At 45.1% G+C, this 57,671-nt stretch carries 50 protein-coding genes and 1 tRNA gene (1 of these 51 only partly in view); 23 read left to right on the top strand and 28 right to left on the bottom strand.

Annotation, left to right across the window (positions count from 1 at the left end):
• Positions 1 to 562: 562 nt before the first annotated feature.
• From B3S93_RS01245 to B3S93_RS01200, 10 genes are all read right to left on the bottom strand, one after another.
• Positions 563 to 946, bottom strand: a complete 384-nt coding sequence (locus B3S93_RS01245) for a hypothetical protein (protein WP_292401344.1) — start codon at positions 944 to 946, stop codon at positions 563 to 565.
• A 205-nt stretch (positions 947 to 1,151) separates the two neighbouring features.
• A complete protein-coding gene (mcrC, locus tag B3S93_RS01240) occupies positions 1,152 to 2,252 on the bottom strand; it encodes a 5-methylcytosine-specific restriction endonuclease system specificity protein McrC (RefSeq protein WP_292401342.1) in 1,101 nt (366 codons plus the stop codon).
• Positions 2,253 to 2,254: 2 nt separating this feature from the next.
• Entirely contained in the window at positions 2,255 to 4,696 is a 2,442-nt protein-coding gene (locus B3S93_RS01235) for an McrB family protein (RefSeq protein WP_292401339.1), read from the bottom strand.
• Between the two features lie 109 nt (positions 4,697 to 4,805).
• Positions 4,806 to 5,456 carry a hypothetical protein gene (locus B3S93_RS01230; RefSeq protein WP_292401336.1) on the bottom strand — a complete coding sequence of 217 codons (651 nt, stop codon included), beginning with the start codon at positions 5,454 to 5,456 and terminating at the stop codon, positions 4,806 to 4,808.
• Positions 5,457 to 5,485: 29 nt separating this feature from the next.
• On the bottom strand, positions 5,486 to 7,285 hold the full coding sequence (locus B3S93_RS01225; protein ID WP_292401334.1) for a restriction endonuclease subunit S: 1,800 nt from the start codon (positions 7,283 to 7,285) through the stop codon (positions 5,486 to 5,488).
• Positions 7,285 to 8,754, bottom strand: a complete 1,470-nt coding sequence (locus tag B3S93_RS01220) for a type I restriction-modification system subunit M (RefSeq protein WP_292401331.1) — start codon at positions 8,752 to 8,754, stop codon at positions 7,285 to 7,287. Before B3S93_RS01220 ends, B3S93_RS01225 begins: the two co-directional genes overlap by 1 nt.
• A 12-nt stretch (positions 8,755 to 8,766) precedes the next feature.
• The gene (gene hsdR, locus B3S93_RS01215; protein ID WP_292401327.1) at positions 8,767 to 11,142 is read right to left on the bottom strand and encodes an EcoAI/FtnUII family type I restriction enzme subunit R; all 2,376 of its coding nucleotides are present in this window, start codon (positions 11,140 to 11,142) and stop codon (positions 8,767 to 8,769) included.
• Between the two features lie 297 nt (positions 11,143 to 11,439).
• Positions 11,440 to 13,755 carry a hypothetical protein gene (locus B3S93_RS01210; RefSeq protein WP_292401325.1) on the bottom strand — a complete coding sequence of 772 codons (2,316 nt, stop codon included), beginning with the start codon at positions 13,753 to 13,755 and terminating at the stop codon, positions 11,440 to 11,442.
• 41 nt (positions 13,756 to 13,796) lie between these two features.
• Positions 13,797 to 13,967: a hypothetical protein gene (locus B3S93_RS01205; RefSeq protein WP_292401322.1), complete on the bottom strand. Its 171-nt coding sequence runs from the start codon at positions 13,965 to 13,967 to the stop codon at positions 13,797 to 13,799.
• Between the two features lie 199 nt (positions 13,968 to 14,166).
• Positions 14,167 to 14,242: transfer RNA gene (locus B3S93_RS01200), tRNA-Phe, on the bottom strand.
• A gap of 134 nt (positions 14,243 to 14,376) precedes the next feature.
• Here B3S93_RS01200 and B3S93_RS01195 point away from each other — a divergent pair.
• Both B3S93_RS01195 and B3S93_RS01190 read left to right on the top strand, forming a co-directional pair.
• A complete protein-coding gene (locus tag B3S93_RS01195) occupies positions 14,377 to 15,450 on the top strand; it encodes a hypothetical protein (RefSeq protein ID WP_292401319.1) in 1,074 nt (357 codons plus the stop codon).
• A 45-nt stretch (positions 15,451 to 15,495) separates the two neighbouring features.
• On the top strand, positions 15,496 to 18,618 hold the full coding sequence (locus tag B3S93_RS01190; protein ID WP_292748320.1) for an efflux RND transporter permease subunit: 3,123 nt from the start codon (positions 15,496 to 15,498) through the stop codon (positions 18,616 to 18,618).
• 39 nt (positions 18,619 to 18,657) lie between these two features.
• Here the strand turns inward: B3S93_RS01190 and B3S93_RS01185 are convergent, their stop codons facing one another.
• From B3S93_RS01185 to B3S93_RS01165, 5 genes are all read right to left on the bottom strand, one after another.
• Positions 18,658 to 19,773 carry a hypothetical protein gene (locus tag B3S93_RS01185; RefSeq protein WP_292401313.1) on the bottom strand — a complete coding sequence of 372 codons (1,116 nt, stop codon included), beginning with the start codon at positions 19,771 to 19,773 and terminating at the stop codon, positions 18,658 to 18,660.
• A 27-nt stretch (positions 19,774 to 19,800) separates the two neighbouring features.
• A complete protein-coding gene (gene mutL / locus B3S93_RS01180) occupies positions 19,801 to 21,477 on the bottom strand; it encodes a DNA mismatch repair endonuclease MutL (protein ID WP_292401436.1) in 1,677 nt (558 codons plus the stop codon).
• 47 nt (positions 21,478 to 21,524) lie between these two features.
• Positions 21,525 to 22,910 (bottom strand): N-acetylmuramoyl-L-alanine amidase, encoded by a 1,386-nt coding sequence (locus B3S93_RS01175; protein ID WP_292356615.1) that lies wholly within the window; start codon positions 22,908 to 22,910, stop codon positions 21,525 to 21,527.
• Positions 22,911 to 23,010: 100 nt separating this feature from the next.
• The gene (gene tsaE, locus B3S93_RS01170; RefSeq protein ID WP_292356613.1) at positions 23,011 to 23,463 is read right to left on the bottom strand and encodes a tRNA (adenosine(37)-N6)-threonylcarbamoyltransferase complex ATPase subunit type 1 TsaE; all 453 of its coding nucleotides are present in this window, start codon (positions 23,461 to 23,463) and stop codon (positions 23,011 to 23,013) included.
• The gene (locus tag B3S93_RS01165) at positions 23,463 to 24,953 is read right to left on the bottom strand and encodes an NAD(P)H-hydrate dehydratase (RefSeq protein WP_292356612.1); all 1,491 of its coding nucleotides are present in this window, start codon (positions 24,951 to 24,953) and stop codon (positions 23,463 to 23,465) included. Before B3S93_RS01165 ends, tsaE begins: the two co-directional genes overlap by 1 nt.
• A gap of 46 nt (positions 24,954 to 24,999) precedes the next feature.
• Here B3S93_RS01165 and queG point away from each other — a divergent pair, with 46 nt between their 5' ends.
• From queG to B3S93_RS01130, 7 genes are all read left to right on the top strand, one after another.
• A complete protein-coding gene (gene queG / locus B3S93_RS01160; protein ID WP_292401310.1) occupies positions 25,000 to 26,073 on the top strand; it encodes a tRNA epoxyqueuosine(34) reductase QueG in 1,074 nt (357 codons plus the stop codon).
• Between the two features lie 36 nt (positions 26,074 to 26,109).
• Positions 26,110 to 28,071: a methyl-accepting chemotaxis protein gene (locus B3S93_RS01155; protein WP_292401308.1), complete on the top strand. Its 1,962-nt coding sequence runs from the start codon at positions 26,110 to 26,112 to the stop codon at positions 28,069 to 28,071.
• A gap of 30 nt (positions 28,072 to 28,101) precedes the next feature.
• On the top strand, positions 28,102 to 29,982 hold the full coding sequence (locus B3S93_RS01150) for a PhoX family protein (RefSeq protein WP_292401304.1): 1,881 nt from the start codon (positions 28,102 to 28,104) through the stop codon (positions 29,980 to 29,982).
• Positions 29,983 to 30,414: 432 nt separating this feature from the next.
• Positions 30,415 to 31,434: a sodium:calcium antiporter gene (locus B3S93_RS01145; RefSeq protein ID WP_292401301.1), complete on the top strand. Its 1,020-nt coding sequence runs from the start codon at positions 30,415 to 30,417 to the stop codon at positions 31,432 to 31,434.
• A 485-nt stretch (positions 31,435 to 31,919) separates the two neighbouring features.
• Positions 31,920 to 33,419, top strand: coding sequence for an alkaline phosphatase D family protein (locus tag B3S93_RS01140; RefSeq protein ID WP_292401298.1), 1,500 nt, complete (start codon positions 31,920 to 31,922; stop codon positions 33,417 to 33,419).
• A 144-nt stretch (positions 33,420 to 33,563) separates the two neighbouring features.
• On the top strand, positions 33,564 to 33,806 hold the full coding sequence (locus tag B3S93_RS01135) for a type II toxin-antitoxin system Phd/YefM family antitoxin (protein WP_292401295.1): 243 nt from the start codon (positions 33,564 to 33,566) through the stop codon (positions 33,804 to 33,806).
• On the top strand, positions 33,803 to 34,066 hold the full coding sequence (locus B3S93_RS01130; RefSeq protein WP_292401292.1) for a Txe/YoeB family addiction module toxin: 264 nt from the start codon (positions 33,803 to 33,805) through the stop codon (positions 34,064 to 34,066). Before B3S93_RS01135 ends, B3S93_RS01130 begins: the two co-directional genes overlap by 4 nt.
• A gap of 22 nt (positions 34,067 to 34,088) precedes the next feature.
• Here B3S93_RS01130 and B3S93_RS01125 read toward each other — a convergent pair whose 3' ends face one another.
• The 6 genes from B3S93_RS01125 to orn all read right to left on the bottom strand — a co-directional run bounded on the left by B3S93_RS01125 (position 34,089) and on the right by orn (position 39,665).
• The gene (locus B3S93_RS01125; protein ID WP_292401289.1) at positions 34,089 to 35,486 is read right to left on the bottom strand and encodes a cryptochrome/photolyase family protein; all 1,398 of its coding nucleotides are present in this window, start codon (positions 35,484 to 35,486) and stop codon (positions 34,089 to 34,091) included.
• A 9-nt stretch (positions 35,487 to 35,495) separates the two neighbouring features.
• Complete coding sequence (locus B3S93_RS01120; RefSeq protein ID WP_292401286.1) at positions 35,496 to 37,028, bottom strand: cryptochrome/photolyase family protein; 1,533 nt, start codon at positions 37,026 to 37,028, stop codon at positions 35,496 to 35,498.
• Entirely contained in the window at positions 37,021 to 37,434 is a 414-nt protein-coding gene (locus tag B3S93_RS01115; RefSeq protein ID WP_292356589.1) for a DUF3429 domain-containing protein, read from the bottom strand. Before B3S93_RS01115 ends, B3S93_RS01120 begins: the two co-directional genes overlap by 8 nt.
• On the bottom strand, positions 37,431 to 38,879 hold the full coding sequence (locus B3S93_RS01110; RefSeq protein ID WP_292401284.1) for an exonuclease domain-containing protein: 1,449 nt from the start codon (positions 38,877 to 38,879) through the stop codon (positions 37,431 to 37,433). Before B3S93_RS01110 ends, B3S93_RS01115 begins: the two co-directional genes overlap by 4 nt.
• A complete protein-coding gene (locus tag B3S93_RS01105) occupies positions 38,876 to 39,028 on the bottom strand; it encodes a DUF2256 domain-containing protein (protein WP_292356585.1) in 153 nt (50 codons plus the stop codon). Before B3S93_RS01105 ends, B3S93_RS01110 begins: the two co-directional genes overlap by 4 nt.
• Positions 39,029 to 39,113: 85 nt before the next feature.
• Entirely contained in the window at positions 39,114 to 39,665 is a 552-nt protein-coding gene (gene orn, locus B3S93_RS01100; RefSeq protein WP_292356583.1) for an oligoribonuclease, read from the bottom strand.
• A 109-nt stretch (positions 39,666 to 39,774) separates the two neighbouring features.
• On the opposite strand from orn, the gene B3S93_RS01095 reads away from it, so the two are divergent.
• Both B3S93_RS01095 and B3S93_RS01090 read left to right on the top strand, forming a co-directional pair.
• Positions 39,775 to 41,022, top strand: coding sequence for a M48 family metallopeptidase (locus B3S93_RS01095; protein WP_292356581.1), 1,248 nt, complete (start codon positions 39,775 to 39,777; stop codon positions 41,020 to 41,022).
• Positions 41,023 to 41,025: 3 nt separating this feature from the next.
• Positions 41,026 to 41,301 carry a c-type cytochrome gene (locus tag B3S93_RS01090; protein ID WP_292401281.1) on the top strand — a complete coding sequence of 92 codons (276 nt, stop codon included), beginning with the start codon at positions 41,026 to 41,028 and terminating at the stop codon, positions 41,299 to 41,301.
• Here the strand turns inward: B3S93_RS01090 and B3S93_RS01085 are convergent, their stop codons facing one another.
• Genes B3S93_RS01085 through trxB form a run of 4 tightly spaced genes read right to left on the bottom strand, consistent with a single transcriptional unit; the run spans position 41,302 to position 45,064 of the window.
• Entirely contained in the window at positions 41,302 to 42,339 is a 1,038-nt protein-coding gene (locus B3S93_RS01085; RefSeq protein WP_292401278.1) for a GGDEF domain-containing protein, read from the bottom strand.
• 26 nt (positions 42,340 to 42,365) lie between these two features.
• A complete protein-coding gene (locus tag B3S93_RS01080; RefSeq protein WP_292401276.1) occupies positions 42,366 to 43,619 on the bottom strand; it encodes an MFS transporter in 1,254 nt (417 codons plus the stop codon).
• Positions 43,620 to 43,626: 7 nt separating this feature from the next.
• Positions 43,627 to 44,073 (bottom strand): universal stress protein, encoded by a 447-nt coding sequence (locus tag B3S93_RS01075; protein WP_292401273.1) that lies wholly within the window; start codon positions 44,071 to 44,073, stop codon positions 43,627 to 43,629.
• A gap of 52 nt (positions 44,074 to 44,125) precedes the next feature.
• Positions 44,126 to 45,064: a thioredoxin-disulfide reductase gene (gene trxB / locus B3S93_RS01070; protein WP_292356572.1), complete on the bottom strand. Its 939-nt coding sequence runs from the start codon at positions 45,062 to 45,064 to the stop codon at positions 44,126 to 44,128.
• 134 nt (positions 45,065 to 45,198) lie between these two features.
• On the opposite strand from trxB, the gene B3S93_RS01065 reads away from it, so the two are divergent.
• From B3S93_RS01065 to B3S93_RS01055, 3 genes are read left to right on the top strand one after another with little or no spacing between them, the layout of a single operon-like run.
• On the top strand, positions 45,199 to 47,502 hold the full coding sequence (locus B3S93_RS01065) for a DNA translocase FtsK (protein WP_292401270.1): 2,304 nt from the start codon (positions 45,199 to 45,201) through the stop codon (positions 47,500 to 47,502).
• 60 nt (positions 47,503 to 47,562) lie between these two features.
• Positions 47,563 to 48,195 carry an outer membrane lipoprotein chaperone LolA gene (gene lolA, locus B3S93_RS01060; protein ID WP_292401267.1) on the top strand — a complete coding sequence of 211 codons (633 nt, stop codon included), beginning with the start codon at positions 47,563 to 47,565 and terminating at the stop codon, positions 48,193 to 48,195.
• The gene (locus B3S93_RS01055; RefSeq protein WP_292401264.1) at positions 48,195 to 49,517 is read left to right on the top strand and encodes a replication-associated recombination protein A; all 1,323 of its coding nucleotides are present in this window, start codon (positions 48,195 to 48,197) and stop codon (positions 49,515 to 49,517) included. The genes lolA and B3S93_RS01055 overlap by 1 nt, the downstream gene beginning before the upstream one ends.
• Before the next feature lie 6 nt (positions 49,518 to 49,523).
• Here the strand turns inward: B3S93_RS01055 and B3S93_RS01050 are convergent, their stop codons facing one another.
• From B3S93_RS01050 to B3S93_RS01040, 3 genes are read right to left on the bottom strand one after another with little or no spacing between them, the layout of a single operon-like run.
• A complete protein-coding gene (locus B3S93_RS01050) occupies positions 49,524 to 50,279 on the bottom strand; it encodes a class I SAM-dependent methyltransferase (RefSeq protein ID WP_292401261.1) in 756 nt (251 codons plus the stop codon).
• A 6-nt stretch (positions 50,280 to 50,285) separates the two neighbouring features.
• The gene (locus B3S93_RS01045; protein WP_292356561.1) at positions 50,286 to 51,278 is read right to left on the bottom strand and encodes a beta-propeller fold lactonase family protein; all 993 of its coding nucleotides are present in this window, start codon (positions 51,276 to 51,278) and stop codon (positions 50,286 to 50,288) included.
• Complete coding sequence (locus tag B3S93_RS01040; protein WP_292356559.1) at positions 51,278 to 51,841, bottom strand: SRPBCC family protein; 564 nt, start codon at positions 51,839 to 51,841, stop codon at positions 51,278 to 51,280. Before B3S93_RS01040 ends, B3S93_RS01045 begins: the two co-directional genes overlap by 1 nt.
• A 202-nt stretch (positions 51,842 to 52,043) precedes the next feature.
• On the opposite strand from B3S93_RS01040, the gene B3S93_RS01035 reads away from it, so the two are divergent.
• The 9 genes in view from B3S93_RS01035 to hisD are tightly spaced (at most 30 nt apart) and all read left to right on the top strand, a layout consistent with a single transcriptional unit that may run on beyond the window.
• Entirely contained in the window at positions 52,044 to 52,850 is an 807-nt protein-coding gene (locus B3S93_RS01035) for an ABC transporter ATP-binding protein (protein ID WP_014705893.1), read from the top strand.
• Positions 52,847 to 53,629 (top strand): lipid asymmetry maintenance ABC transporter permease subunit MlaE, encoded by a 783-nt coding sequence (mlaE, locus tag B3S93_RS01030; protein ID WP_292356556.1) that lies wholly within the window; start codon positions 52,847 to 52,849, stop codon positions 53,627 to 53,629. The genes B3S93_RS01035 and mlaE overlap by 4 nt, the downstream gene beginning before the upstream one ends.
• Complete coding sequence (gene mlaD, locus B3S93_RS01025) at positions 53,630 to 54,094, top strand: outer membrane lipid asymmetry maintenance protein MlaD (protein WP_292356554.1); 465 nt, start codon at positions 53,630 to 53,632, stop codon at positions 54,092 to 54,094.
• A 1-nt stretch (position 54,095) separates the two neighbouring features.
• On the top strand, positions 54,096 to 54,722 hold the full coding sequence (locus B3S93_RS01020) for an MlaC/ttg2D family ABC transporter substrate-binding protein (RefSeq protein ID WP_292356552.1): 627 nt from the start codon (positions 54,096 to 54,098) through the stop codon (positions 54,720 to 54,722).
• Positions 54,719 to 55,015 (top strand): STAS domain-containing protein, encoded by a 297-nt coding sequence (locus tag B3S93_RS01015; RefSeq protein ID WP_292401258.1) that lies wholly within the window; start codon positions 54,719 to 54,721, stop codon positions 55,013 to 55,015. Before B3S93_RS01020 ends, B3S93_RS01015 begins: the two co-directional genes overlap by 4 nt.
• Before the next feature lie 21 nt (positions 55,016 to 55,036).
• Positions 55,037 to 55,261: a BolA family protein gene (locus tag B3S93_RS01010; RefSeq protein ID WP_226071530.1), complete on the top strand. Its 225-nt coding sequence runs from the start codon at positions 55,037 to 55,039 to the stop codon at positions 55,259 to 55,261.
• Between the two features lie 30 nt (positions 55,262 to 55,291).
• Complete coding sequence (gene murA, locus B3S93_RS01005) at positions 55,292 to 56,578, top strand: UDP-N-acetylglucosamine 1-carboxyvinyltransferase (RefSeq protein ID WP_292356545.1); 1,287 nt, start codon at positions 55,292 to 55,294, stop codon at positions 56,576 to 56,578.
• A gap of 1 nt (position 56,579) precedes the next feature.
• The gene (hisG, locus tag B3S93_RS01000) at positions 56,580 to 57,215 is read left to right on the top strand and encodes an ATP phosphoribosyltransferase (RefSeq protein ID WP_300497491.1); all 636 of its coding nucleotides are present in this window, start codon (positions 56,580 to 56,582) and stop codon (positions 57,213 to 57,215) included.
• Positions 57,208 to 57,671, top strand: the start of a protein-coding gene (hisD, locus tag B3S93_RS00995) for a histidinol dehydrogenase (protein ID WP_292356541.1). It continues 841 nt past the right edge of the window; the window shows 464 of its 1,305 coding nt (coding positions 1–464); its start codon is at positions 57,208 to 57,210; its stop codon lies beyond the right edge, outside the window. The genes hisG and hisD overlap by 8 nt, the downstream gene beginning before the upstream one ends.

Here is a 57,671-nt window from a genome sequence, read left to right as displayed (position 1 = left end):
TATGGTTACTTAATAAGCTGAAGTAGCATAAATACACCACACCTAATAAACCATATCCCCTGTTAGTTAGTAAGGTTTTATATTAATAAATGTGTCGTGATGAGTTAATGTTTGAATATAAAGTAAATTACGGCAAGTTTGAGGCAAGGGAAATCTTTTCACGCTTAAAATTGGATGCCAATTTAAAAAAATAATATGAAATCAAATAATCCTAATCATTTAACTCTAGATAATGATGATGGCAATTGCGATGATGAACGTAATCTACCGATACCCAGAATGATATGTCGGTGTGGTTTGCTAACGCATAAGAAAAATAAAAATGTAATCTGTGTTTTTTTATCTAAACTTGTTAATAAGCTGAATAATAGGTTCTTAAAAAAATGAATGTCACCAAAAGGTGACCTGATTATTAAAAATTAAGGTGTTTATTTGAAGATAAGTTACCTAAATGTATCGAAAACGAGACTCAATTAAGAATGTTTAAAGATACTGTTCTTAGCTCTAACGAATATCGTTAACTGGGTAGGATTGGTGATGAAGATAATAATAAATTTGCTGATTACTTCAATATACTGTCGATTTTGATTTTGTATTTCATCAACGCTTCTTGGATGGCTACGCCAAATATTAAAACAACTAGGCCTTGAATGAGTAAGCGCTTGGTGTTGATGATCATATATTCGTTGTTGTATCGATACGTGGTAATAAGGTCATAACCCTCTGAATAGCAAGCTCCAACAAAATCTTCACACCAAGGTGGGTAAATTACCATCAGTAATAACAAAGCGAAGATGAGGGAGGTTATTAAGGGGTTATAACGTTTATGATAGGTACTGTCGTAAATAAGGCCAACTAAACACAGCATTAAGAAAAAAATCAGATACCAAAAACTCATCTCAGCGAAAGAGAAAATAGCAAAAGTAAAGCTGGTTAGAAATTCCATTTCAAATTCTCAATCGTGAGTCTGCTTCCAACATAAAACGGTAAGGTTACGGTAAGGGTATTAGTTACTCAATATGTGAAGCTTGCTTGGGATTCCCAGGGCAGTCCACTAAATGGCTTAAAGGTATCTAGTAAATTAGTGGCGACTCAAAAAGACCTAATGAATCTAGAGTTGCTTTCAGTTGGTTTGGTCTTGTTATGAAATTTCATGGGCAATCTAAAACAGACACCAATGTGTGTTTGATGGATATCGCATCAGCTGCTAAATCTACCGTTAAGAATCGAATAGGATGATTTTGAACGGTGAAATATTCATCAATGTGGCCATCAACTGCTGGATGTAGAAATAAACCTTTAGATGTCATACTCAGCAAGTCTTTTGATGACTCCTGAGATTTAAGGTAGCTGTATAGCTGAAAAAGATATTCGCGTTTGAAGCGGTCCTGGCCATGATGGTTTTTTGTCAACACTGAGGTAAATTTAGTGTCGATAATGATCCGCTGATTTAGTTCTTTTTTTTCAAGCACAATGTCCGTTTGCATTCGAGGCAAATAAATATCAGCACCTTCCGAGCTTACTGATACTGGCCAATGAATCACTTGGCCTCGGGATACGCTCCAACCTTGCGGTGTAAGGTGAACATAAAAAAAACCAGCCATACTTTTTTCAAAAAGCTGTCTCGCCCAATGCTCTTCACGAGCAGCTATGGGAAGGGCCCTGTAACCGGTAATTTCTGTTGGCAGAGCGAGATTATGGGCTAGTCTGGCTGCTGAGAGCATCATAGCATCGTGACGCTCATGCCTAGCAAGAGGGCTAAGCGCCTTATACTCGGGGAAAGGGTCATTAGATACCCCAAGCCTTTCCATGCTCTTATTTAGGGATAATAGTCGTCTCGCAGTTTGTTTTTTTGTTACTCTTGCTAATAACCGGCATGCCTTTTTTATATATCGATTTCTAGGCGTGTCTTGGGTCAACTCTTCGAACTGACATGCAACTTTGCCTTGAAGCAACAACTGTCGTCTTATTGTTTTAAGGTGATCAATTCGTCCTCTTACTCTGCTGAGTATTTGTTCGGTATTGTGATAACTGGGTGTAAGGCTCTGTTTTAGCCTTCTTTCGAGGCTTCGGCACAAAACTTCTGCAACTAGCTCCGGGATGTCATCAGGGTTTTCTTCTACGTCAAAATAGTGAATCCCATATGCTCGATACAAGTCAGACGCATACAGCATTAATAACCAAATATTTCTTACCGGGATTTTGCCGATAAAACCATCCGACAATGATTGATAGGTGAGATTCGATGCCACTATCAAAAGCCTTCGATTAACTTATCTCTCAGGCTTCTGGCTTTCTGCAAGTCTTCGTACCAGTATTCATCAAGTAAAACACCTATTTCAGTTTTGACCACTTGTCGAAACCAATTCTTTGGATCTTCGATGACATAGCCTTTAGACGGTGTGACATAGCTGTGGCCAATCTTAAATTGCTCACCCAATGTTGGATCACCACTAATCTGCTCATTGAGATCATTAAGACGCTGTCTTACTATAGCCAAGAAGTCTGAATCAATTTTTGAGTTCTTTGCTACCCATTCTTGCCAAGTGTTATTCAATATGGGTTCAAGATTGATGAAGGCAAAACGACGACGTAAAGCAAGGTCTACCATCGCCAGAGAGCGGTCAGCAATATTCATCGTTCCGATAATATAAAGATTTTTTGGAATGGATATCCGTTCGTCATGTGTACGGCGATAAGACAGCTCAAGAGCCTCATCAGGATTACGCTTATCAGCTTCGATAAGCGTAAGCATTTCCCCAAAAATTTGTGCCGGGTTACCACGATTGATCTCTTCTATCACTAATACATAATCATTTTCCGGATCATCAATGGCATCATTAATCATTTCCAGCATAGGGCCATCTTTTAAATCTAGCTGCCCATTGCCAGAGGGTCTGTAACCTCGCACAAAGTCTTCATAGGATAGATTGGGATGGAACTGAACCGCCCTGAGTCTGACGTCATTACGCTCACCCATTAGGGCATAACCAAGCCTTTTAGCAAGCCAGCTTTTGCCGGTACCAGGAGGGCCTTGGAATATTATATTTTTCTTTTCTTTTAAACGAGCAATAAACTCTCTGAGATGATTGGTTTCAAGAAAGCAGCCTTCTGAAATAATGTTCTCTATATCATACGATTCAAATACCTGAGTAACTTCAGACTCATCACCAGAGGCGCTGTAAATAGAGTTAGCATCATGAATGGTACTAAATTCTACGAGTTCGTATTTTCCATCACCATGGAATATAAGTTTGTTGTCATCCCTCAATTTCTGATTAGTACGATCTATTGAGTACTCACAACTGTTGTTATCAGGGAATGCTAATTTAAAGTCGTCTAGATATCGGTCTTTAAATTCCTGGCGGGTATATTTTGCAGAACCTTTATCATTACAAAGTTCGACAGTTTTTGCGTAAACTAAATTAAGCCAATTCTTTTCAACCACAATATCGTTGTCTGCTGGGGGGTTGTAGCGTCTGGCTTGAAGCGATAAATCTGGGAAGGAATGAACGGGATATATATCTTCCAAAAATCGTGATTCTAAAACCTGTTTCACAGTCAAATAGTCGTTTGCATTACAGCGAGAATTTGGGCCATTCAAACCAATTTTGATACCCAGTTTTTTGGAAATATATCGCTGTGATTGGGCGTCCAACGGAGGATAGAACCATGGTCGAATCCAATATAGTCCCATAGTTAAGTTCCATCCAACGTTATAGCGACTAGCGGCTTCGTTGTAATCGTTTAAAAATTGATTTTGTAAATCGTTGGAGTCATCGTTGGAAAAAATTAAGGCGCTTTCAAAGACAGACCATAAAATATCAATATCATTATCACGCCTCTGCGGCATTTTCGTAAATCCAAAGAACCAAGTATTTTGATTGTTCATGACCGGTATACCATCAAAATTCACAGGTGCTTTTTCATCAACCCCTAATTCCTTAGCTAATTCATAGGCAAATCTTGTTCTATTCTCTCCAGTCATACCTCTGGAGAAAATCCCCATAATGGTAAAAGGGCAGATATCCTTGAGTGGTTCCTCAGTACCATCAGTCAATTTATCGATAAACTTTGGAAAGTTGTCGATACGTTCACCTAGCTTATGGATACGGGTGACTAGATTGGTTCTATCATGACGAAACTCTAATAACCGGTCAGCCATGGCTTGGTAAAACCTTGTCCAAGGGAATCTGCTAATATCTTTTTGATTATCACCATATCGTTCGGACCAGAATGGAGCATTTCTAAAACGGTCGATATCTTGTTTTTCATCTAAAAAAGTGAAACGAATTAAACCCTCTGTCATCCAATCATTAGCCGTTACTCGCCAAATTCTTGAGCGATTGGTGTAAAAGTACCATTCTTTGACTGGATCTTCGCGTTTCCAATCAACCTCAAGTTCTTTCCCGTCTCCTTTGTTATTAAGGACCTTCCCAATGGCTTTAATAGCATTTACAGAAACAAATTGGCCATGGTTTTCAAAGTTCAGTCCATACTTGCGTGTATATGCTGATTTAATGGCTATCCAATCCCCAGGCTGAATAGCTTTGACTTGATCTTGGGACTTTCCATCATTCCCATTTAGCCATATTCCTTTATCTATAAAGTCATTGCTTACATCTTCATTTCCAGCGTAAGAAGCTCCAACAAACCAAAACGTTTTTCCTTCAAGTTCATCTGAGAAGGCGACCATGTGTCTCTCCAAGTTGCTATTGATTGTTTATAAAGCTTTCACTGATACTGTTTTCAGTACTGGTATGAGTTTCATCAAAGTTTGCCTGAAAAATGAGCTTAAAACCCAACTAGCTATCTTGATTGCAAACTTTTTCAACACCATGTTTATCTTCATGAAGGCCTCTGTAAACCAATCTACAGACATCACCATTTGTCTTTGTGATTTTCACCGAATCACCAACATATAGCCTGCTCGAAATATCATTGATGGTGAAGCGAATAGACTTATTGCCGTTGTTATAATCACGCAGACCTAGAACACCTAGGTCAGGATATTGGATTGTTTGATACTCTGCTATTGCGATAGTTGGAACAATATCTCCACCTTTTTTCTTTTTCAGCTCTTCACGAAGAATTTCTCTATCATCGGCAACCGTTTTCAGTTTATTCGTTAGATCTTTGTTTGTGGCAAGCGTGAGTTCAAGATTTTTTGATAGTTGAGTGATTGCTGTCTGAGCAGCTGCGTTATCAGTAGTGACAAGCTTTAAATCGTCTATCGATGATTGTACTTTTGAAAAATTCTCGTTCTGAGATTCAATAACGTTCTCTACTGTCGTCCCAAAAAAGTCCGGATCTAAATATGCTATCGCTGACTCAAGCTTCTTTTCCGTGATTAGAGTAGCGGTGATCAAAAATAGTGCAAATATTACTTTCTTCGAATGTTTAGGCGCACTCTTAGCCATATTGGCTGCTTGACTTCTTAATCCATTGAGGTTCATTTCATTTCCTTATGTGGTTAGTTATATTTCTAAATAGTTTTTTCGACAACCGCATTAGCGAGTTGTTGTTGCAGGGTTTGGGCTTGGTTAAGTCTGTCTTTGAGTTGGTCGCACAGCACCATCAGTTCATCGACTTTTTTGACGATCCGGTGTTGTTCGGCAAGGGGGGGGATTGGAATAATCATCTCACCGACATCACTTAATCGAAAACTATTTTTCACTCCTCTCTGAGGAGCATTGAATTGAATATTTGCGAGCGGTGATCTCATTAGCTCAGGGAAGTAGCGGTTTTGGCATTCGGGCATAAACCTTAGTAAACATGTATGTTGATTTATATAAGCATCACCAAAATTTTCAGGTACAAGCCCTAGGTTACCAACATCACCAGTTATAGAGATTAGGAGATCATTTTCAACAAGTTTTGTCCTTGCTCCTTCCCCTGATTTCGGAGGGTTTACGTATCTAATATCATCCATTCGAAGATGATAATGACCGCGGGAGAGGTTGCCCATAGTTATAAAAATCGCACCTTCATTTGAATAATATTTTGCCCACCCTCTAGAACCTGATGTGATTAGCTGAGCGACATCCTCCACATGCGCCCATTTCCAACCAGCAGGCAAAGCAAACGGGGTTTCGATTTCTCGAATTTCTGGCAATGACTTTTGTTCTTTGATTTTGCCTTCTTTAACTAGCCGAGCCTTTTCCACAGCGATTTTTTCAAGCAGGATGTTGGCGGGTTCGTCGTTGGGGTCTTGCGGTACGAGTTTTCCCATGACGGCGAGTTGCAGCAGGGTTTGTTTGAGCTGGTCGATGCTGGATTCGGTGGTGAAGAGAGTATCGAAATGCTCAGCGATACGGTGCCAGTTTTGCTGAAAGCCTTCGGCGTTTTCAGATTGAGTGAGCGCGTCCAGCAGCACTTTGACCAGGATGTCATGCGCCTGAACCGCATCGGCCTGTTGTTGCTCTAGCTGGTCGCACAGCGCCATCAGCTCATCAACTTTTTTGACGATGCGCTGTTGTTCGGCAAGTGGAGGTAAAGCAATTGGATAATTCAAAAGCTTATCTTGTGTTATTCCCGCTACTGTTGTTCCAGTACCTTTAATGTCTATAGTAGTGTATGCGTTCAGAAAAAAGTCGACCGAGACGTGCGATGACATTTTTATAGCTTTCAAATCTTGGTTTATAGCAATAGGGCTTTCACAAATTGCAGTTTTACCCAGTCCCATCCGTGTACAGATTAGGATGTCGCCAACGTCCGCGAGTTTGCTTCCTTTTTTTAGTCCTTCTTCAGTAATAAAGTCTTGAGTAGAGCGGATGTATCTAGCTTTTCCAAGGTCTTTTACACTTGCCCAAGGAATATCTCCACCCCAAAAAGCTGGATTATTTTTACTAGGAGTTCCACCGCTGATTATTGAATTGAACAATACTCCCAAGCGAGTCCAACCCCATCCAGCTGGTGCCTGAAATAGTAATTCTTGAATTGAAACTGGTGGCAGTATTTTTTGCTTTTTGATTTTACCTTCTTTAACAAGTCGAGATTTTTCCTCAGCAATTTTTTTCAGCAAGAGGCTGGCGGGTTCGTCGTTTGGGTCTTGTGAGACAAGTTTACCTCGCACCGCCAGTTCCAGAATCAGTTCACGCAGTTTTTGCACACCATATTGAAGTGTATTTTCAGCACTACGGCCACGACCCGCCGATTTTCGAGTTTGTGCGCTTAACCAAACCGGCAAACTCTCTAACAGGATATTGCCTGCGTCAACGACTTTAAGCACAGGCGCTAGATCGGTCAGCTGATAATCAGCTGATTGTTCTTTGATTTGTGACATCAGTTCGTTCGCTCCAGCGCTTCGCTGAGAATGCCTTTGAGCTGGTCACGAAGCTGACTGATTTGTTGTTGCTGGTGGTGGTATTCGGCCAACAGTTCATCCGGGTCATGGTTAATTTGTTCGCCAACATGTGGATTTTTGAAGTCTAGGTTGTAGTTGCGGGCCTTGATGTCCTCAATGCTGATTTGCCAGGCTTGTTCAGTTTCAACGCGACTAGCAAAGCCATCAGAAACATCACCCCACCAGTCGATTTCGGTCTGAAACTCTTCAAATTTCATCGGTCGGGTTTTATTGTAATTTTTGACACCTTCAGGGTAAGGATGCTCATAAAACCAAATATGTTTAGTGGGTGTGCCTTTGGTAAAAAACAGCAAATTGGTTTTGATACTGGTGTAGGGGTTAAACACGCCATTAGGCAACCGAACGATGGTGTGGAGATTACACTCATCCAACAGTTTTTCTTTAAGGCGGGTCTTCATGCCCTCGCCAAATAAAAAGCCGTCTGGCAGAACCACAGCGGCGCGTCCGCCATCTTTTAGCAGATGGATAATGAGGGTCATAAACAAGTCCGCGGTTTCGCGAGTGCGGAAGGTTTGAGGGAAGTTGGTTTCAATCCCGTCTTCTTCCATGCCACCAAACGGCGGATTGGTAATGATGGTTTCAACGCGTTCTTTTAAGCCCCAACTGGTCAGTGGTCTGGCCAGTGTATTGTCATGACGGATTTGGTCTGGCACATCAATACCATGCAAAATCATATTGGTGGTGGCCAGCAGATGCGGCAATGGTTTTTTCTCAACGCCATGGATACTTTTTTGCAGCTGTTGTTCATCGGCCGGGGTTTTAACGTAATGCTGACGTTTGTGCTCAATGGCACAGGTTAAGAAACCACCGGTACCACAGGCAGGATCAAGCGTAGCTTCATCAAGTTTGGGATCAATGCGATCGACCATAAACTCCGTGACGGCACGGGGTGTATAAAACTCACCGGCGTTACCGGCATTTTGCAAATCTTTGAGGATTTGCTCGTACATATCACCAAACAGGTGTCGTTCTTTCGATTTGTTAAAATCGACGCCTTCCTGAATTTTGTTGATTACCTGACGAATGAGCTGGCCGGACTTCATGTAGTTGTAGGCGTCTTCAAAGACATTACGAATCACAAAAGCGCGTTTGTCTTCACCAACGGCTACCAAATTTTGCAGCGCTGGAAACAACTCATTGTCGATAAAGCCTTTCAGCTCTTCACCAGTGATGCCCTCGGCATCAGCGGCCCAATTCCGCCAGCGGTAGGCTTGCGGAATGGGTGATTGGTAGTTGTCATCAAACATCTCCCACTCTTGCTCACGATCATCAAAGATTTTCAGAAATAGCATCCAGACAAGCTGGCCAATACGTTGGGCATCACCATCTACGCCGACATCTTTCCACATAATGTTCTGGATTGATTTTACAGTGGTGCTGATACTCATTGTGTTCCTTGGTTAGGCTTGTTGTTCTTGGTAGAGGGCATTTTCGAGATCGCGCACTGCTTGCTGATATTCTGGTTTACCACCAAAAGAATTAATTAATTCCATCGGCGCACCCATTTGGCTAAACGGATCAAGGTTGAGGATTTTAACGTCTTCTATGGGTTCAATGCCGGTATCAGCGTATTTTTCTAATAAGGCTTCCAATACTTGTTTAGCGGCGCCTTCGTATTTGGTGAAGTAATTACGTTTTTTGACGTTATCCGCACGTTCTTTGCGTGATAAAGGTGGCTGGTCGAAAACGATATGTGCGATGAGATCAAACGCATCCATCTCGATTCCTTGTTTGTTGCGCACATCTTCTCGCAACTCTTCCCAGAAAACACCTTGTTCGGCCAGTGCTTCGATGATGACTTTTTTCTGCTCAGCTTCATTCCAGGTTTTTAGAAAATCCTTGAGCGTAGCAAACTGCTTTTTGACGCATGTTTTGGTGTAATCGGTCAGCGACTCGGTGATAAGTTTGCCGTGGGCATCCAGAAACTGGACACGCTCAGCAACGACACTGACATTCACGCCACCCACTCGGTATTTAACGCGTGGTTCGCTAATGCCACCCCCTCCTGGAAGTTCTTCAGGCTCTGTCTCATCTGGCCCACCAGGAAAGCCATCAGTTGAATCAGGCTTTTCATCTGGCGGGTCAATGGGATCGTCAGTGTCGGGTTCATAAATTTGAACCGGGTCGCCATCAAAGGCTGGATCAGCAAATAGCTCGGTGGCTTTTTTGAAATCCATAATAGTGAACCAGTGCTTGTCAAAGTCATCATTAATGCGTGTGCCACGACCAATGATTTGCTTGAACTCAGTCATTGATTGAATGCGTTGGTCCAGCACGATGAGTTTACAGGTGACAGCATCGACGCCAGTCGTCATTAATTTGCTGGTGGTGGCAATGACGGGATAACGCTCTTCAGGGTTGATGAAATTATCCAGTTCAGCTTTACCTTCCTGCTCGTCCCCAGTAATACGCATCACGTATTTGCGACTTTCTTGAACACGTTGGGGGTTAAGATTCACCAACGCTTGACGCATTCGTTCGGCATGGTCGATGTCATTACAGAAGACAATGGTTTTTTGATATTCGCCGGTTTTTTGCAGATATTCGGTGATTTTTTGAGCAACCAGATAGGTACGCTCATCAAACACGACATTTTTGTCGATGTCTTTTTGATTATAGATGCGATCTTCAATCAGGTTGCCGTGTAAGTCCTTTTGGCCCTTCTTAGGTCGCCATCCTTGCAGGTCGAGGTCAAAGTCGATGCGAATGACCTTGTAGGGGGCGAGAAAGCCATCATCTATGCCTTGCTTGAGAGAGTAGGTGTAAATCGGCTCACCAAAGTATTCGATGTTTGAGGTTTCTTTCGTTTCTTTTGGTGTAGCGGTGAGACCAACGTGAGTGGCACTGTTGAAGTATTCGAGAATTTCCCGCCAGGCTGAATCTTCTTTGGCACTGCCACGGTGGCACTCGTCGATAATGATTAAATCGAAAAAATCTGGTGAAAACTCTTTGTAAATATTCTGCTCTTCTTCATTGCCGGTGACGGCTTGATAAAGCGACAGATAGATTTCATAAGACTTGTTGATTTGCCGCTTGGTGATTTTGGTCATGGCCTGACCAAACGGTTTGAAGTCGTTGTTTTTGGTTTGGTCGACGAGAATATTGCGATCAGCAAGAAACAGGATGCGTTTCTTTTGTTTGGACTTCCACAGACGCCAGATGATTTGAAAGGCTGTGTAGGTTTTGCCGGTACCGGTGGCCATCACCAGCAGAATCCGGTTTTGCCCTTTGGCTACGGCCTCAACCGTGCGGTTAATAGCATTGGTCTGATAGTAACGTGGTGAACGGCCGGTCCCATCATCATAATAAGGTGCCTGAACAATCTGCTTGGCTTGATCTGAAAAGCCTTTATATTCGCTATACCAGTGCCAGAGTTGCTGAGGTGATGGAAAGTCCGCCAGGGCGATTTCTTTTTCGGTTTGACCGCTAAGGCCAGTCTTATCGTGAAACAGAAAGCCATCGCCATTTGATGAAAACACAAAAGGCACATCGAGCGCATCGGAATAAGCGAGCGCTTGTTGCATACCAGAACCAATGCTGTGTTTGTTGTCTTTCGCCTCAATAATGGCGATGGGGAGATTCTTCTGATGAAATAACAAGTAATCAGCCCTGCGTTTAACGCCTCGGGTATGCAAACGGCCACGGACAATGATTCGGCCAGCGGTAAATGTATATTCCTGACGAATTTGCCTATGGATGTCCCAGCCGGACTGCTGGATGGCCGGAGTGATGAACTTGGTACAAATATCTTGTTCACTTAGCGATTTTTTATTCACCTCGCGCTCATCCATGGTTCAGTTATTTAAAAAATCGACTATATCACCATCGAATTGATGAAGGTAGCACGCAGGGATACGCTCAAGATGAATTTCAAAAATATTTTTAGAGTAAAAAACAAATCTAAAAACCGTAAAAGAGATATTTGAGGTTATTAAATACGGGTTTAATTATTGTTTAATAAACAACATAGTCACGCTTATTCAGTCTTAGATGATTAGCTCGACTTGTTAACATAAAACTATCTTTGGTCGAGTGAAAGCTCAATGATGGTGATTGATGTAAGACATGTCTAATTAAGGTTGGACTTCTTGGCTTGGATAAACCACGTCAATATCACTTAGTCCGGTGTATTTTTCGATCATTAATCCAGCATTTATCATATGTTGCTGACTATGCCATTCCCTATGACGCATATATCGTCCCGAAAAAGGATTGATTTGCCATTTTTGAGTCTGTTCTTTAAAAAGTAATTCACCAGCAATTCTTGCCCATATACTATTCCCAAGGGTTGGATGTCCACCTTGGGAGTCATCACCAATGTGAAGAAACCCTTCAGAACATATTAACCAGATGTACTTAACATCAGTATCTAATGGTTTATTTTGTGATAAAGGTTCAGAAAGAAGTTTTTGTGTAGTTACTTTACTCTGTACCACAGGCGCGTTATTTGAGACCTCATCAACCTTATAATATGCGGGGGGTCTCGGGGGGCCAAAATGTTCGTCTAAATAAGATGAATAGCTCTGTTTCTCTTCGATTATCGATTTGCCAATTTCAGTTATATCATCAGTTGATAAATAAAAATAATTTTGTTCCAGTGGACTTCTAAAGGCGGTTTCAAAACTTTCTTTAAGTAATTGATCTACTAACATTTTGTACTTTAAATCATAATAAATCGTTTCAAGAAAAACAGCTCCTTGCTGAATATCTGTAGCATCGAATAAAAACTCGAAAAGAGGGTGGTTTAAATCATCCTTTGCGATTGCCGACCATATATATTTGGGCATGCTTTTCGAGAGTAAACTTAGTCTGCTACTAACTATTTTGTGCTTTTCTATGTTGATAATTCTTTTCTTCAGCTCATTTACGTTGGTGAGCTTGATATCCCACAAGAATCCTTTTTCCGTGATGTTGATAAACTTTTTTAGAGCCTCAGATGTTTCTGCTCCTCCTAAGAAAAGGTCGACTATCCTAGCATTGAAAGAAATACAGGTATTTTTTATTCTTATGTAAGGAATACGTATTTTAGGGTATACCCCCAACATTACTAAGTTGGGTAAATAAACACGCTCTTTATCTATTAATGATGATTGATGAATTTTTATTTTAATTTGCGAGTTAGCATCTCTTAAGTGACTGTCTTCATTTTGTGGTCCACCAATGATTCTAAGATTGTCATTAGTGATTTCAGTTCTAGCATATGGACCGAGCTGATCATCATGAATATAAAAATAGTTAATATCATCAGATTTTAAATCGATATCATCGATTTCACTTTCTAGTTTTGTGAACTTACTTCTATTTAACGAGTACCCTACAATTGTTACAGCGTGAGACCCTTTATATATAAAGGGTCCATCATCGCTTTCTCGTTCATATACCTCAAGGCCCATAATAATAGGCAACTTAAAAGAGTTATATGAATAAACGATCTCTTTTAGGTGCCTGATAAAGTTTCTTCTATTGGTAAGAGCGCAATCTTTATCTGCCTCCTCGAAACTCATAACATCCTTACCTATCTCTATAGGAGATAATCCTAAGCTTCTAAATATGCTCGACATTGAGTAGGGGTCTAAACCACTTGTATGAAAATCAAGTTTTGATGCTTCTGGGAGAGAGAATGCCATTTTTGAAATTGTGCTGGGAGATGGAATATCTTTGAGATTAAATATTGGAGCATTTAAGTAGGTCCAAAGGCTTGATGTTGCACAGGCTGATACAACACGATCCTGCTCTTGGAATGGAAGCGCATCTACTTTTAATTCAATGCCAAATAAATTCACTTGGATATTCTTCAGCAGAACATTTTTAGTTTCATCATTTAGGATGTATTTGTAGGGCCTTATAGCCCCCGACGCTATAAAAGTACGAGGTATTGGTCTAATGACTATATAGCCAATGTAATTTTCCTGAAGAGAGTCCAGCAGGGTAGAAAGTTTTTTATTATTGCTACTGGCTCGAGTTCTATTGAGAAAGAATCTAGTTTTAGAGTTTGGGCTTAACCTTTCTTTGGACTTTTTTTTAAAGCTGAATGGTTCAGATTGATTTTCTTTCCCGCCAGCAAGGAGATTGGAAAATTCTAGCTCCGAAAACTCACATGAGAAGAAATGTATACGCGTAGACTTTTTTCCATAGTCATTGAAGCATCGAACGAAATAATCAGCATAGTCTTCTAAATAAGACTTTTCGATATATTCGTGCTCGACAACTACTGATTTAGTATTTACTTCTTTATGAGTTAGATAGTGGTGAAGGTAATTGAGTTGTATTTTTGTGTGAACAACTTGAAATTCAGTGTTAGTTACACTCGATATGTAATGGCAAAGAGCCTCGAAATTGTACTCTTTGTAGACAGTGAATGCGCTTGTGAATAAGTTCTTGTTGGACAAAAAAATCCCTTCAATGCCAAGAGGTCGCCCGAGTGAAATATTTAGAGGTTGTAAGCTTGGCGATATTGAACCGCGCTAGGCTTAATAGAACTCTCAATGGCTTTGAATTTTTTATTCTCGGATTCAATTTTCTCACGCACAGTGTTTTTATATTGTTCTGTACGAATAAATTGCTTTAAAACTTCAATCGCTTCTTGCTGTTCTTGATTCATGATAATCAGTGTCCATCTGGCCTAGCAAGTTAATCAAGTTGTGTACTACGAATGCTTGATCAACGAATTTACACGTGTTATCGGACAATAGTCAAGAAAATTGGTTCTTGATTATTATGCGATATAAGTAAAAGTAGCCCCTGGGTAGCCCCAATTTAAAAAGCCTCAAAAGCAATTGCTTCTGAGGCCTTGGTATTTGTGGTGGCTCGACCTGGAATCGAACCAGGGACACAGGGATTTTCAATCCCTTGCTCTACCAACTGAGCTATCGAGCCAACAAGGTGCGGTATTAAACCTGCACGCGTGCTTGCTGTCAAGTCATGTTCACTATCCTGGGAAGTTCTCCTTGTGGCATTTAGACAGCCATGCTGTAATGGCGGGCAGTTTTGCATCGGGGCAGCAAATAAAAATGAATTCCAGTCAGCGTATTTTATTGTGGATCGTCAGTGTTTTAGCGATAGCTGCAGCACTTTATTTTTTATCGCCATTATTTGATTCACTTGCCCCGGCAGATAAACATCTTGTAGACGCTGATGATGACGATGACGGTGATGACGAGAAGCAGAATCATCAGTTTGCGCTGTCAGTTGAGTTAACCGAAGCTGCACAAAAAATGGCGTCCATTGAAAGTCAGACATTGATGGAAAGTTTCTATACCCCCGAAATACGAGCTATGGCAGTGGTTATACCGACTCGGGAGCTGCAATTAGCCCACTCGCGCTGTTCTGAGGCAAAAATGAACCTTCGTATGGCTAAGGTTAATGAACAGGGGATGAGCAAAGAGTTATCGCGTTTAAAAACACTTCAGCAAGCGACCGGTAGTGTGGCATCAAAAGAGGTGGACTTTGCGCAAACCAATTTATCGATTGCTCAGGCGGAAGCTGAGTTAAAACAGCAATTAGTAGAAAACTGTCACGCTGAAGTACGCCAACAATGGCCTCAACCCGTTGCCGACTGGGTTATTAACGGTGGAGAACAATTCGAACTGCTGATGTCGCGGGAACAGTCGATTCTTAAAGTCACTTTGCCTCCCAAACAAAGCCTGAATCCAAACGTTGATACTGTGCGGTGGCAACAACCCCATCAACAAAATGATGTTGGTGAGGCGCAACGGCTTGCCGCTGCCATCAGTGTCGATCCGGTGTTAAGTGGCGAGACCTGGTTTTTTCTGAACAAATCATCCTCTTTGCAGGAAGGTGCAAAGTTACATGTGTGGGTGCCTACTGAGCAGGGTGCATTTTCAGCGGTGCTGATTCCGTATCAGTCAGTGGTCTGGTACGCGGGCCAGCCATGGGCCTATTTGCGCATGGATGAGCAACGTTTTCAGCGTATTTCGTTGCTTAATGGTCATGACTCGGTGGAAGGTATTTATCTGCAACAGGGATTCCATCCGGGCGATGCCGTTGTGACCTCAGGTGCTCAGACATTGTTATCAGAAGAGTTCAAATGGCAAATTCATGATGAAGACGATGATGATGACTAGCCAAATCATCAGCACCCCCTTATTCGATAATTAACAGGAACACGGATGCTTTCTCATTTGGTTGCTTTTTCGGTTCGTGCCCGCGGTGTGGTACTGGCATTAGCGTTATTAATGTTGGGCTATGGTTCCTATCAGCTCTACAAAGCCAGTCTGGATGTGTTTCCAGAGTTTGCCCCAAAGCAGGTCATTATTCAGACCGAAGCGTCTGGATTTACTGCCGAGCAGGTGGAAACCCTGGTGACCCAGCCCATTGAAAACGCACTGGGTGGTCTTCCGGATGTCATGTTTGTGCGTTCAGCTTCGACGCCCGGACTGTCCGTTGTAATCATTACCTTTGAAGATCGAAGCGATATTTATCTTAACCGACAGTTGGTATCTGAACGGTTGATGCCTGCACAGGGACAATTACCGCGGGGCGTTGGACCCGCTTTAATGGTGCCCCTGGAGTCTTCTTCCGGCACCATCATGACCATCGGGTTGACCTCTGATAAGCAGAGCCTGATGCGACTGCGGGAAATGGTGGACTGGACATTAACGCCCAGATTGCTTGCCGTTGATGGTGTAGCTGATATCAATGTGTTCGGTGGTGCTGAGAAACAAATGCAAATCCAGCTCGATCCTCAAAAACTGGCTTTATACCAGTTGTCCCCCATGGATATCGTTACAGCCGCTCGTGAAGCTACGGTATTGCAAGGCAGTGGATTTATTGAAAACAGCAATCAGCGCATGATGCTGCAAGTCGTCGGTTTTCCGGTGAGCGCTGACACAATGGCGAAAGTAGTGATTCGTCAGCAGGGTCAGTCTGTGCTGCATCTCGGTGATGTGGCAACCATAGAATATGGTCCTGCACCCGCTATCGGTGGCGCCGCAATCAGTGGTGAGCCCGGTATTGTGTTGATGGTGATCGGTCAATATAAAGCCAATACTCTGGCAGTAACCCAAGGCATTGAAACCGCGTTGAATGAGTTTCGTGATGGGTTCGAAGTTGATGGTATTGAGTTACATGCCGATTTATTCCGCCCGGCCAATTATATTCAAACCTCGCTGGCGAACATCCAACATCATCTGCTGGTTGGTGGTGGTCTAGTGCTTTTAGTGCTGTTTTTATTCCTGTTCAATTTACGCACGGCGATTATTTCGATGACCGCCATACCACTATCATTGTTTGCCGCGTTGATAGTGCTGCTGGAATTCGGGGTCAACATCAATATTATGGTGCTGGGCGGTTTGGCTATCGCGCTAGGTGAGGTGGTTGATGATGCGATTATTGATACCGAGAATATTTTCCGTCGTTTACGTGAAAATGCCGCATTAAAAGAACCCCGTCCGGTTATTCAGATTGTTTATGAAGCATCGATGGAAGTTCGTGGTTCGGTTGTTTATGCCAGCTTAATTGTGATGCTGGTGTTTGTGCCTTTATTAACTCTGGGCGGAGTGGCTGGAAGAATGTTTGAGCCATTAGGTGAGGCTTATATTCTGGCGATTCTGGCTTCGTTGTTTGTGGCGTTGACGGTCACACCGGCGTTATGTCATACGTTACTCAGTCGGATTGGGGTTACCCGAACCTCTGAGCCACCACTGATCCACTGGCTGCAAATCCTCTATGGGCGCGTTTTAAAAGTAACCTGTCAATTCCCCAAACTGATGATAATCAGCGTATTGGTGTTGTGTATCGCTGGAGCCAGTCTGCTGCCATATTTCGGTGGACGTTTCCTGCCAGAGCTGCGTGAGGGGCATTATATTATTCACACGGCCAGTGTGCCCGGTACCTCGCTGGAGGAATCCTTGCGAATTGGAGGGTTGATTGAACAGCAGGTAGCGGAAATACCTGGGGTGCGAGCCACATCCCAATGGGCCGGTCGTGCAGAGCGTGGCGCTGATACATTTGGCACCCATTACAGTGAATATGAGGTGGACCTGGAGCCACTTTCGGGCCCTGAGCAACAAGTTGTTCTGGATGAAATTCGTGAAATTCTGGAAGCGTTCCCGGGCATCAGTTCTGAGGTGAACACCTTCCTGACCGAGCGGATTGATGAGACCATTTCAGGTTATACCTCGCCGGTCGTAGTCAATATCTATGGTTATGATTTGGATGCACTTGATTATAAAGCGCGTGAAGTGGCTGAGGTGATGGCCGATATCGAGGGAGCCACAGATATACAGCTACGCGCTCCGCCGGGTGAACCCCAACTGCAATTACGCATTAAACTCGAAGAATTACCCCAATGGGGCCTGCAGCCGGCGACGGTGATGCAGAATATCAAAGCGGCATTTGATGGTATTCAGGTTGGGCAGATAACCGAGGGGAACCGTTTGTTTGATATTCGTGTGGTGTTGCCACCCGACCTGCGTGAACAACCGCATCAAATTCTGAGTATGCCATTACGTACTCTAGATAACAGGATGTTGACACTGGGAGATGTCGTTGAGTTACAGCAGGTTTCCGGCAGACATGCGATTCTGCATCACGGTGCTCAGCGATTGCAAACTATTACCTGTAATGTCACCGGACGCGATTTGCGTTCATTTTTTCAGGAACTGCAACAACGGATCCATGAGGATGTGCAGTTCGATGCTGATACTTACCCCGAGTTTACCGGCACTGCTGTGGCTGAAGCCGAGTCACGTAAGGATCTGATGATTCATTCCATTCTGGTTGGACTTATCGTGCTCATTTTATTGTATATGGCACTGCGCAGCGTGCGTAACACGTGGCTTGTGTTACTGAATTTACCCTTCTCGTTATTGGGTGGTGTGGTGGCAGCATGGTTAACCGGAGGCGTGCTATCTATTGGTTCGCTGGTGGGGTTTGTCACGCTGTTTGGCATTACCCTGCGAAATGCCATTATGCTGGTCTCACATTATCAGCATCTGATTGAGCATGAGGGTAAGGCCTGGGTAATGGAAACGGCTATTCAGGGAGCGCTGGAGCGTCTGCCATCGATTTTAATTACTGCATTGGTCACTGCGTTGGCGATGTTGCCAATAGCAATTAACGCTGACAGCCCGGGTCGTGAAATTATGGGGCCAATGGCGGCCATTATAATCGGCGGGCTGATTTCGTCGACATTGCTGACTTTACTGGTATTACCCAGTGTGATGTTGCGTTATGGCGAGTTTAACAAGCAACGACTCACTCAAACGGAAACCACCATGCAAAGGCAATGATGCCAAGCACAATCAGAATCAAAATAATTTCAACAATCATCAGCGACCGATAGCGAAAGTTTCTGTTGTATTGTTGCGTTGCTCAGCAAAGAATTGGTAAATCTGTTTGATTTCATCACTGGAAAAACGGATTAAAATCAGTTCCTGTCCGGGACGGATCAGGTCGGGATCATAGCCCATGGTGTGAGTATTGAAGTTATAAACGTAACTGGTCGATACTTTATCATGCAGAATCTTGCCTAAAAATGAACTTAGTCCGGTGGGTAATGGTTCATCTGCATCCGCTGGAATCAGCACACTGACTTTTTGCTCTGAGCCATCACGCTGCAGGCGGATTCCCTGTCGAAAATTGCGAATCAAACCGGTCTGAATAATGCCCCAGAGACCTTGAATATCCTCTTCCGTTACCCGGTGCAGATAAAACAGGCTGTCCTGCATTTCTTCTGAATCACTATCAATTAACTCGGCGATATCCAGTTTTTGTACACCCCGACTGATGGTGACAGAAATTTCCTGATTCTCTGGAATACCTGACTCGGCCAGCGCGCCTGCTTTAAGCTGTTTGACCTGTTTCTGCTTGCGGATTTGAGTCACAGGCGCCTGTTGATCAATATCTTCACGTTTTAACAACTCCACCAATGGGGCGGTAATTGTCTCGCCTTGTTCAGTCACAATGGTAATCGGCGCGATATGATCCTCTTCCTGAGTTTCCAATTCCTGCAAGGTGGTCTTTTCACGGGTTTCTTCGGTATAGCGAATGGTCACTGGAGTATCATCGCTAAGCGATGTGTCATCCATCAGACTTTTTAATGTGGTGACGCGTTGTTCAAGTTCTGGCAAGGCAATAATGCTGTCCGGGCGGACAAACATATCGTTATATTCATTAATAATAATCGTATCTGTATCAGAATTCGCCAGATTATCCACAAACGCTTCTGCTTCCTGTTCACGAATGGTTTCACTATCCGGCACTTCATCAGCGGAGCGAATAATTTCCAGCGGTAATTCTGGTTCGATTACTTCTATCGGCGGGTCGACTGTTAATTCACTGCGGTTTGGCGGCGCGTCACTCCATAACAAATAGCCAAACAGTAATAACACGATAACAGCGAGTATCGCCGCGATGATTGTGGAACCTGTACGGGCTCGATCCATTTGAAAACCGCCTCAGTGCATGTTTAATCAGTCCGAGAATAAGCTACCAAGTGTCGCCAGATCAAGTTCTCGACACCATGGCTTTTCAATACATTCCGACAGAGTGACCGATTTCAGCCATTCCTCTGCCTGCTGGGGCAGAATCGTATCTGAGGTTTGCAATAACTCAGAAAGATAAAGACCAAGACTCTCTGCATCAATATTATCTTTAGTGACAGCTGTGATGACTGCATACACCACTGTGTTCAGATCCAGCTGTGCCAGTGCAATGGGGATTTTTTTGATGATTACAGCATTTTCCATCGGTTGTAACTCAAAGCCGAATGAGTTTAGTAATGTCTGTTGTTTTTCAACACTGTTTAACTGGGCGTCACTGCACGGCTGGCTGAGCGGCACCAGAATCGGCCGGCTTTTCAAGGGCAACTGTTTTAGCAGCTTGCCGAATTGTTGCTGGCGAGAACTGGAGAGGGCTTTTGGAAGATCAATCAGATAATGCTGTTGCTGAAAATGTATCCAGACATATCGTTGGTGCAAAATTTGCATTAACTGAATAGCATTATTTGAGTCAGTCTGGTTAATGGATACCGGCCTATGGACAGCATACTCTGGAGGAGCTGTGGCAAGGTCATGTCTTTGATAGAGCGAAGCCTTTTCTGCAATTCGTGGCATATTTGTCGTAGAGGGACTTTGAACAGGGCCAGTAATTATTTGTTGCTGTAACTGATCTTTTACCGCTCGATGGATCAATCCATGAATCAGCCGGGTTTCCCGAAAGCGAACCTCATGTTTGGTTGGATGTACATTCACATCCACCCGATCCAGTGGAATGGTCATATAAAGAACATAGGCTGGATGACGGCCAGCCGGAATCAAATCGGCATAGGCCTGACGCACTATCTGACTGATCAGACGATCCCGTATTACCCGGCCATTAATAAAAAAGTATTGTTGATCAGCCTGAGGACGATGCGCCTCCACATGCCCCAACCAGCCTTTTATCGTAATGATATCAAACGCTTGATCAATCGCTATGGCCTGCTTTACAAATGCTTGACCACAGATTTTGCCAATTCTTGCCAATTGCTGAGACTCAGACTGGGCAATGGGCAGGTTGAGCTTTTGCTGGCCATTTAATTGACACTGAAAGCGCACATCGAAGCGGCTTAATGCCAGTCGCTGCATGGTGGTAAGGATTTGTTGCTGTTCGGTACGCGCACTGCGCAGAAACCGGCGGCGGGCTGGCAGATTAAAAAACAAATCTCGCACGGCCACAGTGGTGCCTTCTGGGTGGACAACGGGCTCTGGTTCATCTTCCTCATGATGAATCTGCCAGCCACATTCACTGTTCTGCTGCCGGGAAATCAAACTCAAATTGGAGACCGAGCTGATACTGGGTAAGGCTTCACCACGGAATCCCAGACTGGATATCTGGCTCAGCTGATCACTGGAGGAAATTTTGCTGGTGGCATGCCGGCTTAGCGCCAGACAGAGATCTTCAGGATGAATACCTGAACCATTATCCCGAACCTGAATCAGCTGACTGCCTGAACCTTCAATGGTCACATCAATTTCTGTTGCTGATGCATCCAGACTGTTTTCCACTAGTTCCTTGATGACAGATGCCGGGCGTTCGATAACTTCGCCAGCCGCAATTTGGTTGGCAAGTTGTAGGGGCAGTGCAAGGATACGTTTCGGCGTCAGCATCGACACAGTTTAACAGCTGCGAACAGCAAATCCGCAGTCAAAATCACTCAAGGAATTTTTAAAACGTCACCGACCATCAGTTTGCTGGTTTGCAGATTATTGGTGGATTTCAATTCAGACATATTGACCCGATAGCGTTGTGCAATGGTGCTTAAGGTATCCCCGCTGCTAACAATATGTTGTTGCGGTTTAACCTGCTGGGTTATCGGGTTTCTCTGGAAATAACTACGAATACCAGCCAGCATTGCCTGCGCCAGTTTGTTCTGATGATTGACATCATTAAGCTTGCGCTCTTCTTCCGGGTTGGAAATAAACGCTGTTTCTACCAGTACCGAGGGAATGTCTGGTGATTTGAGTACTACGAAAGCGGCTGATTCAACCTGTTTTTTATGTACCGGGCCAACGCGTTTCAATCCCCCCAGAACACTGTTACCCACTTCAAGACTGGCTTCAAGACTGGCGGTCTGTGATAAATCGAGTAATACCGAGGCCAGCAGGTCGTCTTTATCCTCCAGACTAATACCACCAGCCAGATCAGCAGCATTCTCACGGTCTGCCAGAATCTGAGCCGCCTCACTACTCGCTCCGCGTTGCGATAGCACATAGACCGAAGAGCCTTTGGCGCTGCTACGTTGGAAGGCATCAGCATGGATGGAAATAAACATATCCGCACCATTTTGTTTGGCTCGCTGAATACGTTGTCTCAGGGTAATGAACTCATCGCGTTCACGTGTCATAAAGGCACGCATTCCCGGTTCGTTATCCACCAGCTTTGCCAGCCGACGGGAAATAGCGAGTACCACATCTTTTTCACGTGTACCTTTTCTGCCAATCGCCCCCGGATCACGGCCCCCATGTCCCGGATCGATTGCTATCACGATATCGCGACGGGGTAGCATCGGTCTATTGCGTACCGTGGTCGTAGTGGCTGTTTGCTGCGGTGGTGGGGTGTAATCAACTTTTGTAATTTGAGTGGAAGCTTTTTCTTCCTCTTTAACAGCCGCTTTTTCTGGTGATTTTGATGATTTGTTAGTGGCCAGAGCCGTGGCTGGTCCATGTTTTAAATCGACCAGAAGACGATGCGAGTATTCACCTTCAGGCGCCAGAGTCTGAATCTCATAGTCCGTTTGCTGTTTAAGATCGAAAACCAGGCGATATGTTTCTTGATCATGCTGGGCATGACGGATTTTTTCGACTACTGCACTGTTAAATGTCGGGGCAATTAATTTTTTGTTTACCTTTGCGGCTTTAAGATCAACAACTAACCGATGCGGATTTGTCAGTGTAAAGCTGGAATATTCCAGTGCTGTATCAAGATCCAGTACCACCCGGGTCAGGTTGGTATTTTGGGATATACGGATATTCTCAACCGAGGCGGCAAGCGCATCGACTGTAAACATCAATAATATCAATCCCAATAACAAACGAGACATAGCAAGTTCCAACAAATTACACAGTGCTAGTTTGTGATTGAAGTAATAAAAAATCAAGACTTTTTTCTATATTTTTAATGAGATAGCGAATAAAGCTGAATTAGTTGTGAAGTTTGTCGCAGATATCAGAAGCAACTTCGGAATAAGCCCTAAAAATAACTTCACGGCCGGAAGTCTGATATTTCAAAGAGATAAGCAGGTCGGGCTCAGGTAAAACGCCTGTGCCTTGTTCCGGCCATTCGATTAACGAGAGGGCGTTGGCAGAAAAATAATCTTCTATACCCAGATAGAGCAGTTCTTCCGGATCAGCGAGACGGTATAAGTCAAAATGGTAAATATCCCGCGCATTGAGCTGATAATGCTCGACCAGAGTGTAAGTCGGGCTTTTAACTTTACCTGAATGGCCAAGAGCTTTGAGCAATCCCCGAACAAAAGTCGTTTTCCCCGCTCCAAGGTCACCTTTGAGGTGGATGCAGAATGCTGAATCAGGCAGCAAGGCCGCCAGTTTAGCCGCTAATTCCAGAGTAGCTTGTTCGTCTTTGAGCCAGAACATTAATAGATAAGATTTGCTAGTCGACGCAGATGTGGCATCAAATCCATGGCCAGTGTGCCGCGTTCACCATCAAGTTCGGCTGCTTTATCCGCCGCCATGCCGTGAAGCGTGACGCCCACACAGGCGGCATCCATGATTGGAAAATGCTGCGCCAGCAGTCCCCCAATGACCCCGGCCAGTACATCACCCATACCACCACTGCCCATTCCGGGATTACCCCATGTGGAAAGACGGGTCGGTGCTTCACCGTTGGAAATCAGTGTTCCTGATCCTTTCAGAACTACCACGCCACCATAACGTCTTTGCAGTTCATAAACTGCAGCAAAACGATCTGCCTGGATTTCTTCTGAGCTACAACCCAATAAACGGGCTGCTTCACCAGGATGCGGGGTGAGCACCCAGTTATCATGATGTTGTGGGTTTTTACTCAGCAGATTTAGCGCATCTGCATCAACGACCATCGGCAGGTTGGTTTCAATGGCTTTCTGGAATAACGCAATGGCCCATTCACTCTGGCCAAGACCAGGGCCAACTGAAAGTGCATTTGCAGGACGCAGCAATTCCTCAAGCTCACTGGCACTTTCAACGCCATAACACATCAATTCAGGTCGGGCCAGATTCAGGATGGGACCGTGTGCACTTCGGGTTGCAATACTGGTTAAACCGGAACCTACGCGCGCTCCTGCCTCAGCTGCAACGCGTGCTGCGCCAGGCATACCATGATCGCCGCCAATGATAAACAAATGGCCATATAAACCTTTATGACCTGTACGCTCGCGAGGGGCTAGTCCTGCCGCATCGTTTTCCAGACTGACCCGACGCGCAATGGGGGTAAAAGCTTTATAGATGGCAGAAGGGACTTTTAATGAATCAAAGCAGACCTGGCCACAGTAATTGGGGCCTTCGCCGGTAAATAACCCTTTGTTCAAACCTAGAAAGCTTAATGTGATTGTGGCATGGACGGCGGTTCCTAATGCGCGGCCGGTGTTAGCATGAAGACCGGAAGGAATGTCCAGCGCTAAAACCGGTATTCGTTTTGTATGTTCATTGATAGCGTTAACCGCTAAGGCATGGTAACCACTTACTTCACGACTGAGCCCTATACCCAGAAGCGCATCAACAATAACGTCTGTGGTGGGTAATTTATCTTCAAACCGATGAATTTCAACACCGCTGGCAAGAATTGCTTCACGGGCTGCAAAGGTTTCCTCGCTCATTTCTTTTTCATCGCCCACCTGAAAAATGCTGACGCGATACTCTTCCGCGATTGCCTGTCTGGCCAGTTCGAAGCCATCCCCACCATTATTTCCAGTACCGCAAACCACTAATATACGTTCAGCTTGGGGCCAATGACATTTAATACAATCCAGCGCAGCCCCGCCTGCACGTGCCATTAATGTTGCTGACGAAATATTATGTTGCCCTGTGACAATACGTTCCAGTTCACGGGTCTGTTCTGCAGTGTAAAGTTCATGTGGCAAGGTCGACATAAAATAATATCCCGATGAAAAAATTCAGTTCTTTATAATAGCCCGCATGGCCGATTCAAATACAGTGCAGTTATCCCGAACGCTTTTAAAAGATATGCAGATCTGGGCGCGTTCACTGGGCTTTCAGCAGCTTGGGGTCAGTGATATTGACCTTTCTGCAGCTGAAGATCAATTGCAACAATGGTTAGCGCGCGGTTTTCATGGTGAGATGGAGTTTATGCAACGCCATGGCAGTTTGCGAACCCATCCCGAAGAGTTAATGCCCGGAACTATTCGCGTAATAACCGCCAGAATGGACTACTGGCCTGAAACCGCTTCCGATGCATGGCAAGTGATGGGCGAGAGTGAATTGGGTTTTATCTCCCGTTATGCGCTGGGTCGGGATTATCACAAATTGATACGTAAGCGTTTACTTCGGCTTTCGAAACGAATTGAGGAGGCCGTTGGTGTAATGGGATATCGGGTTTTTACCGATAGCGCACCCGTGATGGAAAAAGCCCTGGCACAAAAATCCGGACTGGGCTGGATTGGCAAACATACCAATGTGTTAAACCGGCAAAACGGTTCATATTTCTTTTTGGGTGAAATTTATACTGATCTGCCTTTGCCACTGACAGAGCCGGTCTCTGATCATTGTGGTTCCTGCACGGCCTGTATCGATATCTGCCCGACTCAGGCGATTGTCGCACCTTACGAACTGGATGCCCGGCGTTGTATTTCGTATCTGACTATTGAGCTTCGCGGCAGTATCCCCGTCGAATTCCGACCTATGATGGGCAATAGGATATATGGCTGTGATGACTGCCAGTTGGTATGTCCCTGGAACAAATTTGCTCAGATGACAACAGAATCGGCTTATTTGCCACGCGAAGGTCTTGATGCCCCTCAGCTGGTGGATTTATTTGCCTGGACCGAATCTGAATTTCTGCAACGCCTTGAAGGCAGCCCAATCCGCCGCATTGGTTATGAATGTTGGTTGCGGAATATTGCTATTGCTCTGGGGAATGCCAAAACTTCACAAACAGTTTTGGCGGCATTAAAGGATCGGATTGAATATCCCTCAGAGCTTGTACGTGAACATGTACAGTGGGCTTTGGAACAACACAATACCCCGTCATAAAGCTGTCATTAACACCCTATAGAGTCTCGTGCCTGTATGTCTATTTATACTGGAGCAGGTGTGAGATTAAGTGTGGTATCAAGATGGCTGGCAATATTTATGGCTGCTGGATTAATGATAGGAGTGCTGGCGGGTATTTGGGGTTGGCAACAATTAGATAAGCCCTATCAGATCGCCCAGCAGTTCCAGCAATTTAAATCCCGGTTTGATATTGAGGTTCGGGTGTTGTTGGCCCGTTATCTGGCTTCCGGTGATGCTGACCTGCTTCAACAGGCGGAAACACAGCTTGTTGAATTATCTACCGTAGAACAGACCTGGCTCACTGAACAGGATAATCAGACGATTCAATCTGCCATTGCCTTGCTTCAGGAAAAAGTACTTGAAGTGCGTGAGGCTGGAAAACTGGCTGGTAATCCACAAGCGCTGCTGATTCAAAATGAACGTGAACGAGATGGTGAAATTGGTCTTTTGATCGACTACGCTCAAAATAGAGAAGCGCAGGGGCATCCATATCAGCAATCCTTTACAGCACTACTGGCAGAATTAAGTCGTCAACTGAATGATATTGGTCGCCTGCGGCAGCGTTATATCGAATTGCAAACCAGCGAGATTCAAACAGCATTAGTTTCTGCGAACAATGCGTTTATCGATAAGTTGGAACAATTAAATACTCTGCCAAAATTTGGTGTTTATTCAGAAGTGAATACCGAAGCATTAATTCCCCAGGAGCCGGAAGAACTTGGGCAACGTGGCATTGACTCATTATTCTCATTGAGCAGACGCTATGAAAAAGAATTAAGCAATACATTAGAGTTTGATCAGCAGCTACAACAAAAACGCGCGGCCTTAGGTGGCGAGATTTCTACATTTGCCGATAAGCTGGATCAGTTTCAGTTAAAAATAGAAGACATCAAACAGTCTATCAGTCAGCAGGTACAGTGGATCATGATGGGGGTTGTTACCATTATTATCCTGACTATTTTGCTGTTCTATTTTTTACAGAAACGAATCATCCGTTTTCTAATTCAGTTAGAGCATTATTTCAGCCAGATGATTAAAGGTAACTTTCAACAGACGCTGGTTTCACAGCTACCGTTTGTCGAATCACGATCCGTTGAGCAATCGGCCCTGCAGCTACAAAGTTATTTTGCTCAGTTGATTGATAAGCTGAATCAGCAATCTCAAAATGTATTGGCTGCCAGTACTGATTTACAAACTGCCTCAATGCAGGCGGTATCGGTCAATCAACAACAGATTGCCGCCACCGAGGAAGTTTCGGCTGCGGTCACCGAGTTATCGTATTCCTTTAAAGAGGTTGCCCAAAGTGCCTCAAATGCGGCTGAATCAACAGAACAGGCTACTCAGGCAACTCAGCAGGCCAGTCAACAATTAACCAGTGCTGCCAATGCCAGTCATCAACTCGCTGAGGATTTGTTAGCATTTGAAAGCACGATGAATACATTGGAACAACGTGGCAAGGATATCAGTCAGGTGCTAGTGGTGATTCAAAGTGTGGCTGAGCAAACAAATCTGTTGGCCCTGAATGCGGCAATTGAGGCCGCAAGAGCCGGTGAACATGGCAGAGGCTTCAGTGTGGTAGCCGATGAAGTTCGACAATTGGCGACCCGCACTAAACAATCAACGGAAGAAATTCAGGCCATTATTGTCGATCTGCTGAACAGCAGCGGTGAAGCTGCTGCAACGGTTCGATCCCAGAGTCAGTTTGCTGAACAATGTGCTGAACAAGGTTTTAAAGCTAAAACAGCGATGACTCCGGTAATAAACGCGGTGCAGAATATTCATCAGGTCAATGCTTCCATCGCCACAGCAACCCAGCAACAGACAGCGGTAGTGGATGATATCGCCAGAAGTACCGAACAGATCAAACAGCGCTCAGAGACCGTGAATCAGCAAATAACTGAAATTGAACAGGCTGGGCACAGTCTCAATCAAGTCAGCCAGAGTTTGAATAAACTGGTGGGGCAACTAAAACAATAAACCGAGTGATAATTTGTAGTTGGAATTTTTATGAACAACCATTTTGATCCACTCCTGCAAAAGCAGTTGAGTCGACGCTCAGTGCTGCAATTCAGTTTAGGTGCGATGCTGGCATCTGCCATGCCATTATCCTCGGCCGCTACAATGCTTCGCAATCAATCTCAATTGCTTGGCTTTACACCGATTCCGACCGCTGATTTACTCGATGAAGTGGTGGTGCCGGAAGGCTACCGGGCTGAAGTGTTTTACCGCTGGGGGGATCCTATTTCGGATGGTCCGGCATTTAACATGGATGCCAGCAATAGTGCCGCTGATCAAATGCAACAGGCCGGTATGCACCATGATGCCTTGCAGTATTTTCCATTGCCTAAAGGTTCAGAGAATAATGATCATGGCCTGTTGGTAATGAATCATGAATATCTGGATCTGGATATCATTCATACCGATGGCAGCCATAAGCATTCACCGGAAACCTACACTGCCGACAAAGTCGCCAAAGAGCAAAATGCTCATGGTGTATCGCTGATTGAAGTCAGACAGGAAAATGGTGAGTGGCAAATTGTCCGTCCATCGACCTATGCCCGCCGTTTAACGGCTAACACACCAATGCAGATAAGCGGCCCGGCTGCAGGACATGAGTTGATGAAAACCCGAGCTGATCCAGAAGGCAAAAACGTGCTGGGTACTTTCAATAATTGCGCCAATGGTAAAACTCCCTGGGGAACGTATCTGACCTGCGAAGAGAATTTTCATTATTACTTTGTCGCTGATCCCAAACACTCAAGAGATGCGGAAACCGAACGCCGCTGGCAACGCTATAAGCTGGGGTTCAGTTATTACGGCTGGCAGCAGTTTGACGCGCGGTTTGATTTGGATAAAGAGCCTAATGAAGCCAATCGCTTTGGCTGGATGGTTGAATTTGATCCGTATAACCCACAAAGCATTCCGGTAAAACGGACCGCACTGGGACGTTTTGCCCATGAAAATGTGGCGCACAAAATAGGCAGGGACGGCCGTTTGGCATTTTATTCAGGTGATGATTCCAAATTTGAATACATCTATAAATTTATTACCCGCGATGCCTGGGATGGCAGTCTGGGCGCACATCATGGTCGGTTGCTGGATGATGGCATTCTCTATGTTGCACGCTTTGAAGAGGATGGCAGCGCCCGTTGGTTGCCGCTGCTGTTTGGTGAAAATGGGTTAACGACTGAAAACGGGTTTGTCGATCAGGCCGATGTACTGGTTCATGCCCGTGCAGCAGCAGATATCGTGGGCGCCACTAAAATGGACCGCCCGGAATGGATCACGGTGCATCCGCATAACGATGAGGTGTTTGTCTCTCTGACCAATAACAGTGATCGGGGCCAACAAGATAACGTCGGTAAAGATGCCGCTAATCCGCGTAACCAGAACCTTTTCGGTCATATTATTAAATTCAGTGAAGCCGACGCCACCGCCACTGAGTTTAGTTGGCAGGTTTTTGTTTTGGCTGGCGAGGGAGAGGGTGAGCAGTTCGCCAATCCTGATGGCTTAAACATCGATGACCGCGGTGTGTTATGGATTCAGACCGATGTCAGTGCCAGCGTATTGAATGATGGGGCGTTTAAACAATTTGGCAATAACCAGATGTTGGCAGCCGATCCGGCAACTGGTGAAATCCGCCGATTTCTGACTGGACCAGTGGGTTGTGAAGTCACTGGCGTTATCATGACGCCGGATATGAAAACCATGTGGGTGAATATTCAGCATCCGGGTGAAATGTTAGATGTTCTGCAAAGACGTGGCATCAATAAGTCCCCCCAAAACCCTAACGCGGCCAGTAACTGGCCCGATCATCATCCAAATGGTCGTCCTCGTTCCGCCACTGTGCTTATTAGCAAAGAGGATGGTGGGGTGATTGGGACGTGATGCTAAGTAATTAACCACAGAGACACAGAGATTTATATAGTCGTTAATCCGCAGATTTCGCAGATGGACGCAGATTATTTGAGAAGTAATATGGATATTACCGTGCCTTACAAACCATAAATGTTGATGGATAAATTTTTTTCGTAGGTTGGCGCTTAGTCTGCGAAGCCCAACACTATATTTATGTCGGGTTACGCTTCGCTAACCTGAACTGCTTCATTTATCAACCTCTGTGCCTTCCGTGTCTCTGTGGTTAATTCAAAAAAAATCTGCGTCCATCTGCGTAATCTGCGGATCAAATAATATTAGTTTTGACTGGGTTTGCGAAACCCAAGATTTATTCTGAAAAATACAACGAATTAGCTGTTAGTCTTGGCTGAGACTAAGTTTTGATTACTATTGCATGTAGTTCATCGCCATTTGAGGCCCTAAATGTTTTCATCCTTGACGTTCAACGTGATCGCTTTTGGCATCGCTGCTCTGATCATCATTCTCGCTGGCAGTCGGTTGGCAAAACTGGCAGATGAACTGGCTGATCGGACTGGCATGGGGGAAGCACTGTTTGGAGTGTTACTGCTGGCGGGAGTGACTTCGCTACCGGACTTTGCTGCGACATTAAGTGCCGCAATGGATTCACGCCCCGATCTGGCCATGAGTAATGTTATGGGTAGCATGGCGGTGAATCTGGTGTTTCTTGGTATTGCGGACATCGTGTATCGCAAAGCCAATCTGGAGCATGCAGCCGCTTCCCCTGTGAACCTGATACTCGCAGGCTTGTTGATTGTATTGCTGACACTGCCATTACTGGCGATCGTCTCGCCCTCAGTTTCCTTTTGGGGCGTGCATCCAGTCACGCCGGTGGTCGTTGTCACCTATTTGTTTGGATTGCGCTTGGTTCACCGCGCGCAATCACGACCAATGTGGTTTCCACGGCCAACCCAACAGACAGTTCCGGATAAACCCCAAAAACATCATCATGGCAGCCTGATGGCGACATGGCTTGGTTTTATTACCCTGGCTTTCGTGACCTGCATCGCGGGTTGGATGGTAATGGAATCAGCCAAAGGTATTGCCGATCACACTGGCCTTTCGGACACTTTGGTGGGGGGCTTGTTTACCGCCCTGGCGACTTCCACACCCGAATTGGTGACCACTATCGCCGCGATACGTTATGGCGCGCTGACCCTGGCAGTTAGTAATATCTTCGGTACCAACTGTTTTAATATTCTCGTAGTAGCCGCAGCCGATGTGGGCTATCCGCATAATTCCATCTATCACGATATGTCACCCGTCCAGATGACATGGGGCTTGGTCAGTATCCTGATGACTGCCATTCTGTTGCTTGGCATGGTGCGGCGCGAGACTTACGGCATTGGCCGAATTGGTTTCGAAAGTGCATTAATTCTCTCTGTTTACGTCATCGCCTTGGGCATTATTGTGTTAAATGGCTGAGACCTTTCAGATTATTAACCACAGAGGCACGAAGCGCACAGAGGTTTATATGGATATTTATCCGCAGATTACGCAGATGTACGCAGATTAATTTAGAGGCAATGGTGTGATTTAACCATGCCTCCTAAACACCAATATTGATAATGTAAAAACTTCTTAGGTTAGCGCTGAGGCACGAAGCCCAAAAATCACGTTTGCTTTGTCGGGTTACACTGCGCTAAACCAACCTACATTATTTATTCATATTTATGCCCTCCGTGCCTTGATGGTTAATCCAAAAAATCTGCGTCCATCTATGTAATCTGCGGATCGAACTCATTAAATTGCTAGTCATTTAATAATGTGAAATATTATTTTTTCAACGTTTCAATGCACCATGCATTATGGAAAGACAGAACGGAGAAAACAGAAAGTAGTTTTGTTTTCTTAAATAAATAGAACAGGGCGCGAAGGTCCTGATAAAGCAAAATCTAGGGAGGGAAAAAATGTCTTCTTCATTAATGATCGGACCCTTACTCGGTGTCGAGTCGGACACTGATTACACAGTGTGTTTTTTGACCGATAAAACGGTGAGCTCCGCTACGGTGATCATGGATGACATTTCTGTTCAGGCAACGCAAATTCAGACAACATCAAAAGGCTACTTCTGGCGAGTTGAAGCAGAAATACCAGCAAACAGTTCAGGTAAGTTTGTCAGCTACACTATTAATCTGAATAACAACAAAGCCAATGACAAGCATGGTCGTGACCGCTGGACGTTTTATGTGCCAGGTTTAGATGAAAAGCCGATATTTGCTTATACCTCCTGTAATGGTTTTTCCAGTGCAGATATTCTCACCAAAACCGAAAACCCATACGCCTTATGGGAGGACATGCAGCGCAAGCATTATCAACAACCCTTTTCCATACTAATGATGGGCGGTGATCAACTCTATGCGGATGAAATATGGTCGGCTGTCCCGGAATTAGAGAAATGGTTACAACTCACTAAAGTAGAAAAAACGTCGCGTACCTTTAACGCCACAATGCGCGATCAGGTCAATCGTTTTTATGAAAAACTCTATTGCCAACGATGGGATAACCCGTCCATGTCATTGATGATGGCATCAATACCGACGGTGATGATGTGGGATGACCACGATATATTTGATGGGTGGGGCAGCTATCCAGAGGAAATGCAGCAATGCGATGTCTATCAGGGTGTTTATGATATTGCTAAACGCTATTTTGAATTATTCCAAATCCGTAGCAGCAAAAATATCAGTTTGCTGGATAATCAGGCAAAACATTATGCTTTTGCTTTTTTATTCCGGGACTATCATATCCTGGCACTCGACAACCGAGCCGAGCGCACGCTTGAACAGGTAATGAGTTTCAGCCAGTGGCAGATGGTTAATGATTATCTTGATAATAAGGTGAACAATGGCGACCTGTTAGTCATGTCAGCTGTACCGGTTGTGTATCGTGACTTTTCATTTACCGAAGCCAGTTTTGATGTCACCCCCTGGGAAGAAGAACTGACTGATGATTTGAAAGATCACTGGCGTTCCAAAGAGCATCAGGGAGAGCGTGCTCGTTTAATTATGCGTTTGCTGCAAAATGCTGAAAAACGCTACAACATTAAATCACAGCATCAGAAAACGGTGATTCTGTCTGGTGATGTGCATCTGGGATGTCTTGGGGTGATTAATGATTCACGCAAACACGATCGACCACTGAAAATTCATCAGGTTGTTTCCTCTGGCATATTGCATCCGTCTCCAAGTCGCATTGCCTGGTTGGGTATTATGGCCGTGACCAATGATCGAGATGAGTTTCTCAATGAAGACGAAACCATCAAAATCTCCATGTTGAAACCCTTTGGCTCCGACCAATATATCCGAGCACGAAATTATTTGACCCTTGAAGAAGGCACCGATGACAAACTTTGGGTTAACTGGATATGTGATCAAAGTAAACAAAAACCGAGTTATCCACTCGAGTAAGCGATTTCTAAAAATCCACTGGACAACAAGTTGATTAATATCTTTTTCCTCTCTAAATTTAAAAATCGCAGAAAGCGTACGGATTGACGAACGTACATTAAGGCGTACAATTTCCACAGTTTTAAAAATTAGTTGAGGTTTACCATGAGCGGAATAACTGCCACTGAAGCACGAAGTAATCTTTACAGGCTTATTGATGAAACGGCCGAGTCTCATCAGCCGGTGGTGATTATGGGCAAGCGTAATAAGGCTGTGTTGATTTCGGAAGAAGACTGGACCGCTATTCAGGAGACATTATTTTTATTGTCTGTTCCTGGGATGCGCGAGTCGATTCGTGAGGGTATGGATACGCCTGTTGAAGAATGTGATAAGGAGCTTGAGTGGTGACATGGAAGTTGGTTTACACCAAGCAAGCACAAAAAGATGCAAAAAAATTGGCCTCAAGTGGGCTTAAACCCAAAGCCCAGGAACTGCTGACGTTAGTTTCAGAAGATCCTTATCGAAAACCACCGCCATTTGAAAAGCTGGTTGGTGATCTTTCCGGAGCCTATTCACGCAGGATTAACATTCAACATCGTCTGGTTTATCAGGTCCTGGAAAACGAGGGTGTAATAAAAGTTCTCCGGCTTTGGAGTCATTATGAATAATGGTTTGAATGGTCTCTAACATCTAATCTTTCGGCAAATCCTTAAACGCGGCAATGGCATCTTTTCTGGCCTGTTTATAATCCACTACCGGTTGTGGGTAACCGTATTGTTCGCGTAAATCTGCTGGTGGATTATGCAGTTGCTTGATTGGTACGTCTTTTAACTCCGGTACAAAGCGTTTGATAAATAATCCTTGTGGATCGTAACGTTCGGATTGCAGGGTGGGGTTAAAGACCCGAAAGTATGGCGCTGAATCGACGCCAGTTGATGCACTCCATTGCCAGCCGCCGTTATTGGCGGCGAATTCACCATCAATTAATGTCTGCAGAAAATACTGTTCCCCACGTCGCCAGTCGAGTAACAGCAGTTTGCTGAGAAAGCTGGCGGTAATCATTCTGAGACGATTATGCATCCAGCCTGTTTGGTTGAGTTGACGCATGGCGGCATCGACAATCGGAAAGCCGGTTTTGCCTTCGCACCAGGCTTTGAAACCGGCTTCATCATCGCGCCAGATAACTTTTTCAGTTTCTGGTTTGAATGCTTTACCCATGCTGATGCGTGGAAAATACAGCAATAATTGTTTGTAAAAATCCCGCCAGGCGAGTTCGCGAAGCCAGTCATCATGACGCCAGTCACGATTGGCTTCACCGCAATAAAACTGAATGGTCGCCAGTAATCTTCTGGGACCTAACTGGCCGTTGGCCAGATATGGTGACAGCGTGCTGGTGGCCGGTTTGCTGGGAAAATCACGTTGACTTTTATAATCATCCAGTTTGATTTCACAAAATGCCGAAAGCCGTTCCAACGCTTTTTGTTCATTGCCGGGCCATAAATCATCACGAAATTCTCCGGCCCAATCACATTTCAATAGCTCTGGTTTTAAGGCTTTACCCTGTGGTTTTGGCTTTGCATAAGGTGCTTGCTGAATATCTTCGAGGATTTGCAACCAGCGACGGTAATAAGGCGTGAACACTTTAAAAGGGTCATCCTGCTGGGTTTTTACCGGTAAGGCGACCAATAGGTCTTCGGCGAGCAGATGCACCTTGAAATTGGCTTTGCTTAATACATCTTTAACAGATTGATCGCGACGTTGCTCATCCAACGGTGTTTCGGCCTGAAACCAGATATCACTGATGTTTTGTTGCTTACAGAGTTTGAGTATTTCAGCAGGTACATCGGCAAAATAATCGACTTCGAGTAAATGAAACGGTATTCCAAGCTGGGCAAGTCGATCAGCGATATCCTGTAATACCGCTGCGCGAAGCCCTAATCTTGCCGGGGATTCATCATGTTGCTGCCATTGTTCGGGTGTGGCGCAGAATACTACCTGGATTGGCCCTTGTTCGGCTGCTAATGCCAATGCGGGATGATCATCGAGGCGTAAATCATTGCGTAACCAGACCAGTTGCGTTGCTTGCATGGAGTTTCCTTACGGTAAATTTCTGAACAAGTATTCAGCATGCTGGCTGATGGCCTGTTGTTCATCTTGAGATTTGTTGTGCCAGTTTTTGACCTGCATACCGAGACGAGGGTTTTTACTCAACAGTTCCTGATGCCGGTCTACAAAAAGCCAGTACAGCGTGGTAAATGGACATGCGGTTTCGCCACTGGCCTGTTTTGGATTAAATGGGCACGACTGGCAATAATTGGACATGCGGTTAATATAGGCGCCGCTGGCAATATACGGTTTGGAGCCGACAATGCCGCCATCGGCGTATTGACTCATACCCAATGTATTCGGGATCTCCACCCAGGCAACGGCATCGACATACATCGCCAGATACCACTCATGAATAGCCTTGGGTTTAACACCCCATAACAAGGCAAACAAACCGGTGACCATCAGTCGTTGAATATGATGGCCGTATCCATGATCCAGCACCTGTTTGACACTGTGATGCAGGCAAGTCATTTCGGTTTCAGCATTCCAGTATAACGCTGGCAGCTTGCGTCGGGCATTCAGAGCATTCATCTGCAACCAGTCATCACGATAGCTCCAGTAAAGCCCCCGCACATATTCACGCCAGCCGAGAATTTGCCGGATAAAACCTTCTACCGCATTTAAAGGTGCTTTATTGTCGGTGTAAGCTTTTTCAGCCGCTGCAATCACCTCTGCGGGGGAGAGTAGTTTGAGATTCAGACAGGTCGATAAGCGTGAGTGATAAAGCCAGGGTTCGTCAGTCCACATCGCATCCTGATAATCGCCGAAATGTGGCAGTCGATGCTGGATAAAATCATTTAATGCTGCCAAAGATTGTTCACGGCTGACCGGCCAGTTAAAGGTTTCAATATTGCCGTAGAGATCCGGCAGAAATTTTTCAACATCGGTTATGACTTGTTTAGTGATGTCATTCGCTTCAAACAATAAAGGCTCAGGCAATTTGGATGGACCTTTTTTGCCAAAGCTTTTGCGGTTGTCCTTATCAAAATTCCATTGACCGCCAAGCGGCTGGTCATCTTCCATCAGGATTTGTCGGCTTTTACGCAGTTGGCGATACCAGAATTCCATTCGCGGTTGTTTGCGATCGGCAAGCCAGGCTTTGAATTCACCTTTTTCACTGATGAAATGCTGATCGGCCAGCCATTCAATCTCAATATCAACATCATTGGCGCACTGCTGTATTTCATTCATAACCCGGACATCACCAGGCAATACGCAACGGATTTTTTTAAATGAATCGTGTTTTAACGTGGCAGATAAAGCGTCTGGGAAACTGGATTTTTTGTCACTCAAAGTCCAGTAAATCAGCGGATAGTTATCGGTTTTGAGTTTTTCAGCAAAGTGCCGCATCGCCGATAAAAATAAAACAGTGCGCTGTTTACTTGATAAATACTCTGTGGACTCAGCTGACACTTCAGCCATCCACAGTCGATCATGCTGAGGATCAAAGTTATCGAATAATTGACTCTCTGCATCAAGTTGATCACCAAGGATCAGATTGAGATAACGCAGCCTAGACATTTAATGTCGACATTGCTGCCAGCCACAAAAAAAACGCAGCGCCATAAGATAGATGAGCACGCAGACGCATCAACTCGGCAGAGTAGATTTCATGGAGTTGCTGCCGTTCGTATAAGTGCAAGCCAATAAATGATAATGCAGCCAGCCATAACCAGTAATGTGTTGGAGATAACAACCAGCACCAGGCCCATAACATGGTGGAGATGCTGACTATCAGCACATGACGGGGAAGCTTTTCAACGCTGCTGACATACCAGATTAGACCACCCAGAAAACTGAAAATAAGTGCCGCATAACTCAACAACCAGTCGATAGCATATAAATAGCCCAGCCAGCTCATAACTGCCAATCCTAAGAAAGGCAGCAGTCCGGCATAGCCTAAAATTCTATGACTTTTAGTGATCATGAAGCCTCCTGTGCAGGTAAACGTAATGTCTCAATCAATAATTGTTTAGGGCGAAGTTTTAATAGAAAGCGTAGCTGGATTTTGTAGGCATCCAGATCAAAATATTGGGGTTCAGCATATCGCTGTTGCAGCTTTTCATAAGCATCATGATGATTTTTAATGGTGCCAAGATAAAGCCATTGATCGACCAGATGAAAATGCGCCGCCTCGTAATCGCCATCTGCCGGCAGTTCAGTAATTACAATGGGCCCTGACCATGGCCAGGCTTGATTTTTAATACCGGATAATGCAGTTTGCAATCGCAGGTTGTACCGTATTGCCGGTTCTTCGCCACAGCAGCCACCCAGACATTTTTTTAACTGATAACCAAAACAGCCGTTTTTAGTTTTTTCCTTGCCGCAAAGTTTTTGACACAGCTGATGTTCATTAATCAGATCGAGTAGTTTTTTTTCCGCCTGTTTTTGGCTACGGAATAATCCATAACGTTGACTGATATCCGGCGGCTGATGCAAGTCAGCCATTTCAATTGTGGTGCGGTGGTATCCCTTCTCATCAACGGTTAAAGCGATTTGATAAAGTCGCTTGGCTTTGGTCTGACGCCGGTTGTAGCGCGGTGTTTTGCTTTTGATTAATTGGTTTTCCAGCAGCTGGGCACCAAAATCGGAAGGCGTTTCGATAAAATCGATATGCTGTAGTTGTTGCTGCATTTCCGAGTTGCGTAGTTTGCCATTCTGTACAAAATGACTGAGCACACGTTGTTTGATATTGACCGATTTGCCGATATAAAGCAGCGCGCCTTGCTCATCAAAAAACTGATAAACCCCAGGGCGTTCTGGCAGTTTATTAATTTCAGCTATAGCCAGATGACTGGGCAATCGGGTTTGTTGTGATAATTGTTTACAGGCTTGCTGGAGAGTGAATTCATCAAAATCGCGTTGAGTCTGCTGGAATAACTCAAGAATGACCTGCGCATCATCCATCGCCCGATGCCGTTGATTAATGGTCAGGCCCAGCCGGGCAACAATCGCATCAATTCCATGACGGCGGTGCTCAGGGTATAACAAACGACTGATTTTGACCGAACATAGCGTTTTGGCAGAAAAGTTTATACCAATGCGACGAAACGATTCGCGGATAAAACCATAATCAAAGCGCACATGATGGGCAACAAATACTTTGTCGGCTAGACGTTGCTGCAATTCTTCAGCAATGTCGACAAAGGAAGGTTGGTTTGCCACCATTGAATCGGTAATGCCGGTTAATTTGCTGATCCATGGGGGAATGCTGATACCCGGATTAATCAATGTCTGCCACCGGTCTGTTTCAACGCCATCGGTGATTTCGATTAAAGCAATCTCTGTGAGACGATCACGAATGGCATTACCACCCGTGGTCTCACAATCGAGTAATACCATTTTTTCCGGGAACCCCACTAAGGGCTTCATATGCGATTGACCTGCTTACGCTGACGACGGCACCGCTCTGAACAGTAAAGCACCTGCTCCCAGCACTCACGCCATTTTTTTCGCCAACTGAATGGTCGGTTGCAGATCAGGCACTGCTTTGACGGTAAGTTTGGTTTAAGGTGCGCCATTACAATCACAATTTAATTGAGTGTAATGATCATCCTGCGGTTGTTGTGAAATTACCGTGAATTGTAGTTACTACAAATGGTGACTTTACTCAGGCACTTTAATCATATGCTCGCGATAGTGCTGCAGTTCGCGGATGGAATCTTTAATATCGTCCATCGCCAGATGTGAAGATTTTTTCTTGAAAGATTTTTCGACTTTGGGTGCCCAGCGCCGCGCAATTTCCTTGAAGCTGCTGACATCAAGATTACGATAATGAAAATAGGCTTCCAGTTCCGGCATCAACCGCGCCATAAAGCGACGATCCTGACAAATACTGTTGCCACACATAGGAGAAATGCCTGCAGGGACGTGCTTTTTCAAAAAATCCAGAGTTTCCTGTTCGGCTTGTTCGACGGTGACAATGCTGTTACGAACGCGTTCAGCCAGACCAGAGCCGCCATGCTGTTTGGTATTCCATTCATCCATACCCGCCAGAATAGCGTCCGATTGATGAATCGCAATGATTGGGCCTTCTGCCAAAATATTCAGGTCGCTGTCAGTGACAATTGTGGCGATTTCGATAATATAGTCGTTATTGGTATCGAGACCGGTCATTTCCAGGTCAATCCAGATCAGGTTATGTTTGCTTTTGGCCATGAGCTCCGTCTTTTTATTACTACAGATTTAGGTGAACTATGTTGCCATTGATTGTATCAAAGGCTAATGTACACGACACCTTATACGATTCTAACTGGTTTAAAAAATTATGAATGAATTTAGCTGGATATTTTTAATTGCCCTCGCCCTGATGACGGGGATTGAGATCTGGTTGTCATTGCGTCAACGTCGCCATGTGCTGGCGAATCGCGATGAAGTGCCTGCCGCATTTCGTGAGCAGATTGGTCTGGCCGCACATCAGAAAGCAGCTGATTACACTGCCGCTAAAGGGGCTCAAATGCGCCGCGAGAGTCTGTTTGGGGCGGTCGTGTTAATTCTCTGGACCCTGGGCGGTGGTTTGGCAATGTTGTCCGGTGCCTGGGAAGGTTTTGGCTGGTCAGCCATGACAACAGGGGTGGTTTTGATTCTGAGTTTTCTGGTGATTGGGTCACTGCTCGAATTACCGTTGTCCTGGTATCGCACTTTTGTAATGGAAGAAAAATTTGGCTTTAACCGAAATACACCTGCCTTATTTCTAGGTGACTTTGGCAAGCAAATTTTGCTGATGTTGGTGCTCGGTGCACCGATTGCCTGGGTGACCTTGTGGTTGATGAACAGCACTGGTGAATTTTGGTGGTTATATTTATGGGCAGCCTGGATGGTTTTTGCTGTGGTGATGATGTGGGCTTATCCGGCATTTATCGCACCGCTATTTAATAAATTTACCCCTCTGGATGATGCCAACCTGAAACAGAAGGTCGAAAGTTTATTACAGCGCTGTGGTTTCAAGAGTCAGGGAATTTATGTGATGGATGGTTCACGCCGCAGTGGACACGGCAATGCCTATTTCACTGGCTTGGGTAATAACAAACGCATCGTATTTTTTGATACGTTGCTTAATACCTTGAATGAAGATCAGATTGAAGCGGTTCTGGCACATGAATTAGGTCATTTCCGTCGCAAGCATGTCGTCAAGAATATGCTGATGATGGCCGTGATGAGTCTGGTTGGACTGGCACTATTAGGTTGGGCATCAACACAGACCTGGTTTTACACCGGTCTGGGTGTAGAGACCCAAAATAATGCGATTGCACTGATTCTGTTTATGCTGGTGATTCCGGTATTCAGCTTCTTTCTGCATCCATTGATGACATCGATGTCACGCAAATACGAGTTTGAAGCAGATGCCTATGCGGCTTCGGTTTCCAATGCCGACGATTTGATAACAGCGCTGGTGGCTTTGTATAAAGAAAATGCCAGTACACTGACACCGGATCCTTTAGTGTCGGCGATCTATGACTCGCATCCACCAGCTTCATTACGTATTGCAGCCTTGCAAACACGGGCAGCTGTCTGAGCGATGCGTTATTTAGTGGCTATGATTTTCCTCAGTGTCAGCGCGACAACGCTGGCACAGGGAAAACAATTGCACGATGCCAATTGCATGCAATGTCATGCTTCACTGACCGATGGAAAAGCTAACTCCCTATACACACGGGATAAACGAGGAGTTAAAAGCCTGGAAGGTCTGAATAAGCGCGTCGCTAATTGTGCAATTGCCGCTGGGGTTAACTGGACACCTGATCAGCAAAAACAGGTGGTCGAGTATCTCAATAGCGAGTTTTACAAGTTCTGATTAACGTAACGTAATGCAATTTCGACCAGCTGCTTTTGATTCATATAAAGCAACATCGGCTCGTTCAATAATATTCAATGTAGTATCGCCTGGCTGATACTGACTCAGTCCAACCGAAACTGTTACTGTTCCGATGGTTTCCTCACTGTCTTTTTTCTTCAGATTACTCCCTGCCAGCTGCTGACGGATAGTATCTGCAATTTGCACGGCAACATTTGATGGAGTGTTAATAAAAATCAACGCCATTTCTTCCCCACCAAAACGGGCTGCTATATTGGGTTGATGCTCACATTGTTTTTTCAGCAGACTGGCAAAAAATTGCAAGACGCGATCCCCCAGTAAATGACCAAATCTGTCATTTACCTGTTTAAAGTGATCGAGATCGAACAGGGCTAATGTGAACACGTTTTTACCATGATGGCACAATTCGGCAAGTTCTTTATTGAGGCTGCTCCGATTTAACAAGCCTGTTAAACCATCGGTTTTGGCTTCCTGTTTTACGGCTTCCAATTCTGATCTGAGTTTCAGAATTTCCTGTGTGGTTTCGGCCAGCTCCTGCTTGAGTTCGCTACCGGACTGTCCGAGTCGACGAGTATTTTCCAGTATTTCTGACAACACACTCTTGATTGCTGAAATATCCTCGGATTGTTCCAGTTTGGTTTGCTGAACTGCTAAATCTTCTGAAAAGTCATCTGCAGCCAGTTCAACCTTATTAATTTGATTCATCGTGTTGTCGACGACCAGTCTAAGGCCATTATTTGTGGCTTCAAGCCTTTCCGGCATGCCCATTAATACGTATTTTTCATAAAGCTGCTGGGTGATTTCCGCTGTGATTTTCTGCTTCTGCTGTAATCGACTGTCAATCGCTTGTTTTAATGCCTGATTGGTGCCTGAGACATATTCGTACCAGACGGCATAATTTACCGGATTAATAGGGGTCTGATGTTGATTTATAAAGGGTAATGCTCGGCGCAGATTTTCAGAGGCCTGATGAAAAGGTTCAGTGTAAACGGGCGGGAATGATGATTGCGTTGACACAAAATATCCTTCTTAGTGAGTTTTTATCAGACAAATTTGCGTTTTAATTTAATGAGAATTGGGATAATCAATAGTACAGCTAAATAAGGTAAATTTTGTAAAAATAATGCACTGGGTGTATCTGCTTTGGCCACCAGATATGTCAGGATTAAAAAACTTATCATCGCCAGATTCTGCACCCAATTATTCGCAGCCAGCACACTGCCTAATTGAGTAATGTCAGCATGCATTTGAATTAATGCATTGAGTGGAATAATAAACAAACCACCAAAAAAACCAAAGCCAATGATTGTTAAAGCGAATGGAATGACAGCACTAAGGTAGGGGATTACAAACAGCATGCTGATTAATCCAATGGCCCCCACCAAAATGACAGGGAAATGAATTTGTTGACGACAAAGCTTTCCGGCCAGAAGAGAACCGCTGATGATGCCCAGACCCGAGCAGGCTAATAAACCCTGAATAATGATCGTATTGTCTTCATTCAGCACGATTTTGGCAAAAGCTGGAAAGACTGCCAGCATGGTTTGAGATAATGCCCAGAATAATGATAATCCCAATATCGAAAACCAGATTATCGGTTTGGTAGTCACCAGTTTTACATTGGTTTTTAGTTGTTTACCTTGGGTATATGCTGCCCAGTTAAAACGATGCTCTTTCTGGCTGGGAAGCAATACTGGCAGACGCCATGCCAGCAATAATTCTAATAATGACAATCCCACTAAACACCAGCCTAATGGGGCAATCAGTCGAATAATATCGGCTTCGTTTTGATAAACCTGATCGCTTAACAGGCTTTCAAACAAGATGGTAAAGACAAATATCCCACTTAAAATTGCCACGATGGTAGTGGCTTGCAGAAAACCATTGGCAGGGGCAATTTCAGTTTTACCGGCCAGCTCGCGGATATAGCCATATTTAGCGGGAGAGTAGATCGCACTTTGTGCAGCTAGAACAAAGGTTAAAGCAAAGGCAGAAATGAACCAGCCTTGATAATAGGAGAGTGTAATCAACAAGGTAACGATGACGGCAGAGAAAGCCGACCAGCGCATAATACCGGGTTTGGCAAATCTATCTGAAAGATAACCTGCCGGGGTAAACAATAAAATAAAGGGTAATAAAATTAACGCATTAACAACGGCTGTCAGGCCGACTTGCGCTGCATCATCATAAATTTTGAAGATGGTATTTTGCACAATAATTTTGTGGCCCAGATCCACCATGGCATTGATAAACGCCACAGCAAGAAAAGGTCCTAAAGCCGATAGGCGTAAAGTCATCTTTGGTTTAACTTTCGTCCTTTAACCTGACGGCTAAAACGTCACACCCAGCATGATGCAGTACAGCATTGGCGGTGGAACCCAGTAGCATTTTAATGCCTTTACGACCGTGAGAGCCCACGACGATCAAATCAACATTGTTTTCCTCGGCAATACGCACAATGTCGCGACCTGGACTGCCAAATTCTATCCATTGATTGTTTGGTTCAATATCAAATTTTTGCCCTAAAGCGGTTAGTTGTTTTTTGCCTGCATCGAGTAAAGCCTCACGCATATCAGCATCAACACTAATCATTGGCTCATAAGCAAAATCTGTAAGTGGAAAATCCTCTACGATATGACATAAACTCAAACGTGTATTGTTAGCCGATGCTAATGCTTTAGCTCGGTGAATCACCATATCCGTATGGTTGGAAAAATCCGCTGCAATCAGAATATGTTGATAAAGCGCCATTGGTATTTCTCCTAAGGATAGATAAGGCAGGGAGGCCCTGCCTTATGAGTTTTTATTTTTCACTTTCCAGAAAACGTTCAGCATCCAGCGCTGCCATACAACCAGCTCCGGCTGAGGTAATCGCCTGACGGTAAATCGGATCAGACACATCACCCGCAGCAAATACACCAGGAATACTGGTTTGGGTACCTTTCTTGAGGATAATGTAGTCATGCTGCATTTCCAGCTGACCTTTAAACATCGACGTATTAGGTTGATGGCCGATGGCGATAAAGACACCTTGAACGGCAATTTCCTGAGTATTATCAGTTTCTGTACTCTTTACACGAATACCTGTAACGCCAGCATCATCACCCAGAACTTCATCAAGAGTATGATTCCAGAGAATTTCGACATTTCCGGTTTCGGCTTTTTTCAGTAACTGATTACTGAGAATTTTCTCACTACGGAAGCTATCACGACGATGAATTACGGTAACTTTGGAAGCGATATTAGATAAATATAATGCTTCTTCTACGGCTGTGTTACCGCCACCGATGACGGCAACAGGTTGATTCTTATAGAAGAAACCATCGCAGGTGGCACAGGCTGAAACCCCACGCCCCTTAAAAGCTTCTTCAGAATCCATGCCCAGATATTTTGCTGATGCACCGGTAGCAATGATTAAGGCATCAGCTGTGTACTCTCCGGCATCGCCGGTTAATTTGAACGGCCGCTGGGTTAAATCCGCAGTATGGATATGATCAAAGATAATGTCGGTACCAAAACGTTCTGCATGTTTTTGCATACGCTGCATTAATTCCGGACCTTGCACACCATCGGCATCACCAGGCCAGTTATCGACATCGGTGGTGGTGGTTAACTGACCACCTTGTTCAATACCAGTAATTAAAACGGGTTCCAAAGCAGCACGAGCAGCATAAACCGCGGCCGTATAGCCCGCCGGACCAGAGCCTAAAATCAGTAGTCGGCAGTGTTTGCTGTCCGCCATAAGAGTGTCTCCCAGTATCGAATAAAAAACGAATCGATTAGAGTACCCATTGCTTTGCTTTTGGACAAGCATCAGCTGTTAAAACCTGTGTTAGAATTTGCGCTTAATCAATTGGCTTCATTGGAATTATCACATTGGCACAAGCGACAAAGGCAAACGACAAAAATAAACCGGATGCCACCGCTGGCGCAGTCGGATTCAGACTTCGGGAAGCTGCACTGATTCTGGCGCTGGCACTGGCGGCTTATTTACTTCTGTCTTTATTAACCTACGAACCGACGGATCCTGGGTGGTCAACTACCGGTACTGATGATCTGATCGCGAACCGGGGCGGTATTGTCGGAGCCTGGTTGGCAGATGCTTTGTTGTACGGCTTTGGTTTCCCAGCTTATCTTGCGCCATTTATGGTGGGCTTCAGTGGCTGGCTTTTATTCAGTTGGGGCAAACGTGCGGATGGCGACGATGCGTTACATTTCTGGGTATTGAAATCAGTTGGATTAGTGATGGCCTTGGCTGCAGCCAGTGGCTTGTCTTCCTTGAGTTTAATGGACTATGCCGATTTGTTGCCATTAGGTGCTGGTGGGGTGCTGGGTGAAGTCGTCGGTCATGGTTTTGAATCGGTTTTTGGTGCTTCCGGAACCAGTTTATTGCTATTGGCGCTGCTATTGACCGGGGTAACGTTGTTTACGGGGTTATCTTGGCTGATGGTTATTGATCGTCTCGGTGCGATGGCCATGGTGGTGTTAATTCATGTGGCTCGCTGGAGTCGTGAGCTAAAGGAAAATTTGCAGGTTAGACGCACCCGTCAGCAACGTGAAGAAACGTTTATCGCTCAGAAAGAGAAAATGCAGCACAAGGCCAAAGTCCGAGTTGAGCCAAAGTTGCAGGTAAAAGAACCCAGCAAACGCGAAGAAAAGGAACGTCAGCAACCTTTATTTGAGACACCTGACGCACCAGGTATGCCGACTCTGTCGTTACTGGATCTGCCAAAAGCTGTCACAGCGGGTTATAGCGAAGATGTATTACAAGCGCTATCACGTCTGGTGGAGTTGAAGTTAAAAGACTTCGGCGTGGAAGTGCAGGTGGTCGAGGTTCAGCCCGGTCCGGTAGTCACCCGCTTTGAATTACAGCCTGCAGCTGGTATCAAGGTCAGCCGCATCAGTGGTTTGGCGAAAGATTTGGCCAGAGCCTTATCTATCACCAGTGTGCGTATTGTTGAGATTATTCCGGGTAAACCCTATGTTGGTTTAGAAATTCCCAACGAAATACGTGAAGTAGTTCGGTTACGTGAAATTCTCGCCTGTAGTGATTATGAAAACAGTAAATCACCGCTGGTTATGGCCTTGGGTAAAGATATTGCCGGCCGACCTGTGGTGGCAAACCTTGAAAAAATGCCGCATTTACTGGTGGCGGGCACAACGGGGTCAGGTAAGTCTGTTGCAGTAAATGCCATGATTTTAAGTCTGCTGTATAAAGCCACTCCGAAAGAGGTCCGGCTAATTATGGTAGACCCCAAAATGCTGGAATTATCAATTTATGAAGATATTCCACATTTATTGACGCCGGTCGTCACCGACATGAAAGAAGCCGCCAATGCATTGCGCTGGTGTGTTGCCGAAATGGAACGACGTTATCCGCTGATGGCGGCATTAGGCGTGCGAAATATCGCTGGGTTTAATAAAAAAGTACAGGATGCGATTGATAGTGGTGAACCCATTCCGGATCCAATGGCTGAAGTGTTACCCGGGGAACCGATTCCAACACTGGAAACTTTGCCATTTATCGTGGTGATTATCGACGAACTGGCCGATATGATGATGGTGGTCGGCAAGCAAGTCGAAGAACTGATCGCCCGGCTGGCCCAGAAAGCTCGTGCTGCCGGTATTCATTTGATTCTGGCAACCCAAAGACCATCGGTCGATGTCATTACCGGTTTGATTAAGGCCAATATACCCACACGAATGGCGTTTCAGGTGTCGTCGCGAATTGATTCACGCACTATCCTTGATCAGATGGGAGCAGAGCAGCTATTAGGGCAGGGCGATATGTTATATCTGCCTCCAGGCAGTGGATTGCCAGAACGGGTGCATGGCGCCTTTGTCGATGATCATGAAGTGCATGCTGTGGTGAATTTCCTGAAAACCCAGGGCGGCCCAAATTATCTGGAAGAAATTACTCAGGATAATGCGGATGATGATAGCGAGGGGGGCAGCGGCATTGGTGATGCCAGTGATGGAGAATCTGATCCCCTCTATGATCAAGCGGTGCAGATTGTGACTGAAAGCCGCCGCGCTTCTGTTTCCGGAGTGCAGCGTCGCCTGAAAATCGGCTATAACCGCGCGGCTCGCATTGTAGAAGCGATGGAAGCTGCAGGTGTGGTTTCAGCAATGCAAACCAATGGTAGCCGTGAAGTATTAGCACCCCCTCCGCGTAATTAATGCAATTAGTTAGTAACAGTTGATGTCTTAGTTGTTCCTGAAATGTTTTGGAGTAAAGAAATGATAAAACGCTGTGCAATACAGTGGTTGATGCTTGGGTGGTTAATTCTGCCATCATTGGCATTTGCAGAATCGGCTGTTGATAGGCTCAATACATTTGTTCAGGAGGTCTCTCAGTTGGAAGCGGATTTCCAGCAAACTGTAATTGATACGGATGGACAGGTGGTTGAAGAAGCAACCGGTCAGTTTCTGTTATCCAGGCCCGGTAAATTCCGTTGGGATTATGAAACGCCTTTCCCGCAACAAATCGTGGCGGATGGCGAGCGTATCTGGTTTTACGATGTCGATTTGGAACAAATCACAGTCAAGTTACAGGATGAAGCCTTAGCCGAAACGCCAGCAGGTTTATTATCCGGCAATACCTTGCCAGAAGCGGAATACGATATTCAGGAACTGGAATCGGAAGACGATCTGCAATGGGTTCGACTGGTGCCAAAAGCGGATGACAACAATTACCAGACAGTCGCTTTGGCTTTTGATGAAAAGGGTATTCGTGAAATGCTGATGGTAGACAGTTTTGATCAGCGCACCCGACTGGTGTTTAAAAATCTAAAGATTAATCCTGATTTACCAGCATCAAGATTCGAATTCAAAGCGCCATCGGGTGTTGATGTGGTGGGCGACGTTCCCTAATGAGTCTGTTTGATAATCTGCATCCACAGGTCGGCCGTCCATTGGCTGATCGGATGCGGCCGCAGTCGCTGGATGAATATATCGGTCAGCAACATTTACTGGCCGAGGGGAAGCCCTTAAGACAGGCCATCGCCACAGGCCAGCCGCATTCAATGATCTTCTGGGGCCCTCCAGGAACTGGTAAGACAACGCTGGCACGATTGATCGCTGGTTATTGTGATGCAGAATTTATCAGTATTTCGGCGGTATTGGCCGGGGTTAAAGAAGTTCGTGAAGCTGTTGCCAGAGCCAAACAGTTGCAACAGGAACGTGGTCGACGCACCATGTTGTTTGTCGATGAGGTGCATCGGTTTAATAAGTCGCAGCAGGATGCTTTTCTTCCTTATGTTGAGGACGGCACCTTTACCTTTATCGGTGCCACCACTGAAAACCCGTCATTCGAATTAAATAACGCATTGTTATCGCGGGCACGCGTCTACGTACTCAAATCGCTGGAAATTAATGATTTAAAACTGATCATTGAGCGGGCTATGCAGGATGGTATCCGTGGACTTGCTGGCCGTGATATCGCGATGAGCGATAAGTTACGTGAACAGTTGGCGCAAGCAGCCGATGGGGATGGCCGAAGGGTGCTGAACCTGTTGGAAATCGCCATTGATTTAGCAGACAGTAAACAGCAAACCGAAGTCGATGAGACTGATCTGGCCGAAGTATTATCAGGTACCTTACGACGATTCGATAAGGGTGGAGAAGCTTTTTACGATCAGATCTCGGCATTACATAAATCAGTTCGTGGCTCCTCACCAGACGGAGCGTTGTATTGGTTATGTCGGATGCTGGATGGTGGTTGTGATCCAGTTTATTTGATGCGGCGTATTGTGCGGATGGCGGTTGAAGATATCGGTAATGCTGATCCGCGGGGCTTGCGTATTGCGTTGGATGCCTGGGAAAGCTTTGATAAACTGGGTCGTCCTGAAGGCGAACTGGCGATTGCTCAAGCGGTGGTCTATCTGGCCAGTGCACCAAAAAGTAATGCTGTATATACCGCTTTTAAAGCGGCGATGCAGGATGCCAGGAACTTTGGTTCAGCCGAAGTGCCTTTGCATTTGCGTAATGCCCCGACCAAGTTAATGAAAGAGCTGGATTACGGTAAGGAATACCGTTACGCCCATGATGAGCCGGATGCATATGCGGCGGGAGAAAACTATTTTCCGGAAACTATGCCGCAGCGACACTATTATCAGCCGGTCAACCGTGGTCTGGAAATCAAAATTGCCGAAAAACTGGCGCATCTGAGAGAACTGGATAAACAACGACGCTAACGGCAATTAACCAGTATAAATATCGTAACGGGTATTTTTACTTTCAATGCTGACGTGTGGTTTTTGATCTGCGAAAAATTCAGCACCTTTTGGTCGTTTAACGGTTACCCGTTTTAACGCAACTTTACGTGCAATATTGAGTAACTCGGCACTATTACTATCGGGGCCGACCAGCTGATGTAAAAGCTGCATTTCCTTTTTGACCAGAGCCGATTTTTCTCGTGCTGGATACATCGGATCCAGATAAACCACATCCGGTCTTTCTGCTTCGCTAAGGCTGGCTAAATACTTCGTAGCATCGCTCTGGTGTAACTGCATGCGCGAGATAATTTGTGCCGTCTCTGCATCTGTCTCTGCACGTTGCATCGCATCGGACAATAGGGCTGCTACAAGTGGTTGCTGTTCAAGCATTGTCACCTGACAACCGAGGCTGGCAAATACAAAAGCATCCCTGCCAAAACCGGCAGTTGCATCGATGATAATTGGATTCGCGCCGTTTTTAAGGCCTACAGCTTTTGCCAGTGGCTGACCCCGACCACCACCAAATTGACGTCGGTGCTGATTTTTACCGCTAACAAAATCGATAAAAACGGGCCCCCCCAGCTGGGGATAACGAATTTCCAGTCGGTTAGGCGTTAAAATCAGCTGGGCTTTTTCTGCATCAGGCAACATTAATTCAAGATTAAGTTGCTCAGCCAGTAAGGCCGCTCTATTGCTTAACGTGGCGTCAGTTACAGCCAGGGAAGTTATCTGAATTGTCACAACAGATTATTGACTGATAATAAAATCACCAAAAGCACGGCTGCCTTTTCCAGTTTTAACATCAGTAATACGTTTGCCCGTAGTCGTGTCAATGATGGATACACTGTCACTACCCCAGTTGGAAACGTAGAGATGTTTACCATTGGCCGTTATATCAATACCTTCCGGACTGTCTTCTACATCAATGGTATTAATATTCTTCTGTGTAGCAATGTCTATCACGGATACGCTGTTTTCATCCTGATTGGTCACATAGAGAAACTTGCCATCAGGGCTAGCCACCGCACAATAGGGCCATTCACCAACCTCGATTGTGGACGTTGCTGTCAAGTTATGAGTATCAATCATCGTCACACTGTTATCTTGAACATTTACGCTGAAAAGCCGTTGTCCGTCCGTCGTTAATGCAAGACCAAACGGGGATTTGCCAACATTTACGATTTCCAGAACCTGTTCAGTAATAGTGTCGATGATGCTGACAGTATTGTCATCACGGTTAGCAACATATAATCGGTTACGTGATTCATCGAGGATAATACCTGCAGGTGATTTCCCTACGTTGATACGATGACGGATTTGTTGTTCATCGACGTCGACGATACTGATTTTATGTTCGTACCAGTCAGCAACATAAGCAATGCTGCCATCATGGTTAGTGGCGATACCGACCGGTCCCTGACCGACTGGAATCTGGCTGATTTCAGTTAATTTACGTGCATCAATAACGGAAATATTCTGGCTGTCAGGATTGGTAATCAGTACTCGATTTCCGTTCTGACTTAATGCCACTCCCGCCGGCGCCTTGCCGGCCTTAATCGTGCTGACTACTTGCCGCTCATTTATATCAATCACCGTTATGTCATCACTGAGCTGGTTGGTGATAAAGGCATAGTCAGTTTTTTCTGCACAGGCGCTTAACGAAATCGTTGCAAACATAAAAAAAGCGACCCGATTAAGGGCCGCTTTCAGAAAAGCATTTTTGTCGTTCGAAAAAAGCATTATTTTTCCATAATGTTTTTCAGGTTTTCCAAACCGCTTTTATACACAGCAGTTACAGCTTCAACCGCTTCAGCATCAGACTGACCTTCTGGTACTGGTGGGTTATCCATGAAAGAACGATAGAATTTACCGCGCCATCTTACTTCAGTTCCACCATCTACTTCATTAACATACATCCATGATTTGTAGGTAGAAACGGGCAAGGTGTAATAAGGTGTATCTTGACTGTTAAACGTAATGGTTTTAACGACGCTCATATCAGTGATCTTGTAAATCAAGGTCATTTTTTCGTCGTTAATTTTATCCAGCTCTTCGGTAATAGTTGGGTTGCCTTCGCTTTTCAATGTTAAAACACGAACCTTATCGTCCTTCATTTCAACACTTTCAACTGCTGGATGCCATTTATCAATGGCGCTAAAATCTTTGAGCATGCTCCAGACTTTTTCAGGTGAAGCATTAATCACTATTTTCTCATCAACTTCCTGACGAGTAGGGCCGTGCGCTGTGGCTACCAAAGGTAAGGCGATAACTGCGGCTGCAACGATTTGCAAAAATTTCTTCATTCTTAAATTTCTCCGTTTGATCGGTGGTTTACCAAAATATCTGCAGGAACTTTGAGTCAATACCCATGGAACTAGTTCCTCAAACTTAACATGGCGACAACACTTTAGCCGATACAGAATGGTTTTTCCACACAGCGATTTGACTTACCAACAGCGATTCAAGAAAATTACCGATCTTTATATCTAATATCGGCAGTAAAAAATGGCGCCACTGATAAAAATCAGGGATTTGTATTTTAACCGTGGAGACAAAGTTATCTTCAGCGGTGTAGATATTGATATCTACCAAGGTAAGGTAACCGCTATCATGGGGCCGAGTGGTACAGGTAAAACCACGCTGCTTAAACTGATTGGCGGTCAGCTTAAACCGGATCGCGGTACTGTTGAAGTTGATGGCCAAAATGTCCACAAGCTTTCTCATTCCAAGCTCTATGAATTGCGCAAGCGCATGGGAATGTTGTTTCAAAGTGGTGCCTTGCTGACCGATCTCAATGTTTTTGAAAATGTTGCTTTTCCATTACGTGAACATTCCAGGTTGCCCGAATCAATGATTCGTGATTTGGTATTGATGAAACTCCAGGCCGTGGGCTTAAGAAATGCCCGGGAAATGATGCCTGCTGAGTTATCTGGCGGTATGGCGCGCCGAGTTGCTCTGGCACGGGCCGTCACACTAGACCCAATGATGATTATGTACGATGAGCCATTTACCGGACAGGATCCCATTTCAATGGGTACACTGGTGAATCTAATACGCCGCATCAACGATGCAATGGGACTGACCAGTATTATCGTGTCACATGATGTCGCTGAAACCACCAAGATCGCTGATGAAATTTATCTGTTGTCCGGCGGAAAGGTCATTGAGAAAGGTAATCCCGAAACGCTGAAAACTTCTGGCTCGGAATGGGTGAAGCAATTTTTACAGGGTTTACCAGATGGACCTGTTCCGTTTCATTACCCGGGTAATGACTTTAAAAATGATCTGTTGAATTCAAAGGAAACACAATGATCGAGCTGCTGCGCAGCCTTGGTCGCTGGGGACTAGATACCTTTCAGCGACTTGGACGGGGCCATTTGTTCTTAGTGCAGATGCTGGCAGGGATTCCAAGCTCGGTATTCCGCTTTTCACTGGTTGTTCAGCAATTATTTTATGTCGGTGTTTTATCAATACTCATCATACTGATATCCGGCTTATTTGTGGGCATGGTTCTTGGTCTTCAGGGCTATAATACGCTGGTAGATTTTGGTGCTGAAGAATCTTTAGGTGTGCTTGTTTCATTATCATTAGTCAGAGAGCTTGGCCCGGTTGTCAGTGCGTTACTGTTTGCCGGTCGAGCTGGCTCGGCCCTGACGGCTGAAATTGGTTTGATGAAAAGTACAGAACAGTTATCAGGTATGGAAATGATGGCTGTTGACCCGATGCGCCGTATCGTTGCTCCAAGATTTTTAGCGGGTCTTATATCCATGCCATTACTGGCAGCTATATTCAGTGCTGTAGGAATATTTGGCGCTTTTTTAGTTGGACATGGCCTGCTCGGTGTCGATGATGGTGCTTTCTGGTCACAGATGCAGGCTAAAACTGACTGGTATGAAGATATCCTGAACGGGGTAATAAAAAGTATTGTCTTTGGTTTTGTCGTGACATGGATTGCTCTGTTTGAAGGTTATGATGCCTCACCAACTTCGGAAGGTGTGGGGCGCGCCACAACGCGGACAGTTGTCCATTCCGCTTTCGCTATTCTCGGCCTGGACTTTGTTCTGACTGCGTTGATGTTTGGAGATGTGTAAATGAATTCGAAAAGAAGTACCGAAATTATGGTCGGCTTGTTTGTCGCAGCTGGCATGGCAGCCTTATTTGTGTTGGCGATGAAGGTCAGTAATCTTGGTGATATTACGGATGAAAAAGGCTATGAAGTCGTCGCCAATTTTCAGAATATTGGTGGATTGAAACCACGATCTCCAGTGACGATGGCAGGCGTAAGAGTTGGTCGTGTAACATCAATATCTCTGGATCCTGACACCTATGATGCAAAAGTCACCATTAATATCTATCCACAATATGACAACATTCCGATAGATACCTCTGCCAGCATCTTTACTGCAGGTTTGCTGGGAGAGCAATACATCAGTTTGTCACCAGGTGCGGATGATTTCTTCCTGGAAGACGGTGATGTGATTGATTTGACTCAACCAGCGGTGGTATTGGAGCAGGTAATTGGACAATTCTTGTACAGTACAGCGGAAGGTGAATAAGATGATTAAATTTAAACAGGTGTCTCTCCAGTTAATGTCAGCATTTTTGCTGGGCATGCTGGCGTTCAGCGCATCCGCTCAGGCGATGCCGGAGCCACAGGCTTTAGTGAAAGAAGCCTCAGACAACATGCTGAAAGCTCTGAAGGATAATGAAGCTGAACTGGAAACCAATCCGCAGAAAATCTATACGCTGGTACAGGATATCCTGTTTCCACATTTCGATTTCGAGCGTATGGCCAAATTGGCATTAGGTCGAAGCTGGCGTGATGCTTCAGCTGAACAACAGGCCCAATTTGTCGAAGAATTCCGTTTGTTACTGGTCAGAACCTACGCTACGGCAATGCTGGAATACACTAACGAAGAAATTCGCTTTCTGCCTTTTCGCGATGACTTGAAAAAGGGGCGGGTAGATGTACCAATGGAAGTGGTACAACCAAACGGTCCATCTGTTCCGATGGCATTATCACTTTATAAAAACAAGAACGATGAATGGAAAGTTTATGATGTCAAAATTGAAGGCATCAGTCTGGTGACGAATTACCGTTCATCATTTAACCGTGATATTAGAACCAGCGGAATGGATGCCTTGATTGAAAATCTTGCTAAACGCAATGATAAAGCCAGATGATGAAGCTCATTTTTGACGATGCTACCAAACGTATCCTGGTCTCCGGTGAGTTGACTTTTGATACCGCTGCCAGCGGTATCGATATGACGGATCAATTGTTTGCCGAAGTGGATCCGCTTGATGTTGATTTAAGTGAAGTCAGTCGTAGTGACAGTGCCGGCCTGGCTTTACTGATCGAATGGATGCGTCAGGCTGAAAAATTAGACAAGCCGATTCGTTATTTTAATATGCCGGCACAGATGCTGGCGATGGCAGAAGCAAGCGGATTGGAAGAACTTCTTCCTCTGCAATAACTATAATTTAAGTGGTGAAACATGAAAGCAGCAGATATCAAAGCAATGATTGAAGCAGGCTTACCTGATGCTGATGTTGAAGTGTTTGGTGAAGATGGCCAGCATTTTGATGCCCGGGTTTTTAGTCCGTCATTTTCTGGAAAAAGCCTGATAGAACAACACCGTATGGTCAAAGCAACTTTGGGTGACAGCTTCAGTAGTGGTGCTGTACACGCATTGTCACTGAAAACGGGCGTCTCTCGCTAATCCATTCCCTTATTCTTCCAGAGCAAATTCATGGACAAATTAATCATTAAAGGTGGTGTCGCGCTGGATGGCGAGATCCGTATTTCCGGTGCCAAAAATGCTGCGTTGCCGATTCTGATGGGCGCGTTGTTAGCTGATTCGCCAGTACGTATTGGCAATGTGCCACATTTACATGACATTACAACCACACTTGAGTTGTTAGGCCGTATGGGGGTAACACTCACCGTTGATGAACGTTCGGGAGTGTTAATTGACCCTTCGACGCTGACGATTACCGAAGCTGCTTATGACTTGGTCAAAACCATGCGGGCATCGATTCTGGTGCTGGGACCTTTACTGGCCCGTTTCGGTAAAGCGGATGTCTCTTTGCCGGGTGGTTGTGCGATTGGTTCGCGTCCTGTGGATTTGCATTTGCGTGGTCTGGAGCAAATGGGCGCAGAAATTAAAGTAGAAAACGGTTATATCCGAGCCACCAGTGGTCAAGGTCTCAAGGGTGCCCATATCTTTATGGATCAGGTCACGGTAACCGGTACTGAAAACCTGATGATGGCGGCAACGCTGGCAAAAGGTACAACCATAATTGAAAATGCGGCGCGAGAACCTGAAGTAGTTGACTTGGCCAAATACTTGAACCAAATGGGCGCGAAAATTACCGGTGCCGGTTCGACAACGATTCAGATTGAAGGGGTCGAAAAACTCAACGGTACTCATTATGCGATTCTTCCGGATCGTATTGAAACAGGTACTTATCTGGTGGCGGCAGCAATTACACGTGGTCGTGTCAAACTGAAGGATACCGATGCCAATCAGTTGGAAGCGGTTTTGCTCAAGCTGGAAGAAGCTGGAGCAAAAATTGAAATTGGTGAGGATTGGATCACGTTGGATATGGAAGGCAGACGTCCTAAAGCAGTCAATATCCGAACCGCACCTTATCCAGCCTTCCCAACGGATATGCAGGCTCAGTTCACTGCGTTGAACAGTATTGCTGATGGGCAGGCCACTATTGTCGAAACCGTTTTTGAAAATCGCTTTATGCATGTGCAGGAAATGCAGCGTATGGGCGCAAATCTGCAAATTGAAGGCAACACAGTGGTATGCAAGGGACAGGAAAAGCTCACTGCAGCCCCGGTGATGGCAACTGATTTGCGGGCATCAGCCTGTCTGGTGTTGGCAGCTCTGGTGGCTGAAGGAGAAACCCAGGTCGAGCGAATTTATCACATTGATCGTGGTTATGAATGTATAGAAGAAAAACTGCAGCAATTAGGTGCTCGCATCCGCCGTATCCCAACCCAGGCAAGGGTGGCCTCTAATGGCTGAAATGATAACGCTGGCTCTGTCCAAGGGACGTATCTTTGAGGAAACCCTACCGCTTTTAAAGGCGGCTGGTATTGAGCCACTGGATGACCCTGAAAAAAGCCGCAAGCTGATTCTGGAAACCAATCTACCGGATGTCCGACTCATTATTGTGCGTGCCTCAGATGTTCCTACTTATGTTGAATATGGTGGTGCTGATCTGGGCGTGGCAGGTAAAGATGTCTTGATGGAACATCCGGAAGCCGAGCTTTACGAGCCGGTTGATTTGAATATCGCACGCTGCAAACTGATGACGGCCGGCAAAAAAGATGCTGAAGAACCACAGGGCCGTTTAAAAGTGGCAACCAAGTTCGTGGAAAGCACCAAGCGTTTTTATGCCGAGCAGGGCCAGCAAGTAGAGATTATCAAGCTTTATGGCTCCATGGAACTGGCACCGCTTGTGGGTATGGCGGATCGGATTGTCGATGTGGTGGATACGGGTAATACGTTACGAGCTAATGGTTTGATACCAATGGAACATATCGCGGATATTAGTTCGCGATTGGTGGTCAATAAGGCATCCATGAAAACCAAACATGCGCGGATCCAGCAATTTATTGAGCAGATCCGCAAAGCAGTAAAAGAGCAGGCAAATGATTGAAATAAGTGAATTGAATTTCCAGCAGGCTGATTTCTGGCCAATGCTTTCCGAGTTGTTGGCCTGGGAAGGTGTTTCTGATGCGGCAATAACCGACACAGTTAGAAATATTCTGGCAGATGTTAAACAGCGTGGTGATCAGGCAGTAGTTGAATACAGCCAACGATTTGATCGGGTAAAAGCAACTGCTATGGCGGAACTGGAAATTCCATTGGAACGGGCTGCAGCGGCATTGGAATCTATCCCTGCTGCACAACGTCAGGCGTTGGAAAAAGCTGCAGAACGTGTACGTCAGTACCATGAACACCAGAAACAGGAATCCTGGCATTACGTAGAGGCTGATGGCACCTTATTAGGTCAACAAGTTACGCCATTGGATCGGGCTGGGCTGTATGTGCCTGGTGGTAAAGCTGCCTATCCTTCATCTGTGTTGATGAATGCTATTCCAGCCAAAGTCGC

Source organism: Methylophaga sp. UBA3613 (assembly GCF_002375415.1).
GTDB lineage: Bacteria > Pseudomonadota > Gammaproteobacteria > Nitrosococcales > Methylophagaceae > Methylophaga.
Note: the sequence above shows the minus strand (reverse complement) of the source record. Positions and strands in the feature narration are given on the sequence as shown.

Excerpts from the sequence above, each read along its gene's own strand:
- B3S93_RS01245 (WP_292401344.1), bottom strand. The coding sequence starts at position 946 with ATGGAATTTCTAACCAGCTTTACTTTTGCTATTTTCTCTTTCGCTGAG.
- B3S93_RS01235 (WP_292401339.1), bottom strand. The coding sequence starts at position 4,696 with ATGGTCGCCTTCTCAGATGAACTTGAAGGAAAAACGTTTTGGTTTGTT.
- B3S93_RS01230 (WP_292401336.1), bottom strand. The coding sequence starts at position 5,456 with ATGAACCTCAATGGATTAAGAAGTCAAGCAGCCAATATGGCTAAGAGT.
- B3S93_RS01225 (WP_292401334.1), bottom strand. The coding sequence starts at position 7,285 with ATGTCACAAATCAAAGAACAATCAGCTGATTATCAGCTGACCGATCTA.
- B3S93_RS01220 (WP_292401331.1), bottom strand. The coding sequence starts at position 8,754 with ATGAGTATCAGCACCACTGTAAAATCAATCCAGAACATTATGTGGAAA.
- B3S93_RS01205 (WP_292401322.1), bottom strand. The coding sequence starts at position 13,967 with ATGAATCAAGAACAGCAAGAAGCGATTGAAGTTTTAAAGCAATTTATT.
- B3S93_RS01195 (WP_292401319.1), top strand. The coding sequence starts at position 14,377 with ATGAATTCCAGTCAGCGTATTTTATTGTGGATCGTCAGTGTTTTAGCG.
- B3S93_RS01190 (WP_292748320.1), top strand. The coding sequence starts at position 15,496 with ATGCTTTCTCATTTGGTTGCTTTTTCGGTTCGTGCCCGCGGTGTGGTA.
- B3S93_RS01185 (WP_292401313.1), bottom strand. The coding sequence starts at position 19,773 with ATGGATCGAGCCCGTACAGGTTCCACAATCATCGCGGCGATACTCGCT.
- mutL (WP_292401436.1), bottom strand. The coding sequence starts at position 21,477 with ATGCTGACGCCGAAACGTATCCTTGCACTGCCCCTACAACTTGCCAAC.
- B3S93_RS01175 (WP_292356615.1), bottom strand. The coding sequence starts at position 22,910 with ATGTCTCGTTTGTTATTGGGATTGATATTATTGATGTTTACAGTCGAT.
- tsaE (WP_292356613.1), bottom strand. The coding sequence starts at position 23,463 with ATGTTCTGGCTCAAAGACGAACAAGCTACTCTGGAATTAGCGGCTAAA.
- B3S93_RS01165 (WP_292356612.1), bottom strand. The coding sequence starts at position 24,953 with ATGTCGACCTTGCCACATGAACTTTACACTGCAGAACAGACCCGTGAA.
- queG (WP_292401310.1), top strand. The coding sequence starts at position 25,000 with ATGGCCGATTCAAATACAGTGCAGTTATCCCGAACGCTTTTAAAAGAT.
- B3S93_RS01155 (WP_292401308.1), top strand. The coding sequence starts at position 26,110 with ATGTCTATTTATACTGGAGCAGGTGTGAGATTAAGTGTGGTATCAAGA.
- B3S93_RS01150 (WP_292401304.1), top strand. The coding sequence starts at position 28,102 with ATGAACAACCATTTTGATCCACTCCTGCAAAAGCAGTTGAGTCGACGC.
- B3S93_RS01145 (WP_292401301.1), top strand. The coding sequence starts at position 30,415 with ATGTTTTCATCCTTGACGTTCAACGTGATCGCTTTTGGCATCGCTGCT.
- B3S93_RS01140 (WP_292401298.1), top strand. The coding sequence starts at position 31,920 with ATGTCTTCTTCATTAATGATCGGACCCTTACTCGGTGTCGAGTCGGAC.
- B3S93_RS01135 (WP_292401295.1), top strand. The coding sequence starts at position 33,564 with ATGAGCGGAATAACTGCCACTGAAGCACGAAGTAATCTTTACAGGCTT.
- B3S93_RS01125 (WP_292401289.1), bottom strand. The coding sequence starts at position 35,486 with ATGCAAGCAACGCAACTGGTCTGGTTACGCAATGATTTACGCCTCGAT.
- B3S93_RS01120 (WP_292401286.1), bottom strand. The coding sequence starts at position 37,028 with ATGTCTAGGCTGCGTTATCTCAATCTGATCCTTGGTGATCAACTTGAT.
- B3S93_RS01115 (WP_292356589.1), bottom strand. The coding sequence starts at position 37,434 with ATGATCACTAAAAGTCATAGAATTTTAGGCTATGCCGGACTGCTGCCT.
- B3S93_RS01110 (WP_292401284.1), bottom strand. The coding sequence starts at position 38,879 with ATGAAGCCCTTAGTGGGGTTCCCGGAAAAAATGGTATTACTCGATTGT.
- B3S93_RS01105 (WP_292356585.1), bottom strand. The coding sequence starts at position 39,028 with ATGGCGCACCTTAAACCAAACTTACCGTCAAAGCAGTGCCTGATCTGC.
- orn (WP_292356583.1), bottom strand. The coding sequence starts at position 39,665 with ATGGCCAAAAGCAAACATAACCTGATCTGGATTGACCTGGAAATGACC.
- B3S93_RS01095 (WP_292356581.1), top strand. The coding sequence starts at position 39,775 with ATGAATGAATTTAGCTGGATATTTTTAATTGCCCTCGCCCTGATGACG.
- B3S93_RS01090 (WP_292401281.1), top strand. The coding sequence starts at position 41,026 with ATGCGTTATTTAGTGGCTATGATTTTCCTCAGTGTCAGCGCGACAACG.
- B3S93_RS01080 (WP_292401276.1), bottom strand. The coding sequence starts at position 43,619 with ATGACTTTACGCCTATCGGCTTTAGGACCTTTTCTTGCTGTGGCGTTT.
- B3S93_RS01075 (WP_292401273.1), bottom strand. The coding sequence starts at position 44,073 with ATGGCGCTTTATCAACATATTCTGATTGCAGCGGATTTTTCCAACCAT.
- trxB (WP_292356572.1), bottom strand. The coding sequence starts at position 45,064 with ATGGCGGACAGCAAACACTGCCGACTACTGATTTTAGGCTCTGGTCCG.
- lolA (WP_292401267.1), top strand. The coding sequence starts at position 47,563 with ATGATAAAACGCTGTGCAATACAGTGGTTGATGCTTGGGTGGTTAATT.
- B3S93_RS01055 (WP_292401264.1), top strand. The coding sequence starts at position 48,195 with ATGAGTCTGTTTGATAATCTGCATCCACAGGTCGGCCGTCCATTGGCT.
- B3S93_RS01045 (WP_292356561.1), bottom strand. The coding sequence starts at position 51,278 with ATGCTTTTTTCGAACGACAAAAATGCTTTTCTGAAAGCGGCCCTTAAT.
- B3S93_RS01040 (WP_292356559.1), bottom strand. The coding sequence starts at position 51,841 with ATGAAGAAATTTTTGCAAATCGTTGCAGCCGCAGTTATCGCCTTACCT.
- B3S93_RS01035 (WP_014705893.1), top strand. The coding sequence starts at position 52,044 with ATGGCGCCACTGATAAAAATCAGGGATTTGTATTTTAACCGTGGAGAC.
- mlaE (WP_292356556.1), top strand. The coding sequence starts at position 52,847 with ATGATCGAGCTGCTGCGCAGCCTTGGTCGCTGGGGACTAGATACCTTT.
- mlaD (WP_292356554.1), top strand. The coding sequence starts at position 53,630 with ATGAATTCGAAAAGAAGTACCGAAATTATGGTCGGCTTGTTTGTCGCA.
- B3S93_RS01020 (WP_292356552.1), top strand. The coding sequence starts at position 54,096 with ATGATTAAATTTAAACAGGTGTCTCTCCAGTTAATGTCAGCATTTTTG.
- B3S93_RS01015 (WP_292401258.1), top strand. The coding sequence starts at position 54,719 with ATGATGAAGCTCATTTTTGACGATGCTACCAAACGTATCCTGGTCTCC.
- B3S93_RS01010 (WP_226071530.1), top strand. The coding sequence starts at position 55,037 with ATGAAAGCAGCAGATATCAAAGCAATGATTGAAGCAGGCTTACCTGAT.
- murA (WP_292356545.1), top strand. The coding sequence starts at position 55,292 with ATGGACAAATTAATCATTAAAGGTGGTGTCGCGCTGGATGGCGAGATC.
- hisG (WP_300497491.1), top strand. The coding sequence starts at position 56,580 with ATGATAACGCTGGCTCTGTCCAAGGGACGTATCTTTGAGGAAACCCTA.